Origin of the sequence: Marinomonas sp. SBI8L (genome assembly GCF_001624705.1) — a bacterium.
GTDB lineage: Bacteria > Pseudomonadota > Gammaproteobacteria > Pseudomonadales > Marinomonadaceae > Marinomonas.
In genome coordinates, this window is the sequence record NZ_JSEO01000009.1 from 57,672 (window position 1) to 115,342 (window position 57,671).

The window sequence follows — 57,671 nt, forward strand, 5'->3', positions numbered from 1 at the left end:
ACCCAGAATACCCACTAATAAGGAGATTTGACCCCCTTGCATAGTACGTACAAAAATATCTCGGCCTAAAACGTCAGTACCAAAATAGTGGCCTGTTTCAAAGCTAGGACGACCTAGCGTTTCAATATCAGACAGGGCTTCCCAGTCGATATCCTCATAACTCCACACACTTAGAAAAGGGCCTACTAGTGCGAGTAGCGCAATGACTCCAAGAATAATTAAACTGATTACCGCTGCGTGGTTTGACAGAAAGCGGCGTCTAGCATCTTGCCATAAACTACGGCCTTCAATTTCAGTCACTTGTTGAGCGAAATCTTCTACGGCCTCGATTTTATCTTTAGTTAACATCATGATTGAGTGCCTTAATAACGAATTTTTGGATCAATAACCGCGTACAAAATATCGACAACGGCATTAAATAAAATAGTAAGCGAGCCAACTAAAATAGTGACACCCATAACCATTGAGTAGTCACGGTTTAGTGCACCATTAATGAAATGCTGGCCAATACCGCCGGTACCAAAATACACATCCACAATCACGGAACCTGTAATAATGCCGACAAACGCAGGCCCTAAATAAGAGATAACAGGTAACATGGTAGGGCGTAGTGCATGCTGCAAAATAATGCGATAAGCAGGTAGGCCTTTCGCTCTAGCGGTACGAATAAAGTTTGAGTGCATGGTTTCTATCATGCTGCCACGGGTGATACGGGCAATTTGTGCAATATAGCTGGTCGACATAGCGATGACTGGCATAACTAGGTAAGGCCAAGCGCCATCATTCCAACCACCTGCAGGTAACCATTTGAGGTAGATGGAGAAAAATAAGATACAAAGAGGAGCTAATACAAAGTTAGGTAGTACGATACCAATATTGGCAAAAGCCATAACAAAGTAATCAACTAATGAGTTTTGTCTTAAAGCTGCATAAATACCACAGGAAACACCGATAACCACGGCAATAATAAAAGACCAGATACCGATTTCAGCGGATACAGGTAAGCTCTGTGCAACTAATTCATTGATAGTAAAATCTTTGTAGCGAAAAGATGGACCTAAGTCACCTTGAAGTATACCGCCAAGATAGTAGAAGAACTGGTTGATAACAGGCTCATCAAGATGGTATTTAGCGTTAATGTTAGCTAAAACCTCAGGCGGTAAAGAGCGTTCGCTTGAAAATGGGCTACCTGGTGCCGAATGCATCAGGAAAAAAGAAACTGTGATAAGTATTAATAAAGTTGGGATAGCTTCAAAAATACGTTTAAAAATAAATGTCAGCATAATAATACCTGATTAGCCTCATGGGCCAAGGTTCCATTGACTAATACTAGGAAAACTAGAAGTTAGAAGAAGTAAGAGAGGTAGCAGACTCACATCATGTGAGCCTGCTACTAACGCGTTAAGACATCAAACGCTTAGTGAGCAATGATGTACATGTCACGTGTATAGATGTTGTCTTCTGGGTTTGGCTGATAACCGCCAACGTAAGGTTTCTTCATACGCTTAGTAACATAGGTGTAGATAGGTGCGACAGCCATATCTTGGTTGATCGCAATTTCTTCAGCCTTGTTATAGTTACTCGCTGGGTTTTGCATTGTTTTAGCTTCGTTCAACAAACGGTCATACTCAGTATTTGAGTATTTACCATCGTTGTTACCATGAGTCGAAGTTAACAAATCAAGCATAGTAGATGCTTCATTGTAATCACCGATCCAACCGGCACGAGCAACTTGGAAGTCACCTGCTTTTTTCGTTTCTAGGTAAGTTTTCCATTCTTGGTTTTCAAGTGTTACTTCTACACCCAAAGTCTTTTTCCACATAGAGGCAATGGCAATCGCAATACGTTTGTGGCCATCGTTTGTGTTGTAAAGAAGGTTAAAAGTCAGAGGGTTATTTTTGTCATAACCTGCTGATTGAAGTAGCTTTTTCGCTTCAGCTTCACGTTCTTTTTGAGTCATGGTTGCATAAGCAGGTGTTTCTGGATCAAAACCGTTTACGATAGAAGGTGTGAAAGAGTAAGCAGGTTGCTCACCAACACCTGTTACGTATTTAGTGATTACGTCACGGTTGATCGCGAAAGAAAGCGCTTTACGTACTGCTGGGTTGTTATAAGGTTCAACCTGAGTGTTGAACTGGTAGTAGTAAGTACCCAATTGAGGTGTGATGATTACTTCATTTGGAGATTCTTTTTTCAAACGCTTGAAGTGGTCGCTTGGTAGGTTCCAAGTAATATCAACTTCACCCGCTTCATAACGCTTAAGGTCAGCACTGTCATTTTCTAAAGGTAGGAATGTAACCTTGTTGATAACGGTTTTGTCATTATTCCAGTATTGATCGTTACGAACCATTTCCATTTTTTCGTTCACGATCCAAGAATCTAGCTTGTAAGCACCGTTACTAACCATATTGCCTGGTTTTACCCACTCATCACCGTATTTCTCGATGGTTTTACGAGGTGCAGGGAAAAGAGTTTGGTGTGATGTCATTTTTACGAAGTATGGAACTGGACGCTCTAGTGTTACTTCAAATGTGTAATCGTTAACAGCTTTAACACCTAGGCTTTTCACATCAGCTTTACTATTAATAATTTTAGATGCATTAACAATAGATGGAATTTCAACATACCAAGCGTAAGCAGAGGCAGTCACTGGGTCAACAGCACGCTGGAAGCCAAATACGAAGTCATGAGCAGTAACTGGCTCACCATTAGACCATTTAGCATCTTTACGTAGGTTGAATGTATAAACAGTGTTGTCTGCATTTGTTGTATAGCTAGTAGCAACACCTGGCGTTAGGTTGCCGTCGCCATCAAGGTTGTATAAACCTTCAAAAAGCTCACGAGTACGGTGAGAGCCTGGTGTTCCTTCTACTTTTTGTGGATCAAGTGTTGCAGGTTCTGCGCCACCACCACGAACAAGTTCTTGAACATCGGCTAGCTTAACGCCAGCAGGAACATCGGCAGCTTGAGTTTGTACTGCGCCGAAGGCTACGCTAAGTAACGCACTAGCGAGTAGAGTTTTTTTCAGGTTCATAAAAGGCCCCTTTAGTTAACTTAAGTTATTTATTATTAATGGTGCAATGTCTCTTAGACACTTAGCTTTTTTTAGATCAGCAAATGTCTGAGTCTTGGATAGTTAACTAATTGGGTAAATGGCTCAATCGAAATTCCGCATTACGCTATACGCATAATAAAGGTTTAATCTAAAAAACGAATAAATAGGCTCAGCTAAATCGGTTTGCAAGCGTGATAATTACAGGGAAGTTAGATAAAAATATGATAATGTCTATTTTCTAGAAAATTGATGGAACAAATTTGTGATATTGCAACCTTTTCAAGTAATAGGGGCTTACCTTAAAGCTTTACCTATTCTACTTTCACCTGGATTAAGGCTATTTATTCTGGTGCCTTTACTAGCGAATATGGGCCTGATGGCTCTCTTATATATGGTCGCTTTTAGCTATTTTGGTGATTTAACCGCTTATTTAATGAGTTGGCTTCCTGATTGGCTTTCATTCTTAAGCTGGCTGTTTTACCTAGGTTTTAGCTTATTAAGTGCTATTAGTTTATTTTATGCGTTTTCTATTGGTGTCAACATTATCGCAGCGCCTTTCAACGGAATCTTGGCTGAAAAGGTAGAAGCTAGATTGTCGGGAGAGACAGTAGAGTCCGATTTAAATTTCCGTCAAGTTTGCCTTTTGATTAGCCAAAGCATAGTGCGAGAATTACAAAAAATACTCTACTTTTTGCCTCGCTTTGTACTTTTGTTTATTCTGTCTATGATACCTGTGGTGAACATTATTACGCCTTTCTTATGGCTCTTGTTTGGCGCTTGGGTACTGGCAATACAATATATGGATTACTCGTTTGATAATAACCGAGTATCTTTTGCTGAAATGCGAGTAGGTTTAAGGCAGAAGCCTGTTTTATGCTGGTCTTTTGGCTTCATAGTAATGCTCCTATTACCTATCCCGTTTGTTAATTTTGTGGTCATCCCGTTAGCTGTGGTGGCCTCTACCATTCTTTGGTTTGATTCATTTAAAGCAAGTTATTCAAAGAGTGATAGCCTTGCACAAGATTTTGGAAATAAATAAATGGCTATAAAAATTCTAGTTGTTGATGATGCTTCTTTTACTCGAGATTTGATTCGTCGCACCTTAAAAAAACATTTCCCATCAGCTCAGTTGGAAGAAGCCGTTAACGGACGAAAAGCTCAACAACTTATGAATAAGGTCAAATTTGACATGATCTTATGTGATTGGGAAATGCCTGAAATGACAGGGCTTGAGTTACTTGATTGGTGCCGCCAGCAAGATAATTATAAAAAGGAAAATGTACCTTTTGTCATGATCACCAGCCGTGGTGATAAAGATCATGTGGTTGAAGCTGTTAAAACGGGCGTGACAGATTACCTAGGTAAACCTTTTTCCAGTGAGCAACTGGTAAATAAGATAGTGTCAGCGGCGAAAAAGCATAATTTAGACTCCGCTTTGATGGCCAAAGGGGCACGGGGTTCTGGTGCTGAAAAAGAAGTATTGGATAGCTTAACAAAAGCGGCAACAGGCTCTGGTACTAAAGGTATGACAAGCCATACTTCTGGTTCTTTAGATGTGCTACTAGGTGGGAAAAGTCCTAAAGCAGCGACTGTCACTAAACCTAAAATTACGCATCCTAAAGTCACGACCAAAGACGTTAAAGTGCCTAGCATGGTACGTTTTGCTGGTAAGCAGTTTAGAACTATGGTTATTCAGTTTAGCTGTACTGAAGCCAGTCTTTTGATTAAGAGTGATGATGTTATTCCAAGCGTATTGGATCAAGCTGTATTAGATTTAGAATTCAAAGGTAAGGTAAACCGCCTGAATTATTATGTTCAAGGTGTGGCAACCACTGAGAAAAAACCAACCTCATCCTTTTTAACTGTGACATTAGGGTTAATTGATCAGGATGCAGAGAAAGAAAGCTTTATCAAAGCCTTGTTTGAAAGCTTGTAGAAGGTGTTGAGCTTTAAGAGTTAGGCTGAGAGACGACTAGATAAAGAAACAGTTAGCCCAAGCTATTTGGGCTAACTTACAAGATTTAAGAGGCGTCTTGATCTATGGTTTCCAATTCTGGTGGACTTGATTCTCTTACCCGAGTACGAGGGAAGTGGCAGGAAAAAGTGCTACCAAAACCAAGCTGGCTACTAATATCTAACTTACTATCGTGATGGTGCAAGACATGCTTCACAATAGAGAGGCCTAAACCTGTGCCAGCCGTATCTGATCCTCTTCCTTTATCCACCCTAAAGAAACGCTCTGTTAAACGAGGAATAAACCTAGGATCTATCCCTAAGCCATTATCCTGTACACAGAAAACACCACCTTCTTTATTTACTTGCCAGCTAATATCTATCTCGCCGCCATCAGGTGAGTATTTTAAAGCATTTACAACGAGATTAGAGAAGGCACTATAAAGCTCACTGTAACTGCCGAAAATAGCACTTTCCTCATCTGCATCCCAACTTAAGAAGTGCTCGCTTGTGGAAAAGACTTTTGCTGAATCACAAATTACTTGAATAAGGTCACTGACATTATGCCATTGGTCTGAATCTGCTCTTTGGTTACTCTCCAAGCGTGAAAGTAGAAGTAAGTCTTCAATCAGGAGCTCCATGCGATTAGATTGAGTACTCATATTCACCACGCCTTTTTGCATTCTCTCAGGCAAGGATTCCTTAAACATATCCAGTGTTTCTAGATAACCCTTGATCACAGTGAGAGGCGTTTTTAGCTCGTGTGAGGCATTGGCAACAAAGTCTTTACGCATTTGCTCAAGCAAGTGCAGACGCGTGACATCACGAACAAAAATGAGGTGGTCATTTTTTGAATAAAGCGTGGTTTGAAACTCTAAAAAAGTTCCTTCTTTAGCGGGTGATTGGATTACCAAAGGGTCACCAAATCGCTTTTGGCTAAAGTAGCGGAAAAACTCAGGGGTACGAACAATATTAGTAAGAGGCTGGCTTCTATCTGTTGGTTTAACTAAGCCAAGTAAATCTCCAGCAGAGGTGTTCCACCATTCTAGTCTGCCGGTGTTATCTGCCATGATAACGCCATCTTGTAATGCAGATGTTGAATCTTCAATTCTTGCTAGTGCTTGCTGCATGCGCTTTTTAGACTTTCTTTGCTTCTTTTGCAGTCGGTTAACTGCGTCAAAAACATCCCCCCAAATTCCAGAGGAATCCGGAGGTAGTGAGCGTCCAGAGCGGCGAATCCAGCTATGAAAGCGATAAAGTTCGTAATAATGCCAAGCTAACAGTCCTAAAGCATATATAAATAGTAAAGGGAAAGTTTGCTCGCTCATTGTGCCAATAAATAGGCAGGTGAAAAAACCAAGTAAAAGTTTAACTGTGGCGCTTTTCCAAACTGTCTTCATATAGTTTTAAGCCAAACGTTTGCTTGAAAATCGATAACCTGTACCTCTAACGGTTTGAATAAGGTAATCATGGCTATCTCCTATCGCCTTACGTAAGCGACGAATGTGTACATCGACAGTTCTTTCTTCAACGTAAACATTCCCGCCCCAAACCTGATCTAACAGCTGAGCTCTAGAGTAAGCTCTTTCTTGGTGAGTGATTAAAAACTTCAATAAACGATATTCAGTTGGGCCCATTTCTAAAGGTTTAGAGCCAATTGAAACTCTTTGGCTTAGAGGGTCAAGTTTTAGACCATCAACCTCAATCGGTTCATCAACACCCTGAGGGTGAGCACGACGTAGTACCGCCTTAAGGCGAGCAACTAACTCTCGTGGTGAAAAAGGCTTGGTGATGTAGTCGTCAGCCCCTGCTTCTAATCCTTGAATCTTATTGTCTTCTTCACTTTTTGCGGTAAGCATGATGACGGGAATTTCAGCTGTTAAAGCGTCTTTTTTAAGACGTCGTGTTAGCTCTATCCCACTGCCACCAGGCATCATCCAATCTACAAGGATCAAATCGGGTCTATGGTCCACGATTATCTCGTAGGCGGTACGGCTATTATCCGCTTCAAGGTATTCATAACCAGCCATCTCAAGAGCAATGGCAATCATTTCTCGAATTGATGATTCATCGTCAATTATTAATACTTTTTTACCGGTCACAGGATATATCCTCTTCTCTGGAACGGTTTAATTAAAACGATCAATTGTGACAGTTTAGTTAAAATGTCACAGATGACTTAATTTAGTGTACAAAAAAGCCTGCGATAAAACCCAAAAATACACATAATCCTATGCGGTTATTATCTAAAAATGATTTAAAACAAGCAGATCGCTCTCTTTTTCTTGCTTGCCAAAACTGTTGAAAAAAGAGACCCGCACAGACAAATAAACTCATAAAAAAGAAAGCGCCTAACTCTCTAATTACGCCTACCCAAACTAATAATGACAGGGTGAGTCCTTGTAACAAGAGAATAATAATAAGGTCATATTGAGCAAACAGTATCGCAGTGGACTTGATACCAACCTTAAGATCATCGTTGCGATCGACCATGGCGTAATAGGTGTCATAAGCGATTGTCCAAAACACATTCGCCATAAATAGCATCCAAAGTTCGATATCAGTTAAAGCACCGCCTTGTGCCACATAGGCCATAGGAATCGCCCAAGAAAAGGCTAAGCCGAGAAACAACTGAGGTAAGTGGGTGACCCGTTTCATGAAAGGATATAATGCCGCAAGCCCTAATCCGACAAAGGATAAAAGAATCGTTTTTAGGTCAGTAAAAAGGACAAGAACAAAGCTGATGAGACAGAGTAAAGCAAAGAAACCAAGGGCTTCTTTCTCACTGACTCTACCAGAAGGCAATGGGCGACCTTTGGTTCGCTCAACAAAACCGTCAACTTTACGGTCGGCATAATCATTAATCACACAACCAGCTGAGCGCATAGAAAATACCCCAGCAATAAAGATAATAAGTAAGTGCCAGTCAGGAAAGCCATCAGCCGCTAGCCACAAAGCCCACAAAGTTGGCCACAAGAGTAAGAGGGTGCCGATAGGCTTATCCAGTCTAGCTAACTCTGCTAAAGCAATGACTTTACTCATTATTCTTCCTTTAAATTTAAGAAGGGTTTGATTGCTGGAAAAAAGACTTCGTTGACCAGTATGCCTTGGCCATATTGATAAAAAACAGAACGTCTAGCCCAAGTTGGTTCGTTTATATGGGAAAACAAATTTGCTGGTAGTTGAGAGACTTCTATCTCTCCTCGTGTAAGGCCTTTATGCTTATAAAGAAAGCCTCCAAGAGGTTTGTTGCCTAACTTAGGCAAGTAGCGCCAATGGCCTCTTAATGACCTTGCAGGGATGATAGAGCGAGCATAGATAATCGCCTGACCATCTACATTAAGTATTACCTCACGAATGCGAGCCGCTTCACGGGCTTTTAAATTAAGCTTTTTTCTTTCTCTTTGGGTGGTTTGGCCCCAAGTGTCCGAAATAACATCAACCGTTAACTTCCCTAGAGTTTGAATCTTAGCGGTCAAAGATCCTTGCTCGGCTAGCCAAGGGAAGATAAAGGCAGGAATATTTTTGCTGTGAGCATGGCTTAATGATGACCAAACATAATCAAACTGTTTGGTCGCTGTGAAGTTTAATCTTGGGTTGCTGTTTGGCTGATCAATCATCGACATCAAAATAAGGATATTGTCCTAATAGTCTAAAAATTTAACCCGAGTTGAAGAAAAAAGAGTTTCCTATTGAGCTCTAAGTGGCCTAGTTGCCATTAATTAAAGACACCATTAACTTAATATTCTCTGAGTTATCTTGCAGATCTTGATAAAGGCTTTGTAGCTGCTTCTGATCTAGACCTATCATATCTTGACTAGCTTGAGAAATATCTTCTTTATTCAACAGGTTATGACAAACACTTAACATTCTCGCTATGATGGCATTTTCTCCATCATAGGCCAAATTTTTACTATAACGAATGCCATTACAGATGCCTGCTGGTAATTCCCAGTGGCGAAGTAACCAAGCACCAATTTGCTCTCTGCTGAGTTTAAGTAGCTGTACTTCAACCAAGTTAGTTGGAAGGTGAGCGTTAATCTCAAGTTGGCGTGACAGGATATTAAAATGAGGCGGTAACACAGCCCCTATAGCGAGCAAACCAAAGTTATGCAGCAAGCCTGCTAGGTATGCATGCCCTAGCCTCGGGCGCTTTTTAGCCGGCATAGCTTTGACCATAGCTTCCATCAGTGAAGCGAAGGAAACGGCTTCTAGCCAATAGTTGTCATAATGGCGAGGGCCGTTCTCTGGTACTGCGAGTGCTTTCCCCATAGAAAGACCAAGTGCCAAGTTCATAACCATATCAAAGCCTAATACTCGAATTATGGCATCTTCAACCGATTCAATCTCCCCAGGAGCCCCATAGTAAGGAGAGCTTGCCCAACTGACTACCTGAGCGGCCAAACTAGGGTCAAGGCTAATCACTTCGCATAGCTCGTCAGTGCCAGCATTTTCATCAGCACATAAACGTATGATGCGCTGTGATGATGCTGGTAAAGGAGGGAGTTCAAGGGTTTCTTCTAAACGTTGACGAAGGCGAATGGATTGAAAGCCACCCAAAGCATTTAACATGCTTTTTTCATCTTGTTCATGATTCTCGACTTCTCTTTTAAGCTGGCCTTGAGGGATAGAGAAGTCGCCAAAATGACATTTTGAGCCTGAAAAAATCTTATTAATTTCTATGGCTTCAATGGCGTTAAACTTTGTGAGGTCTGTTTTTTTCAGAGATAGCTTTTTGATGTCCTTTAGGCTTTCATCGATATAGGTAATGACTTTGTGTGTATTGAGTAGTAAATCACTCGATACATTATAAGAATTTGTGGTCGCTAAACGACGTTTGCTGACTCGTGTAATCGCACCAATGTCGAGCATAGAATCAAATGGGAAAATTGCTTGAACCTTACCTGTGGAGTCCTGTAAGTGAACAATTTTAACCTTAAGGCTAGGTGTGATATCTGATTCTTGCTTGGTCATAAATTTCAATTTGAGTCTAAGTATTATTAAGCAAGCAATTTACCAAATATCGAAAAACAAAAAAGCCCCTAAATGGGGCTTTTTTGTGCAATGGCTGCTTTTTTTCTCAATTAGTGGTTCAAAATCTGACTTAAGAACAATTGAGTACGGTCATGCTGAGGGTTTTCAAAGAATTCGTGTGGCTCATTCGCTTCAACGATTTCACCGGCATCCATGAAGACAACACGGTCAGCAACAGTTTTTGCAAAGCCCATCTCGTGAGTTACACAAACCATTGTCATACCTTCATCAGCTAGCTGAATCATTACATCTAGTACTTCCTTGATCATCTCAGGGTCAAGTGCAGATGTTGGCTCATCAAATAGCATGATGCGTGGCTTCATACAAAGACCGCGGGCAATCGCAACACGTTGCTGCTGACCACCAGAAAGCTGACCTGGGAATTTATTCGCCTGGTTAGCAATTTTTACACGTTCAAGATAATGCATGGCCATCTCTTCAGCTTCTTTCTTAGGCATCTTACGAACCCAGATAGGCGCTAAAGTCAGGTTTTCTAAAATCGTTAAATGTGGGAATAGATTAAAGTGCTGGAACACCATACCCACATCTTTACGGATAGCTTCGATGTTTTTCAAGTTATCGTTCATCTCAATGCCGTCAACAATGATAGAACCCCTTTGGTGTTCTTCAAGACGGTTGATGCAACGAGTCATAGTTGATTTACCTGAACCTGATGGTCCACAAACAACGATACGCTCGCCTTTTTTGATACTGAAATCGATATTTTTAAGTACGTGGAAATCACCGTACCACTTGTTTACATCTTTAAATTCGATAATTGCTTTTTCGCCCGGCTCAAGCTGAGCGAGTGCCATATTGTGTTCTGTCATTTGAAAGGCCTCAAAAAAATTCTAGTTCCGCTTGTGTCCGGTTTCTAATTTACGCTCAATTGTCATACTGTAACGAGACATGCCAAAGCACGCTGCCCAGTAAATAAAGCCAGCAAAAGCATAACCTTCAATCGTTGTTCCTAACCAGTTCGAGTCGTGGGTCGCTGCTTGAATCCTACCTAATAGGTCAAACATACCTACAATATAAACTAGAGTGGTGTCTTTAAATAAGCCAATGAAGGTGTTTACGATACCAGGAATAACTAGCTTCAATGCTTGTGGCAAGATTACCAAAATCATTGACTGCCAGTAAGTTAGGCCCATAGCATCAGCTGCTTCATATTGACCTTTTGGAATCGCTTGTAAACCACCACGTATTACTTCCGCCATATAAGCTGCAGAGAATAGGGTGATACCAATCAATACACGCATTAACTTATTAAAGTTCATACCATCAGGTAGGAACAATGGAATCATTACAGATGCCATAAATAAGATAGTGATCAGAGGTACTGCACGAATCGTTTCAATGAAAACGATACAAACAGACTTAGCAATTGGCATGCTAGATTGACGACCTAATGCTAGAAGTACTCCCAACGGGAAAGAAGCAACAATACCTACAACACCTAAAAGTGTTGTTAGGAATAAACCACCCCATAAAGAAGTTTCAACGATTTCTAGTCCAAAGACTCCGCCAGCAAATAGGAAATAAGCAACAACAGGATAAACAGCAATGATCCCGATTGATAAATACAGCTTATTTACAGCTTTTACTGCGAACATTGCAATCAAGACAACTAGCAGAATCAAGGCTAGATTAATTCGCCACGTTTCTTCTGCTGGGTACAGGCCATACATAAACTGTTCAAAGTAAACACCAATGAAAGCCCAACATGCACCGCCTGCTGTACAGGCCGCTTTTGATTCACCTCCAAATGTTGCATTTACAACACCCCACTCTACAACAGGTGGGATAAGCAAGTACAAAACGTAAAAGCTGAATAAAGTTAAAAATATATTGAGTGGGGACGACAATAAGTTTTGACGTACCCATGCCACTGCACCAACAGAATTTACTGGTGGTGGAAGGCTTGGAGATGGTTGAAATATCTTCGCCATGATTCGCCCCCTAGCGCTCAATTAATGACATTTTTTTGTTATACCAGTTCATGAATATCGAAATAGTCAAACTTAATGTTCCGTAAACCAGCATACAAAGCCCAATGTTTTCAATCGCTTGACCTGTTTGGTTCAGCGTTGTACCCATAACCACAGCAACTAATTCTGGGTATGCAATTGCAGCCCCAAGTGATGAGTTTTTCGCTAAGTTAAGGAATTGGCTAGTAAGTGGAGGAATGATAACGCGTAGCGCTTGAGGCAAAACAATTAAACGTTGTGTCAAACTGTCTTTAAGACCTAAAGAACGAGCTGCTTCAGTTTGTCCCCAGTTTACAGACAAAATACCTGCACGCACTATTTCAGCAATAAAGGCACCTGTATAGGTAGAAAGTGCAACAAGTACTGCAACAAATTCTGGGGGTAGAACCATACCACCTTTAACGTTAAAACGACTTTTTTGAGGAAGATCGAATTCAATAGGGAAGCCAGATACAACCAAAGCGAGTAGGGTAATGACTATGATTAGGCCTAGAGAGGACCAATAAGCTGGAAACCAAAGACCTGTAATAGTTTGACGCCTTTTCGCCCAAATAATTAGTGCAATAGATGCAATAATCGATATAACAAAGCCTGCGATAACAATACCAAAACCATCTTGAAAGATAGGGTTTGGAGAGTAGATACCACGTTTGTTTAGGAAGAAGTCACCGAAGATTATACTGTTTTTGGGTATAGGCAAGGTTGCTAGAACCGCAAAATACCAGAAAAACATTTGCAGCAATAATGGAATATTACGCAGCGTTTCAACATATACCGTTGCTAAGCGCGCTACTAACCAGTTATTAGAAAGACGAGCTAAGCCCATCACAACACCAATAATAGTGGCTAATATAATACCCATTAAGGAAATAACGACGGTATTAATCAGAGCAACAATAAAGGCGCGTCCATAGGAATCGGCTTCAGTGTACTCAATAAGGTGGATAAGAATGGGAAATCCAGCAGGTTGGTTTAAAAATTCAAAACCAGTGGAAATACCTTGATTTGCTAAGTTGGCTTGTAAGTTACTAAATAGGTAATAGCTTACGAAAACAACCACAGCTAGAAGCACAACTTGAAAGATAATGGCGCGGGTGCCAGCATCATTCAAAAGGCTTTTATTACTTGAAGTAGTATTATCGCTCATCTTGGTTCAGGCAATCGAAATGCTCGTCAGATGTGTAAAGAAAGGGGGGAAAGATTCAGCAGCTCAAAGCAGAGCCGCTGAATAGATACCCGAAGCAGGTAGCTTGTAGGTATTAACGTACTGGTGGCGCGTACATTACACCACCTTCGGTCCATAGTTTGTTAATTCCGCGTGGAAGACCTACTGGAGTAGATGGACCAACGTTACGCTCGAAAACTTCACCGTAGTTACCTACTTGAGCAATTACATTGTAAGCCCAGTCAGCAGAAAGGTTTAGTTGAGCACCCATGTTACCTTCAGCACCTAGAAGACGCTTGATACCTGGATCTTTCGTTTCTGCTTTGATCTTAGCTACGTTTTTAGAGCTAATACCCATTTCTTCAGCATTAACCTGTACAAACATTGCCCAAGTTACAATATCTTTCCATTGGTTGTCGCCATGACGAACAACAGGACCAAGTGGCTCTTTAGAAATTGTTTCATCTAAAATAACGTGTGCATTTGAATCAGCTAGCTTAGAACGGTGAGCAGCAAGACCTGATTTATCTGTTGTGAATACATCACAACGACCTGAAGCATATGCAGCTAGAGCTTCGTCTGCTTTCTGTACAACAACTGGAACGTATTCTAGTTGGTTCTTACGGAAGAAGTCAGCCATGTTTAATTCTGTTGTTGTACCTTGTTCTGTACAAACTGTTGCACCGTCAAGTTCAAGTGCAGAATTAACACCTAGATCTTTACGTACCATGAAACCTTGACCGTCGTAGAAGTTAACAGTTGTAAAATCTAGACCTAGAGAAGTATCACGTGTGTAAGTCCAAGTAGTGTTACGAGATAGAACGTCGATTTCACCTGATTGAAGCGCTGTGAAACGTTCTTTCGCAGAAAGAGGAGTAAATTTAACTTTTTGAGCATCACCGAATACGGCTGCAGCAGCTGCACGACAAGCATCTACGTCGATACCAGTCCAGTTACCATTAGAGTCAGCATTTGAGAAACCAGGAACACCTTGGCTTACGCCACATTGAATAAAGCCTTTTGCTTTTACATCGTCAAGCGTACCAGCAGTTGCACCAGCACTTACAGTTAGAGCAACAGCTGCAGTAGAAATTAACTTACCCACGTTAGATTTCATCTTATTTTGCCTCCCAGGCGTTTTGATTGGTCGTAATTTTTAGACATAGATTATTGATATTTACTTGTGTTCAAACTCAATTCTTTTAGAGAGTTAAATTTTTCAACAGCAATTCTTAGGCCAAAATTAACTTATTATTTTATTTTGTTTTATTACAGCCGAATATTCTGAATGCATTCGACTGGCCTCTATAGAATTACTGTTTAAGGTACTGAGTCAAGAGAAAACTAACAAAATACCTGTGCATTTTGAGTAGATCCTGCTTTTTTATAGTTTTTATTTATCAACTAACCTTTAATCGATAAAAAAACTGAATTTAAATTCAAAAATAAACCTTTCATCTAGTAAGGGTTAAGTTAAGACCAAAATTTCAAAAAAGCACCAAAATGGTTCGTCGAATCTTCTAAAAATGTCTTTTTGCACAGAATAATTGTCTGTTTTGAGCCATCACTCAGGACTTGAAAATGTTATTGTTTTACTTTGTCTGCTTAAAAGTGAAATATAGACGTTCTAAAACTGAAGCTAAGATCAATAAATACAAAGATTTGTAATTTTTGTTGTTCGCTGAGCGCATGCTAAACTAGCGTAAGACCTTGTTTGAATGGGGAGATTCAACAGAGATGGATAATTCGCCTAAACCGTTAGATAGGTTAGATCGAAAAATATTAAGAGAGCTACAAGTAAACGGCAGATTATCTAATGTGGAGTTAGCTAGTCGTGTGGGCTTGAGTGCGACACCTTGCTTAGAAAGGGTGCGCCGTTTAGAACGTAATGGCTATATCACAGGTTATTGCGCTTTAGTCGATCCTCGTAAAGTAGAAGCGGGTTTATTAGTATTTGTAGAAATTCGCCTAAAAGCCACATCACCAGAAGGTTTTAATGAATTCAAAGCATCCATTGCTAATATTCCTGAAATCTTAGAGTGCCACCTTATAGCAGGTGATTTTGAATACTTACTAAAGGCTCGCGTGCCAGATATGGATGCATATCGCCAATTATTAGGTGAAACCTTGCTAACGCTTCCTCATGTGCGAGAGTCGCGTACCTATGTTGCAATGGAAGAAGTGAAAAACACCACAGTAGTTAACATTCTCTAAGCTTTAAACATTTAGATAATGCTCAATATTCGGCAGCCACCTCTGTAACAGGGGCGAAATGGCTTCCGGGTGGTTGTGGTATAAGCGCTGTGCTGTGGCTTGTACTTGATCAAGTAAACCCTTATCCCTTTGTAAGTCTGCGACCTTAAACTCCATCAAGCCTGTTTGCCTAGAGCCTAATAATTCACCTGGCCCTCTCAACTCCAAGTCTTTCTCTGCAATTTTAAAGCCGTCTGAGGTTTCTCTCATCGTCGAAAGCCTAGCTTTGCCTTGTTGACCCAGTGGTGTTTTATAAAGCAAGACGCAATGACTCGCCGCAGAACCTCGTCCAACACGACCACGAAGCTGATGTAACTGAGCTAAACCAAGTCGTTCTGGGTTCTCGATCACCATTAAGCTAGCGTTTGGTACATCAACCCCAACTTCAATCACAGTGGTTGCCACTAAAAGCTGTAGCTCTCCCGCTTTAAAGCGATTCATTATGTCTGCTTTTTCTTGAGCCTTTAAACGGCCATGAACCAAGCCAATAGATAAACCTTGTAACTGCTCGCTGAGCATAGTGGCAGTATCTTCAGCGGCTTGGCATTGCAGGGCATCAGACTCTTCAATCAGAGTGCAGACCCAATAAGCTTGTTGGCCTCCCTGACACGCCGCTTGTACCCGAGAAATTACCTCATCACGCCTTTGATCTGAGACCACAATCGTTGTAACAGGTGTTCGGCCAGGAGGTAGTTCGTCGATAATCGAGCAATCAAGGTCAGCATAGGCAGACATAGCCAAAGTACGAGGAATTGGAGTGGCTGTCATTATGAGTTGATGGGGCTGTAATTGGCCATTCATGCCTTTTTCCCTTAACGCCATCCTTTGATGCACACCAAACCTGTGTTGTTCATCAATAATGGCCAGAGATAAGTTATGAAACTCAACACTGTCTTGAAAGAGAGCATGGGTGCCGACCACGATTTTGGCTTCGCCAGAGGCGATTTTAGCCAGCTCTTGCTCCCTTTGCTTACCTTTTAACTTGCCCACCATCCAAGCGACTTCTATCCCTAATGGTTTAAACCACTGGCTGAAATTTACCAGATGCTGTTCGGCTAAGATCTCTGTTGGTGCCATGACAGCCACTTGTAAATCTTGAGCCACAAAGACGGCGGCTGTCATCGCGGCAACCAAGGTTTTTCCTGATCCTACATCGCCTTGAATCAGACGTAACATAGGGTGACCTTTTTTAAGGTCGTCTAGAATCTCACTAACCACTCGGTTTTGTGCGTTTGTTGGCGAAAAAGGTAAGTTTTTTAATAGCTTATCCATAATTTCGCCCGGTTCATTTAAGCTGATAGAAAGGTCTTCTTTGGCTTTAAACTTCTTACCAATCAAGCTTAATTGATGGGCTAATAGCTCTTCAAACGATAAACGATACTGGGCTGGATGTGAGCCTGCTTTTAGCTCTTCAATATTGGCATCGGTCGGAGGTTGATGTAGGTAACGCACAGCATCGTAAAGAGCGGGTAACTGAAAATCTTGGCGAATTTGCTCTGGTAACCACTCTTGTAAATTGTAAGGTGATAAATGCTCTAAAGCTTGTTCGCATAAGAGCCGAATCTTGTTTTGCGTGATGCCTTCGGTCAAAGGGTAAATCGGTGTCAGTCTGTCATCTTCAGCTTGCCAGTCATCACTCACAAGCTGATATTCTGGGTGGAACATTTCCAGCCCAGTACTGCCTCGCCTTACTTCACCGAAGCAGCGTATGGCCTTACCGGCTTCAAACTGCTTTTTCTGACTTGCATTAAAATGGAAAAAGCGCAGACATAGTGAGCCAGAGTCATCGCGAATACGGCACACCAAGCTACGGCGTTTTCCCATTTGCACTTCACAACTAGCAACCTTACCTTCTACTACGATTTCGTCACCAAATTTAAGCTGGCCAATTGGGAGCACACGGGTTCTGTCTTGATAACGAATCGGCAGATGGAAAATTAAATCCTGCAGCGTTTCGATATGCAGCTTCTGTAACTTCTCAGCCAGTGCCGCACCGACACCTTTAAGTTCAGTAACAGCAACACATTCAAGCGAATCCATAGGGCTCCTTATAAAGCGAGTTTAAACTATCAAAGATAGGCTGAATTAGACTGGGAAATGCTGATAAGCATCACGAATAGACTGACTCAGCGCATCAATGGCTTGCGGACGAGGGAAGCTTGCACGCCATGCCAATGCCACAGTACGTTTAGGCGCTGGATGAGCAAAAGGACGAATTTCTAGCAGGTCCGAATTGATATTAGTGGCGGCAGATTTCGGCAATACAGTCACGCCTAAACCAGAAGATACCATATAGCGTATTGTCTCTAGGGAGCTGCCATTTACCACGGTTCTCGCCGTATCATAGTCGGCTTCATTTAGAATAGGGCAGGCCTCTGTTACCTGATCACTAAAGCAATGGCCTTTACCTAAAATCAAAAGGTTGTCAGTGCTTAGTTGTGAGGTTTCAATATGGCTCAATTTGGTCCAGCTGTGATTTTTTGGCATTAATACCACAAACTCTTCCTCATAGATGGGTTGAGTCACCACATCAGGCTCTCTAAAAGGAAGCGCGACTATAATGGCATCGAGTTCACCGTTTCTCAGTTTAGGTCTTAAATTCTCTGTTAAATTTTCCTCAATAATCAAAGGCATACCTTGAGTATGCTGATGTAAAAAAGGAATCATATGAGGGAATAAATAAGGGGCAATAGTATAAATAGCGCCGACCTTAATCGGGCCTTTTAGCTGATTTTGACCTGTTGAAGCCAGCTCTTTAATCACATTGGCTTGTTCCATGACACGTTCAGCTTGATCCACAATTTGTTGGCCAAGAGGTGTAATATAAACCGCGCTTTTAGAGCGCTCAAAAATAGCTGCTCCTAGCTCTTCTTCAAGCTTTTTCACCGCCACACTTAAGGTTGGCTGTGAAACATGACAAGCATCCGCGGCACGGCCAAAATGTTGTTCTTTGGCGAGCATTACAATGTATTTAAGTTCGGTAAGCGTCATATACTAGTTAGCCTATAAGATAGAATCGATTGTTAATAACTATGATAAAGTAATTTTTGATAAAGTATAATATTAAGATTCGTTATTTCGCGTAAGGACGCTTCATTTATGTCAAGCATACTCATAGCTGGTTGTGGTGATCTAGGCAGTGGCCTTGCCACAAAATTGGTGGAACAAGGGCATGATGTGCATGCAATTCGACGCTCTACCAATACATTTCCAACAGGCGTTAAAGGTATTGTGGGGGATATTTGTGAACTGCCTGAGGCAGCTTTTCCTAAAGTCGATCTTGTTTACCTTATTATGACGCCACAAGGGCGAACTCAAGACGCCTATGAAGCGGCTTATTTAGCAACAAGTCAAAGACTGACAGAGGTTTACCAAAAGCTTGCGACTCAAGATGGCCCGCATATCTTTTTTATCTCAAGTACCAGTGTTTATGGTAGCGAACAAGACGGCTGCTTAGGTTTAGATGAAACAACCCAAGCCCTGCCTAGCTCAGTAACAGGTAAGGTGTTACATCAAGCTGAAAATATTTGGTTAGAAGGGTCTCTAGATCACACAGTGGTGCGCTTCTCAGGTATCTATGGACCGGGTCGAAACAGAACACTCGATAAAATCGCTCAAGGGCAAGGTTTTAGTGCTGCAAATCAGTGGACTAACCGAATTCATAGGGATGATTGTGTCGCCAGCTTATTCTTTCTAGGGCAAGCAAAACTTGCGGGTACAACACTTGCTCCTATTTATATTGGTACAGACCAAGCGCCTGTTAGCCAATGGGAGCTAGTGAATTGGATTGCTGCTCATATGGGGGTAGAGCAAGCCATAAATTCAGAGTTAAACCTGAGTGAAATGATACCGGCTAAAGGCAAACAACTAAGCTCTAATGCATTACAAAGCTTAGGTTATTCGTTTATCTACCCAAGTTATGTGCAAGGCTATCAAGCCTTACTGAAAGACTATTTAAGTAAGTCAGTTTGAACAAGCAGCTTGTTCAAGTGGTTGGCCGATAAGAAACAAAAAAGCCGATGCTGTCTCAGCATCGGCTTTTTTCGGTCTGAGGAAAAGAAAATTAGTCTTCTAGTACCATCACACCTTCAATTTCAACTTTTACATTCTTCGGTAGCGCACGTACACCAACCGCAGCACGAGCAGGATAAGGAATGCTAAAGAACTGCATCATCACTTCGTTTACTGCATTGAAGTTACCTAGGTCTGGCATGAAGATGTTTAGTTTTACGATATCTTGTAGAGAGCCTCCGGCTGCTTCACAAACAGCTTGAAGGTTTTTAAATACCTGAGTGGTTTGCTCAGATACGTCGTCACTAATGATTTCCATTGTTTCTGGTACCAGTGGAATTTGGCCAGAAAGGTAAACCGTATTACCTGCACGTACCGCTTGAGAATAAGGGCCGATCGCTTGTGGCGCTTTGTCGGTATGAATCACTTGCTTGGACATCTCTATTTCCTCGTTATGTTATGGCCTTCGTGAGGCTTTTTTTATAATCAACTGCAGACTTAAATGTTAGCGATAGGCTCCTCGCTAACGTGAAACTATGGTCTCGCGGGTCACTTTCTCAACACAGCGCACTGCTTTAATGCGACGCATCACATCGGCTAATCCTACTCGACTTGAAATCGTAATGTTTAAGCGTAAGCGACTGATTCTGCCTCTTTCAATGATATCTAGGTTCGAAACCTGATAATCCGTATCACTGATGGAGCTGGCGATCTTAGCAACCGCACCGCGCTCATTCACATAACTCACAATCAAGCTAATATTGAGATCTTCTTCTATCTCTTTACCCCAAGCCATATGAATATAGCGTTCAGGTTGAGTCAGATGGTCCTGAATATTAGGACAGCTTTGGTGGTGAATAATAATGCCCTTTTCAACCTGAACAAACCCAACAATAGGGTCCCCAGGAATCGGCGAACAACACTTAGCATAAGATAACAACATGCCTTCAGAGCCATTCACTTTGAAAGACTTAGGCGAAATTAATTCTTCTTCGTTAAAGTGTGGGAATAACTGGCGAGATACCAAATAGCCCACATGACGGCCTTTACCAACAGACTCTAAAAGATCGTCCATAGAATCAAGCTGGTAATGCGCCAATACTTGGTCTATTTGTTCTTGAGCGAGTTGTTCTATGTTGGTTTTGAATGTATTCAGAGAGCGGTTAAGAAGGCGAGTACCAATGGAAATGGCGTTTTCACGTTGCTTGTCTTTAAGATAATGACGGATATTTGCACGTGCTTTACCGGTAATCGCAAAACTTAGCCAAGCCACATTAGGTTGGGCTTTCTTCGCGGTGATAATCTCAACCGTTTGGCCACTTTCTAATTGTGTGCTTAAGGGTGATAAGCGTCGGTTAATACGACAGGAAATACAGGTATTACCGATTTCAGTGTGGACACCATAAGCAAAGTCGACCGGAGTTGCTCCAGTTGGTAGCTCGATAATCTCGCCATCAGGCGTGAAAACATACACTTCATCTGGGAAAAGGTCATTCTTAACGTTATCGACAAACTCGATAGCGTTACCGGCTTTCTGTTGTATTTCCAACAGGCTTTTAACCCATTTTGTCGCTCTATCATGGCTATTGCTCGCACTAGCACCTGCGCTAGTCGACTTATATGCCCAATGGGCAGCAATACCATTATCAGCCACCGTATTCATTTCTTGGGTACGAATCTGCACTTCCATCGGTAAGCCATTTGTTCCCACAACCGTGGTATGCAAAGACTGATAACCGTTGGACTTAGGCACAGCGATATAGTCTTTAAAACGACCTTCAACTGGCTTAAACAAAGAATGGATCACACCGAGAATACGGTAACAAGAATCATGTTTGTCGGTGACGATACGCACACCAACCACATCCATAATTTCGCCTAAAGAACGGCGCTTCTTCTGCATTTTCTGATAAATGCTATAGATGTGTTTTTCGCGAATACTAATATCAGATTCAATATAATCAGCAGCTAACTCAGCCTTTAAATAATCCCCTAGTTTTTCAGTATCCTTAATGCGTTGACCGTACTTCTTATTAATCGCACGGTTAAGCATGCGAGCACGCATAGGATAATAAGCCTGAAAGGCGAGAGATTCTAAATCGATACGAACATTATACATACCTAAGCGATTGGCTATCGGTGCGTAAATGTCTAAGGTTTCGCGAGCAATACGGCGCTTTTTATGAGCTGGCATAGAATCCAGCGTGCGCATATTGTGTAATCGGTCGGCTAACTTCACCAAGATGACACGAATATCATCAGCCATGGCCATCGCCATTTTCTGGAAGTTATGGGCCTGTTTCTCAAGCTGATTATTAAACTCGAGATGGGTAAGTTTACTTACCCCATCAACCAGAGCCGCAACTCCTTCACCAAATTGCTCCGTTAAGGCTTCACGGCTAATGCCAGTGTCTTCAATAACGTCATGTAACAGCGCGGCCACTAGGCCGTCACAGTCCATGCGGAACTCAGCTAAAATTTGCGCCACAGCTAAAGGATGAATCACATAAGGTTCACCACTTTTACGACGTTGGCCATCGTGAGCTTGTTCGGCGTAATAATAAGCGCGTTTGATGTCAGCAACTTGCTCGTATGGCAAGTACTGGATCAGGGTGGAGGCTAAATCTTCTATGGTATACATCGCTCACCTCAACAGTGAGCTAAAAATGTTGAAACGAGCGATACCATAAATTAAAACTCGTGAATCGGTTGGTCTTGCTGATCAACATTACCTGCGTTGATAGCGTCTTCAGCGATTTCACGTAAAGCAACAACAGTAAACTTGTCATCTTCGATAGCAACTTTAGCGTCTTTACCACCTGTTGCTAGTTGGCGAGCACGTTTTGCTGCAACCATAACCAACTGAAAGCGGTTATCAACATTTTCTAAACAATCTTCTACAGTAACTCGAGCCATCTTGATCTCTACCTATTTAATTCATGAATGTTCTAATTCTACTTAACCGCTTCTCACAAAGACAAGAGATCATTGATAAGATCCGCATGTTTTTGTGCAATAAGCTGTCTTCTATTGCGCATCGCAGTGAAAATGGCCTGCATTTCCGTGAGAGCCTGATCTAAATCGTCATTTATGACGACATAATCGTACTCATCATAATGAGACATCTCGCTAACCGCTTTAGACATACGACGCTCAATGACCTCGTCAGAATCTGTACCACGACCACGTAAACGTTCATCTAACGCTTGTGTCGAAGGTGGTAAGATAAAAATACTCAAAGCATCTGGGTAAAGTTCGCGTACTTGACGCGCCCCTTGCCAATCAATTTCCAAAATAACATCTAGACCCTGATCAAGCATATCTGCGATGGCTTTTTTCGAAGTGCCATAATAGTTATCAAATACTTGTGCATGCTCAACAAAGGCATCTTCAGCAATCATATCTAAGAAGCTATCAGCATCTATAAAGAAGTATTCTCTGCCGTCTTCTTCACCTGTACGTGCTGCACGAGTGGTATGAGAAACAGAAATACGTACCTGCTCATCTTGAGCCAGTAACGCTTTATATAAGGTTGATTTTCCAGCGCCGGAAGGGGCTGAAAGAATGAAAAGATTTCCGCGAGATTGATTCATTCGGGTCTCTGATAAAGATCTATTGGTGGAAAAATAAGAGTATAACAACGCGAAGCGCGAAGCCCGATTAGAAATCGGACAGGGACTATAGCATAGAACCGCAAATTGATCATTTTTTGAGGCGTAAAACTGCTGACCTCGATGATACTTTGTTAAAACTTTTACTCAATATGCTCATTTATCACGATAAACTCCGCTATTTCGAAAAGTTTTGCCGCGTCTCATCATCGCTCAGCAAGTTTTTAGAGTTGTAAATAGGTCTTTTTATACTGTTTGCTGCTTCATTAATTCTGCTCTTTAATAGGTCTGCAACAGCACTAAAGACAGGTACAACAACAGAGTTGCCGAACTGACGATAAGCTTGTGTATCAGATACAGGGATTATGAACTCAGACTCTCCTGGTTTATCAAATCCCATTAATCGAGCACATTCTTTAGGCATCAATCTTCTAGGCCTATTAGATTGGTTAATAATGTCGAAAAAGTCTCTTTCACCTTGGTCCATATCCCAACCTTGATCGATTAAGATCTCAGAACCATCTTTGTGATATCTGGCAGACAAGGTTCTAGATGTTGCGTTTAGGTCGTTAGGGTTCACTAGGCCGAAGCCAAAACCGTTACCTTTTTCTTTATGCTTTTTTGCGTAACGATACAAGTAGTCCCATAGTTTTGGTGTAAGCGTATATTTATCTTTTTGCTCTTGTGTGAGGTTGTCGAGCAGGCTCCCAAAAGTTGGAATTGTATCTGGCAATTTTATATTTTTAAGACTGAAGTCATTGCTAAGATTTAGGTCTCTTCTAAACCCTACCAATACGATTCGTTCACGATGCTGAGGCAAATAATGAATACCATCAATAATTTTGGGGTCGTTTTTACCGTTGCCTTCATACTCCACATCTGCAACATCATAGCCTAGATCATCTAAAGCTTTAGTTATGACTTTAAATGTTTTCCCTTTATCGTGGCTTTTTAGGTTTTTAACGTTTTCAAGAACGAATATTCCTGGTTGCTTGGACTTAATTATTCTGCAAACGTCAAAAAACAATGTTCCTTGGGTTTCATCTTCAAAGCCATGAGCTCTTCCTAATGAATTTTTTTTAGATACTCCTGCAACTGAAAAGGGCTGACAAGGAAATCCTGCTAAAAGCACATCGTGATCAGGGACGGAACGATCAATATGTGCGTATGCTACATCTTCTGGGATTGATTCATCGGCTGATAACGTAACATCTCTGATATCTTCATTAAAAATATGTTCAGGATCGCTATAATGATTTGCTTTGTAAGTTCTAACTGCATATTTATTCCATTCACTGGTAAATACACACTTTCCCCCTATGCTTTCAAATCCCTTACGGATTCCTCCTATCCCAGCAAATAAATCTATAAAGCGAAATTGAGGAGAGTCATAGTGCTGAGGGCGTTTGGGAAGAAGGTTTAATAGTATATATGCCTCTTCTTTTGACAAACATTTATCTGATTTTCCCTTCAGAACTCGATTAATTGTTTCACGACACCAGTCATTACCTGTAAGAGGGTTAAGTAACTCAGCAATTTGTTTTTGATCGTATATTTCTAACAAAGAGTTTAAAGTGCTAACTGTTTTTGAATGGCTAAGCATGATGTTTTTCGCTGGGTCAAATGAGTGATGAAATTTATCACTCATTTGACCCGGAGTAAAGTTTTATGTGTTTTTATACAGTGTTTTAAAATTAACTTTTTCATTAATTTATTAATTTTAAGATATTGATATTATTAAATTTATTATTTTTAAATAAAAGGAATGGGCTAGATGGATTTTAAATCTTGGATTTTAGATATTTCATCAAACGAATGGTTAATATTTATAAAAAGACTGTCAGCAAATGACACTGGTGCAACAAATAGTCATCAAGTAGGTGTATATTTTCCCAATACAGTTTTGGCTAGAGTATTTCCTTCTATTGATAGAAAGGATGTCAAAAATCCTGATACTTACTTTAAAGCTTTAGTCGAATCAGATGATGTAGCAGAGCAGACTCTAAGGGTTATTTATTATAACAATCGCTTCTCTGAAAATAAGAAGGGTGGGCGGAACGAAAAAAGAGTTACAAGATGGAAGGATGGCGTTGATTATATGCCTCTTCAAGACCCAGAAAAAACAGGCTCTATTGCTATTTTTGCTTTTAACAATAAGCCTAATTCTGACTCTGAATATATGAGAGCTTGGGTTTGCCGTGACTTCGAAGAAGAGTCGTTTCTGGAGAGCCAATTGGGAGAGATCTCATCTCAAGAGTCATTTTTTGACCAAGGTGATGTTGTATTTGGTGCCTTTCCTCTGCAAAAAGAAACTAAGTCTGAAAAGTACCCAGAAGAATGGAATGAAAAATTTCCTAGCGGTTTAGATATCATTCAATTTTTACACTCTAATAACTTTCACACAGGTTTAGATCCCGATAAACGGATACTTAAACGAAGAGAGCATGAATTTAATTTATTTAAGTTAGTTGAAAATCATCATGTTTTACCGTTGATTCAAGCTGGGTTTAATGATGTGGAAGAATTTATTAAATTATCTAACTCGATAACTAATAGAAGAAAGTCTCGATCAGGAAGATCTTTAGAATTACATTTAGAAAATATTTTTAGAGAGCAAGGGCTATTTAGTTTTGGAACACAATGCAAAACGGAAGGAAATAAAAAGCCTGACTTTCTATTTCCTAACTGTGCAAGTTACCATGATAATTCCTTTTCCACAGATAACCTAAGAATGCTAGCCGTTAAAACCACTGTAAAGGATAGGTGGAGACAAATACTTAATGAGGCGAGAAGGTTAGAAAAATCATACCTATTTACTTTGCAGCAAGGTGTTTCGGAAAATCAATTCTCTGAAATGGTAGTAGAAGGTGTTCAACTTGTCGTTCCACTTGAACTTCATAAAAGCTACCCAGAAAAAATAAGAGGTAATTTGCTTTCACTTAATGATTTTATTGAAGATACAAAAAGTATCTACGATTAAAACCTTCCTACTCTTCGTTCGAGAACAAGCTAAAGATGAAAACGGTAGAACCATGGGCTTTGTGAACTTTGGTCCTGTTTCCTTTGTTAAATACGAAGGCAGTCAACCTATGAATATCACTTGGAAACTTGCTCATCCAATGCCGTCTTTTATGTGGCACGACACAGCAAAACTTGCCATGTCTTAACTGACTTAATACCAAATGAGTTAATTAGTCTCTCTAATCGCCTCATTTGGTGAGGCGAATGATCTTGCTAATCGCCTCATATGGTGAGTAGAATAGGTTTGTGATTCGACTCATTTGAGGTGTGGTATGTGGATTTGGCAAGAAGCGGGTTGGCCTAATTTTACTTGGCAATCTGATGTGCTCGCGCCTTTGTTGCGTGAGGTGCATTTTAATCAGGGCTTGTTATTGGGCCGTATGAGCCATCAATCAAAAGATGAAGCGCTGAATACCACTTTAGATACCTTGCTTGCCAATATTATTCATTCCAGTGCGATAGAAGGGGAGAAGTTGAATGCCTTTTCTGTACGATCTTCACTCGCTAATAAACTCGGTGTTTCTGAGAGTGAGCCTTATGCTCGATCTGAACAATCGGATAGTTTGGCTGACTTGATGTTAGATGCTCTGCCGTCTTCCACTGAATCCCTTAAAGCGCCACTAAGTTTAAACCGTCTCTTACATTGGCATAGGCTGTTGTTTTCTGGTGATGCTGGCCAAAGCTATTTGAGTAATGACATCCTTGTTGGTCAATTGCGCGGCGAATCGCCCATGCAGGTCATTTCCTATAAACAAAGGGGTCGAATCGATCGTCCAACGCTGCACTTTGAAGCGCCAGGAAGAGAAAGGTTAGAGGCCGATCTTACATTCTTTATAGATTGGTTTAATCAGTCCCTATTAGATGAGTCTCTAGACCCTGAATTACGGGCGGGCATTACTCACCTTTGGTTTGTTACCTTGCATCCTATGGATGATGGCAATGGGCGCTTAACACGTCTGTTAACGGATCTTGCGCTGGCCCAAGGGGAAAGCCAATCTATTCGTCTTTATGCTATGTCAGTGAGTATTCTGGAAAATCGGCAGTCTTATTATGATGTACTTGAAAGCGTTCAGAAGGGACAGCTTGATATCACGGATTGGCTAGTTTGGTTTTTAAAAACTTTGAATCAAAGCTTGCTTAACACCCTAGCAGATATAGAGCAGACGCTGTCTAAAACTCGATACTGGCAAAGCTTTGATCAAACTCAGCTAAGTAAGGAGCAAAGTAAGGTGCTTAATAGGCTTTTAGATGGTGACTTTGAGCTGGGAATAAATAGCGGCCAATATCAGAAGGTTGCTAAGGTAAGCCGCGCCACGGCGACTCGACATTTGGCTCATTTAATTGAGTTAGGTTGCTTGGTGAAAACGGGCGCGGGCGGGCGTAGTACGCGCTACAAGTTAAACTTATAATTTAATCGCCTCATTTAGTGAGGCAATTAATCTCTCTAATCGCCTCACTCTTTTATTATTTCTTCTCTTTACACCCTTTTTGAACCCCAGTCTTTCATAGCATCAAAGATGGGGACGAGTGCTTGTCCATCTTCGGTTAGCTCATATTCAACTCTCACTGGCACTTCGGCAAAGGCGGTGCGCTTGATGAGTTGGTCGTCTTTTAGTTCTTGCAGGGAACGGGTCAGCATTCTGTCTGAGGCGTCTGGGAGTAAGCGCTGTAGCTCAGAGTAGCGTTTTGGACCTGATAGTAATTGATACAAGACGGTCAGCTTCCACTTGCCGCTTAATAGGCTGACTGTCAGCGCTACGGGGCAGATTTCTTCGGTATTTATTGGGTCAGCTTTCGTCATATTTTTACCTTAAAAAGCACTTACATGGGTGTAAGTTACGCACATTTTTGCGTCTAGAATGGCTGTTTTTCGCCTGTTACTTTAACACTTTAGCAGGCTAATCGCTGTACTTGAGCCTGAGTTCTAACTAATAAAAGGTGAGATGAATATGAAGAAGACAGTTGCTATTTTTGGTGCGACAGGCGCACAAGGGGCACCCGTAGTGAAAGCTGCTGTGGCAAGAGGTTTAAAAGTAAGAGCCGTGGCCCGTGATCTGAACAAAATTACTGACATGCATTCAGACGCAGAGGCATTTAGTGCCACATTGGATGACGTAGATGCTATCGCACAAGCCTTGGCGGGTGTTGATGCTGCTTTTTTACATCTGCCTATGCCAGTGGGTCCTGATGATGCGCAAACTTGGCTAACGAACTTTATGATAGCCGCAAAACGTGCAGCTTTACCGCTATTGGTTTACACCACAAGTGGCCCTTCAGGTAATCGTTACCCTGAATCTATGATGGTACAAGCGGGCACTGCTGGCATGCAGGCACTTTTAGATTCTGAGATTGCGACGATTGTTTTGCAGCCGGGTATCTATCTTGAAAACCTTCGCGCTGACATGATAGTGCCTAAGCTAGATAGAGAAGGGATACTGGATTACCCGCCACTGGATACGAGTACACAGATTCAGTGGACCTCTCATCATGATCAAGCTTTAGTGGCAACGGCTGCTTTAACTCGCCCTGATTTGGCGGGGAATGCCTATGAAATTGGGACAAAAGGCAGTTTGACTGGGGAGCAATTAGCCAAGGTATTAACAAATAAGTTATGTAAACCAGTCACTTTTGCTCCTTTAACGCCAGCTGAGTTTGGCCAAAGGGTAGGAGATGCAATCGCAAGCCCAGGTGCCGCATTTGCTTTAACTGATTTGTACACCTCTCTTGCTAAGATGCGTGATGCTGAAATGCAGGTTAACTTGTCACTCATTGAAAAGACATTTGATGTGCGTTTAACGAGTGTTGAAGAGCATATTGCACGCTGGTAGCAGTCTATATGTTTTGCTAGAAAGTTTATGTCTCATGGGGCGATTAATTCTCTATTCGCCTCATGATATGCATCAAGCCGAGTAAAAATCTTTATTTAAAAGCTGAGATGATTAACTTTTAAACACTTTTATTTTATGTAAAATAAATGAAGTAAACTCAATAAAGTCAGCTACTTGACTGAGTGTAAAATTAAAGATAAAAATATCTTATCTTGACCAAAAAAGTGGTAGTTTTTTGTCAGGAAATTACTTTGAGTAATCATAAATATACATGATGTAACACTTAGCCCCGGATGTTCTCCCTTCCTTAACAATTCACCATATAAAAAATCAGCCCTGATCAAATAATATACATGTAAAATCTGCCCCTTAATTCGTAGCTCATTGATCTCTTCTTTTTTACAGAGTCAAACATGAGTGATTGGCGACAATAAGGGAGTTTAGAATTAAAAATCAAAAGAAAGCCCTGTTTATTGGATTTACGCTCATTATTTTGATGATTGGCGTACTGGGCATAGTGTCGAAAGTGCTGCTGACTCGTATGGCAAATACAATGAATCAGTTCTATGAGCACCCTTATATCGTGTCGAATACTACTCAAAGAATTAAGCTTAACCTTGTGTCTATGCAAAGTGATATGAAGGATGTAGTTGTTGCAAATACGGCTCAGGACTTGAACCTTGCGATTGAGCATATTCAACAGCATGAAGATAAAGTGCTGAAGGACTTTGACCTTTTATCAGATCGCTTTTTAGGCGAGAAACATGCGATTAATGCGTGTTACCGCCTTGTTATCCAGTGGCAGGCAATACGTGCTGAAATCATTGCTTTAATAAGGCAAGACCAGCACGAGCAAGCTATGGTACTCACCAAGGGTAAAGAAACTGATTTACTCAAGCAGTTAATGGTGAATGTTGAAGAGATAAACTCGTTTGCAAATCATAAGGCGAAAAGCTTCCAGCAGGAGTTTGAAGTCGCTAAGTTAGAAGCCCTTTGGATTAACTATGGCTTCACTATTTTCTCTATTATTTTTATCCTTTTATTGGCAACTCGTACCATTAAAAGAGCCATCCTGTCGGAAAAAGAACAAAACGAAAAAGAGCACCTTATTGATCAAAATATCCTATTGGCTGAGTTAGACCATGAAGGCGTGGTGTTGGATGCAAGTAATGCATTGTGTCGCTTTTTAGGAAAAGATAAGCCAGAGGTGATAGGGCAGAAAAGTCACTTTTTTGATAACTCCAAACGCTCAAGCAAGGTTAATGCGGCCATTTTATCTGTGTTGAAAACGGGCGCAGAATGGCGCGGTGAAGTGCAATATATTAATCGCGAAGGTAAATCCTGTTGGGCGCAATCCACCATAGCACCAAGCTTTGATAAGCAGTATCAGATAAAGAGTTTTACCAATACTCTGGTCAGCATCACGAATAAGAAACTGGCGATTATTGATGAGTTAACAGGCTTGTATAACCGTCGTGGTTTTGACGCCATTTTAAGCCGTGAATTTCATAATACCCAGCGCGATGCTTCTTATTTAAACCTCGCCATTCTCGATATAGATTATTTTAAGAAATTTAATGACTTATACGGTCACCCAGCAGGGGATGAGGCCTTAAGAAAAGTATCGAGTGTGTTTAGTAGCACGGTTGACGATACTTGCTTCGCGTTTAGAATCGGAGGCGAGGAGTTTGCGATAGTGTTTGTTGATCAAAGTATTGAAACCAGCAAGCAAAAGCTCTTATGGATAAAAGAACAGGTGCAGTCGCTAGAAATTCCGCATAAGGAAAATTTGGTGAGTGACTTCTTAACGATTTCGATTGGCATGTTTAGCTTATCGCCTTCAAGCAAGGTTGAAGAAGGGCGCTTGTATAGCATAGCGGATAAAGCCCTTTATCAAGCCAAGTTAAAACGTAATGCCTTGGTGGTTACCTCTAAAGCGCCAGAAAGCATGACGACGAGCTAAGGCGCCATGTTTTCTTATGGCAGAGATCGAGAGATAAGAGTATTTTCTGTCTGTTTTCCCTCTTAAGTTATTCGTGGTTTTTGATTCATTTTTCCCCCATTTCCTTTTTTTAGTTAGTGCGTAATAACCAGTAATTGCTGCAAGCTGTTTTTGTGGCATAAATGACTATGCTTTATCTGTTCATACTCATCACTAAAATGACTAATGATATTAAGAGCATAAGGAAAAATTGCTTTATTAGTCTTGGTTAATCAATAAGGATATTTAGCATGGGACACGCGCAAGTAACCGATATAGCAGCCAATAAAGATAAGCAATATTGGGAAAGTCATGAGATGTACTTTGAGGACTTCGCCCCAGGTCAGGTGTTTCAACATAACCATGGCCGTAAAGTCACTGAACTCGATACCATTTGGCATTCTGCCTTTAACATGCAGCAAACTCTTCAACCCCAAACAAAGGAAGCGCTTAACACAGATATTGAAAGTGGTCGAACTTTGGTTTCTAGCCTAGTGATCTTTTCTATTGTGAATGAACTAAGTCTCGCCAGTACCGCTAATCCTGCTGTTGAGAATTTGGGCTGGAAAAATGTCTCTTTGCCTCATCCTGTTTATGTGGGAGACACCTTGTATGCTGAATCTAAGATTTTGGCAAAATCCTCTTCAGAGATTGATGCAAATCAAGGGTTGGTGAAAGTTGAGACGAAAGGCGTTAACCAGAAAGGGGCTGTGTGTTTATTGGTAGAAAGAAGCTTTTTGATTCCTTGTCGTAGTCAATGTGAGGGTTAGGTGTGAAGTACTTGAATCAAGCCAATATTCAACGTGCGCAAGTAATACCGCTTATGGTTAAGCAAATTCAAGATCTGGTTGAGAGTAAGGGCTTTAATCATATTCAAGCTCCCTTGCGGAACATTATAAGGCCAGAAGGTAAGTCTGCCTCTTATGGTGCCATGATGGCCGTGAGTGAACCGATGGATTTGTTTATTTGTAAAGCGGCTAACTTTATCGAAGACAACCCTCAAAAAGGGCGAACCAGTGTGCATGCCATAGTGAATGCTTTCTCTTATGAGACGGGGTTGCCTTTAGCTGTGTTAGACGGCAGTGCGATTACTAATTTAAAAAGCGCCGCGATTACGGGCTATTTTACAGATTTAGGTGCGCCTGATGATGCAGACACCTTGGCGATTATTGGTTCAGGCGAACAAGCGATGCAGCAGTTTTTGGGTGTGGCTGCGGTTCGTTCTATTAAACGAGTGCAGATCTATTCACGCTCTCCTTTAAAAGCTAGCCAGTTTACATCTCATTTGGCTGAGGCTTTCCCTCGGGTGCAGTTTGTTGTTTGCGATACGATTCATGACGCTCAAAAAGGCGCTCAGATTCTTAGCACAGCAACCAGTTGTAAAACCTGCCTGATTGAAAGCTTAGACCCAGCTTGCTGCCATATTAATTGTATGGGGGCTTTTACTTATACGGGTAGGGAAGTGTCGTTAGACATTATTAACGACTCTATTTTGCTGGTGGAAGACAGAGCCACAGCCGTGCAAGAAGCAGGGTTCGAGCATACTCAAGCTTTAGATTTACGTTCTGAGCCAGAGACCTTTAATGTCACGTTAAAATCTAAGCTCACACTTTTTAGCTCAACCGGTCATAGCAGCTTGGACCTAGTCGCCTGCTACCACATATTAAAACAATTAGGGGACTTGTAGCCCTGTTTGACACTTAAGGAATGGATGCCAAATGTTTTGTGAATTTAACCGTGAGCTGCAAGGACTGATGATAGAAAAATCAGACCAACTTAAAAAAGCTCAGATAAAGGAGAGATTAACGACCTTTAAAAATGGTTTAGCTGCGGATAGGTATGAGTTTTTCTCGACCCCATTTATCTTTTCTCAAACGGATTTTGAGAAATTATCGAATGATCTAAAACTCCTTTTAGATGCGCAAACCAACATAATGAATCAAATCTATCAGCAGAGAAGCAAGCAAGAAATTCTCGACTATTTTATGATTCCTAATGTGCTACGTGCCTATATTAATTGGCAAAGGCTGTTATCTGGCGAACAAACCATTGCTCGGCTAGATCTTGTTCCCCATAAAAAAGGCTACTCAGTGTGCGGAATGAACTTGCACACAGGCGTTGGTGGTATGGCCTGTGGTGATGCCTATGATTTGATGATGGAAAGCTTGTCTCTTGAACCTTATTACGACCACGGTAAAGTCAGCGCTTATCTCACCTTAGCCGAAGAAATTAAAACCCTGTGTCGCCAACAAAAGTATGAAAGATTGGTGATTCTTGATTGGCAAAGCCATGCTGATAAAGGCTATCCGTCCTTTGAACTCATGCAGCTAAGTTTTATTCAAGCGGGAGTAAGACTCCCTGTGATTACGCACACAGAGCAAAGTTACCCTAAAGCTTGGTTAGCGCCAGAAGAGGCGAAAAAGACTTTGGTTTATCGCGGTTTTGGGCTCAATGAAATTGACCCATATGATGAATTTTTACATGCCTTACTAAAGAGTGAAGCACGCATTTTACATGGCTTTGAAGACGAGCTAAGAAGCAACAAACGTTGGTTAGCATTAATGTGGGATGAAGCTTATCAAGCCCGTTTAACCCAAGAGCAAAGGCAAGCAATTAAGCAATATCTTCCTTATACCTGCCTCTTATCTCAAGATACCTTGCCTCATTTTATTGCCCATAAAAATGATTATCTTTTTAGAGGAAATGGCAGTGCAAGAGGCCAGGGAGTATTAGTTGGTAAGGCGTATAGTGACGCTGAACTAGAGCAAAAATTGCTTAAAATAGGGGTGGAAAATGTACTCGTGCAGAAGTTTATGGAAGCAGATAATATGCCCATACTCCATGATACGGACGAGCAACCTGCTGGCCATAAATTTGTTTTAGGCCTTTATATTATGGGAGAGCGTAGCCAAGGTTTGGCTATTCGCGGCAGCAAAGTGTGCGACCGAATTAACCTAACCTCTGGTTTAGCGAAAACCGGTTGGGCCGCCATCATTAATGATCAAGAAAAAGCGCAATTAATTGAAGCAGTTAGAAGGCTTTAACGCCTTCTAACTTGAACACTTTATTTAAGCCAGATAGGTCTCTCTGTAGTGGCCAGGAGAGACACCTTTCCAAGCGGAATACGCTCTAATAAACGAATTGACTTCGTTAAACCCCAGCAAGAAAGATATCTCACTCAAAGACATTTTAGACTTCTTCAAATAATGATCAGCCAGTTCGCTGCGCACTGATTGCAAAACCGATTGGTAGGTTTCAGTCTCGGCGGTGAGCTTACGTTGTAAGGTACGTTTACTCATGGCAAGCTTATTGGCGATATGTTCAATAGAGCTTTTGCCTGATGGCAGAGATTCTAATAACACGGCACGAATTCGATCGACTGTCTTGGCATTCGAATCAAGGTCTGCCAATTTTTGATTAAGTTTGTCCTCAAAAAACTCCCACATGATGAGGTTTTGAGTCAAAAAAGGCTTATCCGCATCTTCGGCTCTAAAGTGAATGCTTAAGGCTTTTGCCTTGGTAAGGCGACAGCCAAAATAGGCTTCGTAATCGTTTAAATTATGAGGCAATTCAGGCAGCTCTATTGCTAGCGGAATAATCTTTTCTCGTGTGGCCAAACGCGCCAATTGCGTGAAAAAGACTAACTCAGACAAGCTTAATGAGAGTGGTAAATCCTCATGGTAGTCATAGCAACTTATGCTGAGCTTAGTTGCCTGATTATCTTGCTGTATGTCCATTATCATAGGCCCAATTAAGGGCTTGTATTGGCTTAATCTTGTCAGCGCAATATTGAGGTTTGGGCTACAAATAGAAGCAAAGATAGGCGCGTCGAAGCTTTCTGCTTTCATATTTTTAGCAAACACCAGAGGCAGATCCATATCCCCAGATGCCTTATCTATCGCTAACCAAAGCTGAAAATACTCACTGGGTGTCACACTTGCTTGTTTTTGGTTGTAGAGATCTGCTGGCAACTTGGCGTAGGCCAAGACGAGTTGCGGATCGATTCCCATATCTAACAACATCAATTTCCACTGGGGGGAAATTGCAAACTTGCTTGCTCTTTTCATCGGGTGTTTGCTCTTTTTATAACAGATCTGCTTATTTAAAGATTCAGTTGTCTTTTACTCACTAAGCGGATTTTTCCATGGCTTGGCGAGAAGTTTTTAATACTAGGTTTCTAGGAAGTAGAGGCACAATCCAATTTACCTTCGTTAATGGCCACAAATTTGCCTTTTCCCATGGCTTTATAACCAAATTGAGCCACAGATTCAGCGCTTTTGGCTTTCTTCCAAATATCAACACCTTCAAGGTTGCCCGCTTTAACAAAGTCTGTGGCAACAGCGCCAGGGCAAAGGGCAGTAACGCTAATGTTATGCTCTGCTACTTCTTCTGCGATGGCTTGAGAGAAGGAGGTAACATAAGATTTAGTCGCGTAATAAACAGCTTGTAAAGGGCCCGGCATAAATGACGCGGTAGAAGACACATTAAGAATACGGCCAGATTGGCGTGCCACCATATCTCGTAAGAAATAATGGGTAAGACGCGTTAAACTGATCATGTTTACCTGCATCATGGCTTGTTCGTCTTCTAGCTTGCGCTCATTAAAGAAGCCATGGCCACCAAAGCCTGCATTGTTAATCAAGGTACTGATTTGAATACCATGTTCTTGGGTATAAAGATAAATGCGCTCAGCACTTTCTGGTTGAGATAAGTCTTCGCTTAGTACATTGACTCGAACTTTATATTTTTCTTCTAATTCGGCTTTTACTTTTTCAAGCTTGCCTAGAGAGCGTGCGACTAATACTAGATTGCCGCCTTTTTGCGCATGGATACGAGCCAGTTCTAAACCGATACCGCCGGAAGCGCCTGTGATAAGTGCTGTGTTTCTGTTCAACTTCATCTTGTATATCTCTTAAGTCATGAGTGGATGAAATAAGTTTAAGTATTCTAATGGCGACACACACTGGCAGAAGGTGACATCTTACTTGCAAATAATGACAGGTGCTGAAAATAATTTCAGTTAGATGCTTGTGTTTAAGGCTTTTATGAATGGCACAAATTTAAATAATGATTTCAAATTCGAACAATTTTCTTGAAATTGAACGTCTCAAATCATGATATGGTACGTCAAATGATGATTCTTTTAATACAATCGACTCTTCTTCTTTCATAAAAGAAAGAATTATATAACGTCCTGAAGCCTTCAGAAGATGGTGTTCACGACTTTATGCTTTTTCACTAACTTGGACAGCTAACTTTTATCTATACCATGTTTCATTATCAACATTTTGTTTCTGTGTTTTATGCGTAATGAGAATTAGTATTATTTTCTTATTGTATAAAATATTCATGTTTTCGCTGATTGTTTTTTCACCTTCAGCCGAAGCTGACTTTCTATCAAACAAAAGTGATGACAAAAAAATTATTACTAGTATTTCATACCTAGAAAGCGGGCTTGATATAAACGAAATAAAAAATACAAAAGAAAAATGGATTTACCAAGAAATTGATAAAATAAATTTTGGCTTTAGTGAAAAAACTTATTGGATCAAATTAGATTTAAAAAATTCTCATTTTAATAAAGATTGGTTTCTTACTATTAATAATACAAGGATCGATTATATTAGCTTTTATTTTTTCTCAGGATTTAATGATAAAGAATTTCATTCTGGAGATTATACTGATATTGAAGGTCAACTTTCAGCTTATCCTACATTTAATTTTGAGTTGAAAAAAGATCATAAAGCAAATATATACATAAAAGTTAAATCCGACTCTCAAATTGATTTCCAACCTATTGTTAGGAACGGAATTGAATATGGAAAATATTCTGAAAAAAGATATTATTTTCACTTAATTTATTTTTTTATTTTTATTGTTTTTATTGCTTCTCAAACAATAAATTTGATAAGTGGTTATGATAAAATGGTTTTTTATTATACTGCTTTTCTGGTTTTTTCTTTCTCTTATCTATTTCTATATTACGGTGATGGTAATTTAATACTTTGGCCAAAGAATATATATTTGAAAAATTCTTTATTTTTTGTTTCTGCAAGTCTTGCTCTATTGTTTTTCATTTGTTTTATGAAAGAATACCTTCGGAGTGAAGAGTTCTTCCCTAAATTTAATAGAATACTTAACTTTTATATAATATTTAGTCTTGTATCCACTTTTGTTATTCTATTACCTTCTTCTAATTTTGTTAGAAGTGCCTTGTTAATTACTGAGGGAACTTTAGCTTGTTTTATTTCAATTGCTGGCGTAAAGGTTAGTTTAAAAGGAAGAAAGAGGTGGTCTTTATTATTCGCAACTCCTTTGATATTTTCAAACGTTTCAGTTTTAATTTATCAGGCCACATTTTTGGGCATCTTTCCTCATACTGACCTCACTTCTAAAATTTTATTATGGTCATTGCCAATTGATATTTTTTTAATTTCAATTGGGTTTGTATATAGGCACTTACTATTAAAAGAAGAAAATGAAAAATTAATGGTAAGGTTACATGAAATATCTAATGCTCAAGTAAGTTTAAGTATAAATGGAGTGGAAGAAATAATGCTACTTGAAAAGCCTAAACAGAATACTCGCTTAGGAAATATAGATAAAGAATCTATTGTTTCCAAGCTTACATTATATCTAGATTCAGAAAGAGCTTTTTTAGAGCCCAGACTTACTTTGGAACAAGTAGCATCTAACTTACAAATTAGATCGGATCAATTGTCTGCTATTATTAACTCGCAGTTAAATACATCCTTTTCAACACTTATCAATTTAAAGCGTTTAGAAGAAGCGACCATTCTTCTTATGACATCACCGAATAAGTCTATCTTAGATATTTCTTTAGAATGTGGGTTTGGTTCAAAAAGTAGTTTTAATCGACTTTTTAAGCAACAGTTTGGCACAACTCCTACTGAGTATCGAAAAATGAGAAAAATGGAAGATAGATCTGCTTTTCATAAAACAGCAAGTTAACCATTTAGTCAAAATTAAGTGTTTTTTAGTCTTAAATCATGAAATGGGACGATGTACCAATTTTTGGTAAATACTATTGTTCTCTCTTTTTATTGTCGGATTAAGGTGATGCAATTGATGATGTGGGTATCAATCATACCGCTTTTAGAAAACATAGTAGAGGTTCTGCTTACGGACTTTAAAAGAGCAATTTCAATGAAGAGCATAGTTATAGGTAGTTTAGTGTAAATTGTTTTTAACCTAGGACGTTTGGGCTAAATAAGTCTAGAAATAAGGGTATTCAGATGAAAACATGTTTAATGATCTCTCTTTTGTTTTTTTCTTCTTTTGCTTATTCGCATATAGTCAAATATAATATTTTGTTTATCCATTCATATGACTCTCAGCACGGGTGGACAAAAAGTATTGAAAGAAATTTCAATGAGATATTTAAAAACAGACCATCTGTTAAAATTTTTAATGAATATCTTGATGCAAAAAGATTCCCTAATCATGAAAACAAAATTGAATTTTACCAATACTTATCGAATAAATATTCCGAAATAACTTTTAAAGCTGTTGTTATTTCAGATGACCCTGCAATGAATCTTTTTTTAAAAAAAACAAATGTCTTTTTTAAAGAAATTCCTGTTTTTTTTATGGGGATTAACAAAGTAAGCAATAGGTTAATAGAAGAAAAAAATATAACAGGGTCTTTTGAAAATCAAAGATTAGATAATGTTGTAAAAGATATAAAATCTTCTTTAAATGTTAATGAAATTATTTTGTTATCAGATACTTCATCAACAGGAATTTCAAACAAAGAAAAAATATTAGATTTTAAAGATGATGATTTTATGCCTGAAATAATCACTATTATTGAAGATGCAAATATATCAAATTTAAAATCAAAAATTACAAAGTATTCAAAAAATATTCCTATTTTTATTATTGGAAAATTACGCGATCCTGATAATGGTGAGTTGTTAATTGTTAAAGATTATTACCCAGGTATTTTTGATCAAGTAGATAATCCATTTTTTGTATTAGGAAATCTTAAATATAATAAAAAAGTATTAGGTGGGTACTCTTTAAATATAAAAAAACATGTACAGGATACAGCATATTTACTTATTCAATATCTAGATGGAACCCCAATGGAAGATATTGAAGCTATCACTGAAGTTGATAATACTTGGTATTGGAATTCTAATGAATTAGATAAGTATTCTATAAGTAAGAATAACTTGCCAAAAGGTTCAGTCGTTTTATTTGAAAATAAAGAAACATATGAATTTGATAAAAAAGAGGTATTAACGTATTTCTTTTTTATGTTGCTATCTCTTCTTTCGACTTTACTACTTTTAATTATTGTTCGTAACGCTAGGTTGAATGAAAAAGTATTAAGAGAAAAGGTTTCTCTTACTGAAAAGTTAGAGTACGAAGCAAGTCATGACTACTTAACAGGCCTTTTTAATAGGCGAACTTTTAATACTGTATTAAAAGAATTAGAAATTAATAAATTCACTAGTAAATCAGGAAAAAATATATATGTTGCGATATTAGATCTCGCAAACTTTAAAACAGTAAATGATACTGCGGGCCATATGATAGGAGATTGTCTCTTAGCCGAAGTGGCAGAATTAATGTCGCAGCATGTTCATGCAACGGATACTTTTACTCGTCTAAGTGGTGATAAATTTGGTTTAGTTTTGGCTAACCACACTCAAAACGAAGTCTGCATGATTTGTAGTGATATTATTGACTCTGTTAGTCAATATAGACTTACTTGGAATGATATGACTTTTAGTATTGGAGTTAGTGTTGGTGTTGTTAAAGCTCACGAAGATGATCTAAAGGAAGTGCTGATTAGCCATGCTGACATGGCATGTTACAAGGCAAAGGAGCAAGGAAAGAACCTTGCTTATTTTACTGATTCGAACGATAGCGATATCCAAGATGAGTTAGCCATGCTCGGGCATATTTCTGATATAGCAGGAGCTTTAGATAATGATCAATTTTTCTTAGCTAAACAACTTATCCATCCTCTTAATCCAGGTGAAAGCTCTCTCCACTATGAAATTCTTCTTCGTTACAAAGATAAAAATGGTAATGCGGTCTCGCCAGCTGTTTTTATTCCTGCTGCAGAAAAACATGGGTTAATTACGCTAATAGATAAATGGGTCGTTTTTAATGTGTTAAGCAAATATAAGGTGCTTTTCCCAAATGAGACCCCTACTGTTTCTATAAATTTATCCGGAGTGAGCGTTAGCAGTAGTAGTTTTCTTGAAGAAGTATTAGATATTGTTAACAGTGTTGATATGGACATGAGTAAAGTCTGTTTTGAAATTACTGAAACGGCAGTTGTTTCTCATATTAATAGAGCAGTGAATTTTATAAAGGAGCTAAAAAAGACGGGCTGCCAATTCGCTCTAGATGACTTTGGTAGTGGATCCTCTTCCTATAGCTACCTTAAAACCTTACCAGTAGATTATTTAAAAATTGATGGAAGCCTAATTAAATCAATTATTTCTGAACCCATTGATCAAACTATTGTGAGGTCGATAAATGAAATTGCTCATGAAATGGACATGAAAACCATCGCAGAGTTTGTGGAGAATGATCAGATTATGAATCTACTTGACTCTATGGGTGTGGACTATGGACAAGGTTTTGGGATTCACAAACCTGAAACCTGTATTGAGTAGTTTTTATAACTCGTAAAGTACTAACAAACTAAGAACATATTTAGAAAAGCACCTTGAATGGAGTAGCAATGCCTAATTATTCAATCCGAACCCGTATTATGCTGTCTGTATTAATCGCGGTAATTATTTCATCTTGCCTTATCAGTTACGCCGCTTATCTTAATAGTCGCGATGTCGTCGTTAAAAGACTTAATCACACAGAAATGCCGACCCTAGTAAAAAGCATTCGAAACTCAATTAATAATGAAATTAATGAGATGAAGATTGTTGCACGCTCATTAGCAGAGAATACCGTTTTTATTGATTGGGCTGAAAAAGGCGCTGGCCCTAAGACAGAAAAATTAGTAGTTGAGTACCTTGGTAAAATTGCTACAGCGAATGAGTTTAGTAACGCTTCTTTTGTGGATAGAGAGTCTGCTAAGTACTGGAATCAGGATGGTTTTTTAAGGGTGCTAAACCCTAATAGAGATCAATGGTTTTTTAATTTTAAATCCAGCGGTGAAAATGAGCTAGCCAGTGTTTATAGGAGTGATAGTACTAATCAAGTGGACATTTTTGTCAATTATCAAGAAGTTGATGGCCGTGGTATGTCTGGTGTTTCTAAACCTTTTGATGACATGGTGGACTATTTGAACAGCTTTAAATTAGAACAATCAGGATATGTATTTTTGGTTGATGCGAAAGGTAAAGTTAAGGTTCATAACGATAACAGCTTAAATGAAAAAGCATTTTTACAGGACTTGTTTCCAGGTGTGAACAAGAATGAGCTGTTGTTTAAGCAAGACTTTACTTCCATAGAATTGGATAACCAAGTAATTTCGGCGAGTTATGTTAGTAGCTTAGGCTGGTATGTTATTGCAATCATTCCTAAAGACGAATTATTAAGCGGACTTAATAGAGGAGCATTTCAATTGATGATTATTCTGCTCTTTACATCTGCTTTTTTTGCCGCTGCTAGCTACTTTATAGCCCAAGGTTTGACAAAGCCTATTAGAGATATGGCTACACAATTTTCTGAATTAGGACAAAGCGGAGGTGATTTAACAAATCGTATTGATGAAGACCAAGCACCTGAAATAAGCGAGCTTGCTAAAGGGTTTAATTCATTCGTTTCAAATATTCAGCACCTTTTTCAAGATGTCGTAAAAACATCCGAGGGTGTTAAGAGTGCATCTGAAGCTGTAAATAGAGATGCAGAAAATTCTAAATTGGCATCTGATAAGCAAAGAGATGAAGCTCACCTTGTATCTGTTGCTATCACAGAGATGGGGAGCACGATTGCAGAAATTGCTGATAATGCGAATGTAGCTGCACAAACTACAAATGATGCTGCAGGTAGAGCGACTGATGCCCAAAATGTAGTAAATGAGTCTACCTTAGTAATTAATGGCATGGCTGAAAATATGGAGCAAGTGTCTGCCAATATCGAATCTTTAGCAGAAAGAACAAACAATATTAGCGGTGTATTAGAGGTGATCAGGTCTGTTTCTGAACAAACAAACTTACTTGCATTAAATGCCGCAATTGAAGCCGCAAGAGCGGGAGAACATGGACGAGGCTTTGCTGTTGTTGCTGATGAGGTGAGAGGTTTAGCGCAAAGAACAAATGAATCCACGGATGAGATTCATACTATGATTACCGAGCTGCAAGAAGGTGCTAAGCAGGCGGTTGAATCAGTTCAAAGCAGTAAAAATCAAGCTAACATAGGTGTTGAGGCAGCTTATAATACTAAGGACTCATTGAAGGTCATCGTTGAAAATATCCTTCACATATCTGACCTTAATACCCAGATCGCAGCGGCAACAGAAGAACAATCCTTGGTGGTAAAAGAAATTAATCATCATGTTGTTACCATTAGTGATAGCTCTGATCAAAGTGCGCATGCTATCGGCAATATAAAAACATCTAGTGATAGTATGAAAGACTCTTCCCTTCATTTAAATAGCCTTGTTTGCCAGTTTAAAGTATAGATAGTCAAAACTATTTAGAACGACAGATGTGTACTCTGTCGTTCCTTTGAATGTTTTATTAAATTTAGGGCCATCAATAAAGGCCCTATTAACAAAGGCGTCTATTTTAATCTCTTGATCGAGTCCCCTGTAAATAACCATGTCAAAAATGGTATACCCTCGATGGCAACTAGGCTTAATCAGATGACGCCATTCAATTGGCAAATGATGCTAACTTGTTAGCGACTCTTCTTACTTGCTTCATAACCTTTTGTTAACCCCTAGAAGGATATTCTGCCTCCCAAGTTGTATTTAAAGACTGGAGATAGGATGAAATTATTCGCATCAATACTAACGGCAAGTGCTATTACAGGCTCTATTTGGGGATTAGTTCTCTTTCAACCTGCTATGGCAGAAAGCGCAAAACAAGATGAATTAAAGCCAGATGTGAGTATTGCTCAAGCTCATACTCAGGGAGAGAAAAAACTGCCTGAAATAGAGCGACAGTATTTGAATGGGGTAACGAAAAACATCGCGCTAGAGTCTATGTCTGCACTTTGGGGAGAGTTTGAAGGTGAATGGGTTAAGCAAAACAAATTGCCTGAAAAACTCGATCGTATAGTTGTTTTATATCAGGATTTGAATAGCGACTTTACTCAGGCAAAAGTGACAATTGGTTATATCGCACCGGAATACGCGCCATCTAAAGATTTTATTGTACTTCCCTTAATGGGCAAGGGGAATGAAGATCTTCTTGCCAGTAGAGGCCAATACAGTGTGTCGGAGTTTATCGATGCTTGGGGGCGAATTGATTTTAAAAAGTCGGTTGATGCGTTAGTTGAGGTGCACTATCTGAGCCCTCAGGGGCAACCTGAATCCAGTCAACTATCTGTCTATTATAAATAATGAATTCGCAGGAAATCTGTTATGGAATTTATGTCTCAAGCTTTCTCTGAAGCGAGCATTATTTTCACCGAATCTTGGGTGAATAATAACTTCTTAGTGATTGCGACGGCTTTGTTTGCTGTCGAACTTATACGTTATGCTTTCAAGAAGAAGCTCAGTTGGAACATGGTTGGCGATAGTGCAACCAATTTAATTACCTTGTCATTTTTGTTAGTCACAATCTTCTTTATTGGGTTGGCTTATGTGGCTGCTTTTACCTATGTGTTCGACAATTTCAGTCTGACGCAATTACCTATCACTGGCTGGAGTATTCTTGGCTGTTTGATATTGGCAGATCTTGCCTACTATTGGGAACATCGCTTTTTTCATAGTAATGGTCTAGCGTGGGGAACCCACTCAGTTCACCATAGTTCACCTTATTTCAATATTTCTGTGGCGTATCGATTTGGCCCGTTAGATTGGTTTTTTCCCTTCTTCTTTCATTTGCCACTGATTTTGATGGGTTTTAATCCCTTCGTTGTTTTATTGTGCGAAACCTTAGTACAGGTCTTCCAAACGCTGCTGCATACAGAAACGGTTCGAAAGTTACCAAAGCCCATAGAAGCCATATTCAATACGCCTTCACATCACAGGGTGCATCACGCAAGAAACACACAATACTTGGATAAGAACTATGCTGGCATACTGATTATTTGGGATCGAATGTTTGGTACTTTTGCCAGAGAAGAAGAGCCTGTGAAATATGGTGTCTATCCTCGAATTAATTCCATCAATCCGTTTAAAGTTTATTTTCATGGGTATACTAAGTTGATTAAGCAGCTCTGGCAGGCACCAAATTGGCATTACCGTTTCAAACTCTTGGTTAAGCCGCCAGTTTGGGCTTGGAAACAGGAACAAAGAAGGAAGTAACCACACCATGGCAATTAATGTCTTGCTTATCGAAGATGATAAAGATCTGTCTGAAGCTATCAGTGATTATATGGAACTGGATGGCATTGAGTTTGATTTTGCCTATAACGGAGCAGCCGGGCTGAATCTGGCACTAAATCAAACTTACGACATTATTCTCACAGACCTTAATATGCCAAAAATGGACGGTATCCATGTGTGCCAAACACTCAGACAAAAGGGAATCACCACCCCCATTTTGATGTTAACGGCACGCGATACGCTAGATGATAAATTGACAGGTTTTGCTGCTGGATCGGATGATTACCTAGTGAAGCCGTTTGCGATGGAAGAACTGAAAGTGAGGCTGTTTGCTTTGGTTCGCCGAGCACAGGGTGTCGTGACTAACTTAACAGTTGGTGACCTGAGCATCGACCTAGATAAGCATCTTGTAACCCGTGCTGGGCAAGTATTAAAAATGCCGCCATTGTGTTGGAAAATCTTAGTTTGTTTGATGCAAAATAGCCCAAATGTGGTCAGCAAAAGTAAACTAGAAGACCAAGTTTGGGGGGATGATTTACCAAATGCAGACAGCTTAAAAGTACACTTATTTAAGCTTCGTCAGGCTATTGATGCCCCGTTTGAAAATAAAATGATTCAGACTATTCATGGGGTCGGAGTGGCTATTCGAGAGGTCTCAAAATGAAGCGGGTGAGTATTAAGCGAGACATCTACCTTTACTTGTTTGGCCTAGTACTGAGTTTGACCACAGTCTATGTCTTGATGATAAGCCAGAGCTATCAAGTCGGCCTGAATGAATCTGTAAAATATGGCTTTTTATATGAGTTAAAGTTAGCTGAGCAAGAGTATCTGACCAATGGTTCTCCTCCTCAAGCACAGAGTAAAACGCTGCAGGTTTACAGCGAATTTGAGCAGTTGCCTGTAGCCTTTAAGACACATTTTGATTGGCAAAATTTCAATCCAGATGTCATTTATGAAGAGTATGTAGCAGGTGAGCAAGAAGGCTCAGGTAACTATTATTACGCCGCGCTTCACTATGTCACGAGTTTAGATACTTACCTTTATGTGGCGTCGCAATATGACGAAGCCATTTATTTAGAGCTGTTCAGCCAAAACCCTCCCGAGTCTATCAACCAATTGAACTCTGCATTTTTAATGGTGGGAGCACTTTTATTATTTGTGTTTGTACTGGTGCGTTTGTTAATTCACCGCCTTACTCAGCCTATTATTCTAATGTCTCAATGGGCGCAAACCTTAAACTTAGAGGACACAGAAAAGCTGGCTCATTTTCGCTATAACGAGGTACATCATCTTGCTGAGCAGCTGGTTGATAGCGTGAAATCTCAACAAGAAGTGATAGAAAGAGAAGAGTTTTTCCTCCGTGCAGCCAGCCATGAACTGAGGACGCCAGTCTCCATCATTTCAGCAAGTGGTGACATGCTAACTAGGCTCTCTGATGTGATGCCAAGAGGAGGGCAACGTGCCGTCGCTCGGATTAATCGCTCTGTTATGACTATGCATAATCTCATTACCAGCTTGTTATGGATGAGTCGTAACAAGTTGCTAGATGTAGCGCTGAACCATATAAATATGGAAAGTTTGGTGCAAGAAACCTTGGCTAACCATTATTACCTTGCTGACGAAACCAAGGTGACGGCAGAGATTGAGGTGCAAGGCGAGCTGGATGTGGGCCCTTTACCACAGGTATTAGTTGAAATTGTGATTACTAACCTTATTCGGAATGCGCTTCAACATACAGTGCAAGGCAAGATAGATATTGTCCTATCTTGTGATGGTTTGACCATCTCCAATTCGTTAAATGATCAAGCGCAAGGAGACTCTGATGCGTCTTTTGGCATAGGCCTGATATTAATTGAACGCTTATGTCAGAGCCAAGGCTGGCATTTTATCCAACAGACGCAAAAGCATTGCTATTTTGCATCTGTGTCTTTCTTAACAAATACTCATCAAGATAACTGATAACCAAATCTTAACCCCTTACTCATTAAACTTAGGTCTAGTTAATCCATTGGAGTATTGATATGGGAACCTGGATCTTAGAGACCTTGTTGTGGGTGGTCGTGACGCTGGCAGTGTGTATCGCCATATGGGGATTCTCATTGTCCAACATTTTGCTAGCCTTGGGGATTTCCGTAGGCATGTCTCTTTTAATCGGGAATAGCTGGCGTAGCTAAAGCCCTTTGTTTGTACATTAGTTTTTCCAAGTTATTTATCAAATATGCCTTCAGGTTTGATTCTTGAAAGCATATTTGATTTTTTTTGAGCTTTTATCAGGTTCTAATTAACTCTTTTAGTGATCCCTTACCTTGTTTAGCTGGAAAGTTTTTTAGATTAGGAAACAATAAATCGAGTTGGTTTTTCTCTACACCAAACCAAAGTGCTAATTCAGCATAGAGCTCATCGGTTGCTAAGGTTGGAATTAACACACCGTCACCAATATCAAGAGGGTTATCTTTACCCAGACTGAGTTTTGGATATTGGCCAAATACTTGGCCACCTTTCACTTGATTACCCATTACTAAGGTATTGCCGCCCCAACCATGGTCCGTACCGTTTCCGTTGGATGTGAGCGTTCTGCCAAAGTCTGAACCAGTAAAAGTAACGACCTGATCCGCAAGACCGAGCTCGTCTAGACTGTGTTGAAACTCCCCAAGGGCCTTACTTAACACTCTTAGCATTTTACCTTGGTTATTAAGCAGCTCGTCATGATGATCCCAACCAATGTATCTGAGGAAAAATGTTTGCTGTTTGTGGCCTAAGGCTTTTGCACTTTTAATCGATTGCGCAACCTTGCGAAGTTGCTGTGACAGCTCAGTGTTTGAGAACTGAGTCTTCAACTTGGTACCTTCTAATGCCTCTTTAAACAATTGATGCTGAGCTTGAGATTGTCGCGTCATAGAAAGATAGGACTGTCTAAAGGGATCATTAGGGTAGTTTTGATTCAGACTAGCTTCGAAGTTTTTTAATAGCAGTTTGTTAAGTTGATTTGGCATTTCATTAATGACTAACCCCACGCTGCCTTCGTCTGTTATCGAGTAAACACCAGAGTGAAAACCATTTTGCATAATATTATTTCCCGCCAAGGAAATGTTCATAGGAATACGGGGAGAAGCTTGGTTTGCCTGTAAGGAGTCACTGAGTAAGCCAAACCAGCCACGATTAATTCTGAGTTCAGGTCTTGCTGTTTGCCAATGTTTAAATTGGTCTGAATGAGACATGAGACCGAGAGGTAAATTAGCGCTTTGGCTATAAAAAAGGGACTTATCTACTGGGGTGATCATGGGGCCGATATTGGCAACAAAGGCTAACTTATTTTGCTCAAATAAGTGCTTAACTTCAGGCATGCTGGGGTGTAATCCAAAGCGTCTTCCGTCTTGATCTTTGAATCCATTTAATGACAAAAGCTCACTTTGGTCTAAGGCTAAGTTGCTTCTTGTTTTCTTATATTCTTGATAATGGCTATTAGAGCTAGGTACCAGCATATTAAAGGCATCATTACCGCCGTCTAACATGATAAACACCAATGCTTTTGACTCTGGCTTAATACTCACTAAGGGGGTTTTATTAGCCGAAGATGAAGGCGCTGAATATACAGGTGCAGCGCCCGCAATGGCTAGGTTTGCAGCAACTGTGACCTGAGCACTTGAACGGATGAATTGCCTTCTTGATAAACTCATAACTATACCTCTAGAACAGTAAACTCGGGGGAAATGGCAATAAAGAAAACAATGGTTTGGACAACCCATTCAGGGTGTTCTTTATAAGCAGAGAAAGATGACAATATGTGCTGTTTAGAGGTTAACGGTGCTTTCGCGGTTAACAATAAACTGAGTTCATCCACCAAGGCACTGTGTTGCGATGGGTCTTTCGCTGTTTGAATGTATTTATCAAAGTTCAGCTTTAATCGATTTTCATGGCGCTGCTGTAGGGTGTCTATATCTAGCTCTGCCACGTTATTAATGCCGCGCTGGCGGCTAATGTCTGTGCTGACTGCGGGTAAATAGTTAGCAAAAAGCATGTAATACAAATAATTCACATAAGCGATCGAGCTTGCCGAGTTGTGAAGCTCAAACTCTGGGGCTAATAAATTTTGCTCTTCCAGCGGCCCAAGAGGAGTAAAGTCAGGCTTATAAAAGTTGAATACGGTAGGTGAAGAAAGAGGGTGCTGTTGTAATTGCTCTTCAATGTCATCACCTATCAGCCATAGCTTTTTAGATGTATTGGAGGCTGAAAATGCCCTTAGAATTTGGGTTGTCCGTAAAATTGGTGACTTGAGTTTTTGCGATTGAACTAATTTCTGTTTGGTTTTAGTTGCTGATAAAAAACGCTTTTTAGAAACAGTATGTGTAAGTGGATAAGTTAGAATTACTGTTATTGCTTTTTTTAAATTACCATCTGTACCAAAAGCCGTTGCGACAGCCTTAACGTAGTCAGGACTTGGGTTGGACGTGACCAGTTGGTTGATGAGTTTAGTCGCAATAAAAGGGGCGGTATTAGGGTGTGCGACTAACCGCGCGCAGACAAGGCTAATTTCTCTCTCGCCTGACTGGTTTGCATCTAGCTTAATATGTTTCTTCAACAGAGACTTACTCTGTCTGTCATGATACTTTTCGTCGACCTGCATGGCTTTCGTCATATTGACGAAAGGTACTGTTTTATAACGTTTATCTATGTCATCTTCGAAGCTAACTTGATAACCATTAAAACTTTTATTCCAGAAACTGTTCTCCCATTCAAATTGATAGCTTGAGGCTTTAAGGCCAGTAAAAACACGGGCAAGCTCTTTGATATCTCTGTTGTCGTAAGTGGGAATATCCAGGCCTTTATCGTTTTGTTTACGACTACCGTCTTGATTAAGTTCGTACAAACCAAGAGTAAATAGCTGCATGATTTCTCTAGCATAATTTTCATCAGGATGAGTGTTTTGAGACTCGTCAGCTTTTCGGTTATTCATATGGCTTAGGTAAACACCCATACAAGGGTGACGAGAGACATGTGTCAAAAGGTCGGCATAACTGCCAAAGGCGTGTTTATAAAGCAGGTCGTAATAGCTTGCTAATCCGATAGCATCGAGTTCAAGCACAGAGTTATCTGAGATGACTAGTATCTCGCTCAGAGCTTGAGCGACTCTATGGCGTAAAAGGTCAGTGTTAGTGGTGAGGTTAAGGTGCCACCATGCCATATGAAAGTACCACTTGTAGGGCAAAGCTGGGTTATTTCCATCCCCATCTATGGCTGTTTGCCCATGTTTTTTAAGTAAACGGGAGCGGAAATGTTGCCATATCTCTGTGGTTTTCGACTGGTATGGGCCTAATTGGCTAGGTGAGGTATTTAACTCTTCATGAAGCCAGCTATCTATTCCCTGTGTCGTAACTTGCTTAATCAGATGCTCATCTGCTCCAAGGCTTGCCTGCATCAAAAACCTACTCACATCGAAAGGAGTATCTTGCATCGAACTGTCCTATTTTGGGTTATTTGATGCTTAAGTATAGGGATGACTTGGTTATTTTTTGGTAATCAAATTTGCCCATATCAAGTGTTAGGGTAGGGTATTAGCGAGCTGAATAATCCACTCAACCCCTAATAGTAGAGTTAGGAGCTGAGAGGAACATTTTGGGGATAAAATGAATTAAATAGATTTTTCATATTTGCTTCTATAGGTGATTAACCTCCTTACATAGTTATGATGGGCTAGGGAGCCTGACACCAGGCACTTTCTCATCGGTGAAGACAATAATTCGCATTTTGCTATTGGAGCAAAAAGGGATTAAAACCCGAAATTCATTGTTCTCAATTGCCTCTGCTTTAATCACGCCAAATACTTGATCATCCGAACTGACAAAAACATGATTTGGGGTGCTGGTCTGATCATTTAAAGCGAGTTTAAAACGCGTCTCTTCAAGGGCTAAAAATTGCCCTGAAATAAGGGTTATTTTATGGATTAATGAGTCACAGTCTGACCCGTTAAACGTGCAATCTTGTGTCTGTTTAGGCAATTGAATATCAGCAAACTCCATCTTACTGGGTAAGGAGGGTAGGCTGTAGCCCAGTGCAAATGTGGCACTTAGAACAATCGCTAGAATCAGATTTCTCACGTCATCACCAACTCGCCGCTTACCTTTTGCAAAGAGAGCACCTCTAGGTGTAATTGATTGTCAGACCGATACTTAGAGGTTGTTTTTTTGCTCGCATTATTACGCATTTTTTAGCCCTAACATCTTCTTTCTGATTTGCATAAATGCTGTGTTTTTTTGCGCTATAGTTGATAACACTTGGCATATCTCATCTTTCACTTTAGTGATCTTGGATGAAAACCTTTGATAATCGGTAATGACTTCGCATCGTCAGCTTGTAAAATTTGCTGCGAAATCTTGCATGGCCAAAGCATGAAACCTTGAAATATTGACGCTTTTTGAAAGCTGGTTTTGAGCACAATGGCGTTACTACTCGAAATTTATTGTGTTCAATTGCTTTTACTTTAATCACTCCAAATATTTGGCCATTTGAACTGATAAAGACGCGACTTGCAGCCTTTGATTGATCATTTACAGCTGGTTTAAAGCTTGCTTCTTCGCTGGGTAAGGAAGGCAAGCTATAGCCCAGTGCAAATGTGGCACTGAGAACTATAGCTAGATTTAGTTTCCTCACTCCATCACCAGTTTGTCGCTGACTTTTTGTAGAGACAGCATTTCTACTTGTAATTGATTGACCGATTGATGCTGTGAGGCCACTCTTTGGGTCACACTTTGTGAGCTGTTATTTAGTCCAGACATATTCTTACTGATTTGAGTAAGTGCTGTATTCTGTTGTGTCACAGCGGATGATACTTGGTACATCTCATCATTTACTTTGGTGATGTTGGATGAGATTTTTTGATAGTCCAAGATGATTTCATCCAGTGAGCTTGTCACATTTTCCGCTGAATCTAGCATGGTCAAAACATGAGAGTTTGAAATATCAACACTCTTTGATAGTTGATTTAACGAGCTTTGAATATGCTCAAGGCTATTATCTGTTCGATTAGCTAATAACCTTACTTCATCTGCAACCACGGCAAACCCTCGACCTTGCTCACCCGCTCTTGCTGCTTCAATAGAGGCATTTAAAGCAAGTAAGTTTGTTTGCTCAGATAAGAGAGAGATGGTTTCTAACACACTAGAAATCTGCTCCGTATCTGTAGTGACGGTTTTAATGATTGTCTGAGTATCGTTGGCGACTCCGACTAAAGTTTCTAACCCAGAGCGGCATACCTCAACTTCAGCAAGGCTCTTGAGGCTAATTTCTTGGGCTTGGCCTGTGCTAAGGCTGCATTCAGTCGTGGATGATGTAATTGAATTGAAAGACGCTCCCAGCTCTTCAACCGCAGCAGCCACCATTTCAGTATTAAGCACATGTGATGACAGTTCTTTATTAATACTGTCTACGTCCTCTTTTATTGCGCCGGAAACAATATCTAAAGAGGAAATGGTCGTAGCCTGTATTTGGGATAATTCTCTTAAGTTAATCACTATCTGATTAAATCTTTGTTCGAACTCTCCTTGGTTATTTAGCTCAATATCGAGAATGAGATTTTCACCTTGAACCATGTAATCAATGGATGATTCGACATATTTTAATTTCTTTAGACTTTCACTAAGAGATAGGCTGCCATAAATTGAAATTGATGCCTGTAGTGCGGCATATAAACAGTGCTCTATCGTCATTAAAAAAGGGCTACCAGGAGGAAAGATAAACACATCCATAGGTGTTTCGAACTGTAGGTAGTAAAACAATAAATGATGAACTGCCGCTGCAATGAGGCAATGAAAAACCATTTTCCAATCATGGTAAATGGTTGTGCAGGCAAGCAGGATAAAGACTTCGAAGTGGAGCATAATATCGCCGTAAGCTTGGTGAATATGCAAGACGACGAAAGCGTATAAAAGATACGGGATAACAATCTTTATTGACTCACGATTGAGCAAGACAACTAAAACGATGAGTACGGTATTAATGATGAGGTCTGTGTAAGAAAAACCATAGCGCATCATATATAAAAAAGATAACGCGCTTAGGAAGCTTAAAATAATATAGGTTTTTTTGTTAAACGTGAGTTGTTTCATCAGTTTGGCTTCTCATTCCTGCTGATTTTTCTTTAAACGAATCATCTAAAAATCCCTGCATAATGATGGTTTGCAGTGTTAAACCTAATTTTGAAATGATTCTGATAATGCCATGTAGCTCTGATTGGTCTCGGCACTGCACTGTGATACAGGTGCCTGAGGCAACTTCCCTGATTACAACTTCTGGAAAAATTTGCCTCCAATTAAGAGAGAGGTATTCCGCAATATAAATATCGTAGGTACGTATGACTTCCTGATTTATGTTACTCATAGTCTCTCTCTACAATTTGTTAGAAGCGATAGCCTAGAGTGGCACCGAAACCACTGCCGCCAGCGTCAAGCTCTTGACCGTTTAGCTTCACATCAGCACTGGTGTATCTGGCGTCAATACCAAGAGTCCAGCGTTGGGCGAAGATATAGTCAATGCCACCGCCAACCCAGTAACCGACACCCGTGTCGTCGTAGGTCGTTTTCTTTCCGGCATTGTTTACTTCACGTTCAGCAGCAACAAAGCTAACTCCGGCACCTATGTAAGGCGAGAAAGACTTGTTCAGTACTGGAGATTGAAGCCTTAAACCTAGGTTAAATTCACCTGCGGCGGTTTCTGTTTTGACTGAATTGCCCGTTTCATTTCCGTTGCCGTAAATATCGGTCGCGATACCAATTGGTAAAGAAGAAGGGAAGTAAGTGAATAGGAGTCCAAGGGTATCCATGGAGTCATCTTTACCCCACTTATCTTCTAATGATTTTGAGCCGATGACGACTTTGAAGGTTGAGGCGGTGTCTGCAGCGTGAACTGTCCCTGCTGAAAGAGCAAAGAAGGAGCATGCAGCTACAAGTGTTCTGATTTTCATGAAAGTTTCCTAGTAAGATGTTGAATGAGTCAAACATCTCACTAGGTTACTTATGTGTTTTTCTGCTCACATCACCACATGATGTGATTTCATCAAAATTACTCGATAGAGTTCAGCGTATTCTCATTAAGATAACCAAGTGATTTTGCTTTATTAATCGCCGCACGACGATTATTTACGTCTAGCTTTGAATATATGTTTTTTGTATGGGTTCTTAATGTATTGAGACTAACAAATAAGCGTGAGGCGATTTGTGGTCCTGTTAACTCTGAATCAAGCCAATTTAAAACTTCTTTTTCCTTAGTGCTCAGCGGTTCCACTAAATCTTGTTTAACAATTGAAGGGATTCGAGTTTTAGGTATCAAGTGATGCCTTTCAAAGAAGTGCTTTAATACATTAACTTCATTGATCCAGACCTTGTCTTGATGCTCACTTAGCTCGGTAAGAATTGTTTTTAAAGACGCTTTGGCCTGTTCTGTATTACCTTTTAAATCGTGACTAATCGCCTCTATTAGCAATTTAATGTAGAAGCTTCTAGGCGTGCTATCTAGCGTTTCTTCGCTCGAAAAAATGGCTTCTACTTGTTCAACTGACTCTAGAGATGCAAGCAAGTAAGGTAAGTAAGCGTGGCTGTTCATGTGTAGCGCTAAGCTTGCAGATGGCTCTTTTTTTACCTTAATGTTATTGCCTTGATTTAAATAAAGAACATCTTTCCAAAATACTGGCGGTCTATGGCAAGGGGCTGGGCTTTGATGAAATAAGTTCTCTGCCTCATTAAAGAGCTGGAGCGCGCTATCAAACTTTCCATTCAAATTTGCGATTCGTCCAGAAAGCAAAGGATATCTGTATCTTGTTTCTGGCATTGAGCCTCTTTCACCAAACTGATTTGCAATATCTAAATTAATATTCGCCTTATCAATGCTCCCTTGTTCGAACTCAATTTCAGCTAATAATAGATAGGCATCTGCACTACCTTCGATCGTGTAACCATGGCAAGTATCCGCAATAGCGATTGCTGATTCGATTGTATGCTTAGCCTGATTGAGCCAACCGAATTGGTAATAGAAATCGGCAAGTAAAAAGCGACTTGTAATTTGGGCGCTAGTATCTTTTGAACGATCCATATTGGTAACGGCGGAGTTTAAGCTTTTTCGAGCATCTTGAATTTGGCCCGCTTGCCATAAGGCTATCCCTTCAAGCGCTTTAGCCGATCCTCGCCAAACAGCTTCGTCTGGATTTAGGTTCTCAAAAGCGGTGCGGGCTCTTTCTAGCACTTCATCAATATTGTTTTGTGCTGCATGTATATAAGCTTCTCCAATATTTACTATGCCATAAGTGGTGCTCTCTGCTTCGTTTAGGTTCATTTTAGATTCAGCTAATGCTCGTCTAGTGCTATCAAGCAGGTACATACCTTTTTCGGGGTCATGAGAAAGTAAGGCTAAACCGTAATAACCGGATAACACTGGATGATCTTGTAAAAGGGAAATGCTGACATCTTTAAGCCAAGCAATGAGCTGAGAGTCATGATGGTAGACCCTTTGCGAAGGCCAATGTTTTTCAACTAGAGATACTACTTGGCGTGTGTTATCTGCTAAAAAGCCATGTTTTACCGCTTCAATGAGTCTGCCTTGCTCTGCAAACCATAGTGCTGCTCGCCAATGTAAGGCTTGATTGTGCTGCTCAGATTGTTTCGCATGTACTTTGAGTACATCAGCAAATAAGTGATGGTATCGAAACCAAACTCTCTCATCATCGAGAGAGATGATAAAAATATTGTGCTGTTCAAGGTAGGCAATATGTTGAGCACTATCTTGTATGTCTAATACATAATCGCAGAGTTCAGCATTAAATTCAGATAATAAATAGGTATCAAAGAGAAATCTGCGAATCTCTTCAGGGAGCTTAGTAAGGACTTCTTCCGTTAGATAATCCAGTATGTAAGTGTGAGTTCCACGAAAGCGTGAAATAGTGGCATCAGGGTTTGACTGACCACGCAGGGCAAGTGCAGATAACTGTAAGCCTACAATCCAACCTTCAGTGTTTTTATTTGCCAGTCGTGTACATCTATCACTTAGGCTTATATTTGTCGGAAGGTTAAAAAATGCGTTTGCTTCATCATCACAGAATCGTAAATCGGCAGCACGTAGTTCTTGTAATTCACCTTGGGCGCGATATTTTGCTAGGGGTAAATTAGGGTCTATACGAGTGATGAGAAGTAAATGAAAATTATTAGGTGAGAGTTCAAGTAATTGAGAGATGATCTTATCAATTTGTTCTGATTGGATTAAGTGATAATCATCTAGAATGAGATGTAAATCTTCTGGGTAATAGGCCAGTTCATTGACAAGAGAGGTGAGTATGATACCTGCATCTTTCTCTTCTTTCCCTTGTGTCATATGCCAAGCATCTTCCGCTAAATTAGCATCTACTGATCGAATTGCTGCCACTAAATAAGCTAAAAAAATGTCAGGATTATTGTCATTGAGATCGAGAGAAAGCCAAGCATATTTTGGCTTAACTTCTTTACACCAAGAGGCAACTAAGTGTGACTTCCCAAACCCCGCTGGAGCTGAAACTATGGTTAATTTATTGTTCTTCGCTTGGTTAAGCTGCTCAATTAATGCAATGCGTTTAACAAAGTCTGCTTTAGGCGATGGACTATACAATTTGGTTTTAATAATCATGCTTAATCCCTTATTTGTTTTATGCTCTTTGCTTACTTATGAGATGTTACTGATTGGTTGTTTTTTAGTTTAGAGTGATAGCAAGTTAAATAAAAATATAGTGATGTTTCTCTCTTAACTAAATCGACTTAACAATAAGGTTAAGAATTTGATTTCCAATATTTATATGCATATGGAAATGAAAAATACATACATAAGAACCAAAGAATCAATAGTAAATCAAATAAACTCGAAAAGAGTTCACTTCGTTCAAAATAAGCACAAGCTGAGATAACAACAATGAGGCTAGTGATAAGTTTAGTTACTTTTAAACTAACATTGTTTGAAGGCAATAGGAGAGCAACCAGTAGAACCCATATAGCACCGATAATCTCATTTCCTTTCGCCGCAATATTTAGCATGACTTCAAAGGTGTGCCAGACTTGATTGTTATTGAGGGTGTTGAATGAAGGTATCTCAGTGGCTTGTTGTGTTAACCCAATCGCTATGCCGCCATTAAGTAGCAAGAAACTTGTCCAAATACTGCCTGTAGCCAGTGTGGCGATTGCAAGCGTGATCGATTTACTTTTTGAAAGAAAAAATAATGTGCCGCTCAAGATAAAAATGCTGCCGCTATAAACCAAGTAGATTAAAAAATTAAAATCAATATTTAATGCTGAACTTAATATTAAGGTGTTGATTATATTAAAGTTAAATAGGTTCTCACTTTGAAAACTGTGCAGGCTGCTTAGCATGATGATTAGACCATATGCGAAGCAAGTCGCATGAACTAGCAGAGTTAAACGAGTCAGAGTTAATGTCTTCATTGAAGTCTTTGGTTAGGGAATTATTTGAGGCGCAAAGTTATCAAGGAGGAGGCTAAGTTGAATCACCATATATGGTGAATAGGTATTGAATTTTTAAGCTGTTGTAAAAGATAAATACTAGGTATGCAGGAAAAGCGCCTAGTGAATAGGCGCTTAGACGTTTATTTGTAAGAGGCTGTACCACGAATGGGGTAATTGTTTTCTGGATTACGGATAAAGCCTAAGCCACCGACTAATACGCTTAATTCAGGTCGCAAAAATGGGGCGTTAGAGATATCTAGCGTTTGTATCTTACCTTCTTCATTAATCACAAAAAGGCCAGGCTCTGCGAATTTGTAATCACACTCCAAACCTTCTCTTGGGTTGGAAATGTAAAGTCCTAAGGTCTGCATTTGTTCTTCTGTCAGACCATAAGCAACTGGAAAACTCACATCAAATTCCTGCATATGTTCTTTTAAGCGTGCTTCTGTATCTGTGGAAACGGCCACAACACTGACGCCAAGATTTCCCAAAGCCGTTTTATGCTCTTCTAGCTGGTTAAGGTAGCTAGTGCACATAGGGCAATATCTACCGCGATAAACGACTAACATCTGCCAATCAGCCCCACTATGAGGTTTGCCTAATTCAATACTTGAGCCATCTAATAATTTTGCCGTGACAGTCGGAAACGTATCTCCTGCTGCTAATTTTGGTGTGTAAGCCATATAAAACCTCAACTTTTAATCATGTTTAATCTTTTATTAAATACGCCTTTAGGGGCGGAAGATTTTAATCTTGGTAGGATAATAAGGCGGATAAAAGCTGAGGATAACCTAGCTAAAGTGCATATTATCTATTCTAAAATGGAATAGGTTTTGTTTTTATTGGTGAAATCTATG

52 protein-coding genes (1 of these 52 only partly in view) are annotated in these 57,671 nt (G+C 40.0%); 20 read left to right on the forward strand and 32 right to left on the reverse strand.

Annotation, left to right across the window (positions count from 1 at the left end):
- The 3 genes from oppC to OA91_RS14425 form a co-directional block, all read right to left on the reverse strand.
- Nucleotides 1-351, reverse strand: partial view of an oligopeptide ABC transporter permease OppC gene (gene oppC / locus OA91_RS14415; RefSeq protein WP_063338997.1) — the beginning only. It extends 576 nt beyond the left edge of the window; the window shows 351 of its 927 coding nt (coding positions 1-351); the start codon lies at nt 349-351; its stop codon lies off the left edge, out of view.
- An 11-nt stretch (nt 352-362) separates the two neighbouring features.
- Nucleotides 363-1,283: an oligopeptide ABC transporter permease OppB gene (oppB, locus tag OA91_RS14420; RefSeq protein WP_063338998.1), complete on the reverse strand. Its 921-nt coding sequence runs from the start codon at nt 1,281-1,283 to the stop codon at nt 363-365.
- Nucleotides 1,284-1,417: 134 nt separating this feature from the next.
- Entirely contained in the window at nt 1,418-3,034 is a 1,617-nt protein-coding gene (locus OA91_RS14425) for a peptide ABC transporter substrate-binding protein (RefSeq protein WP_063338999.1), read from the reverse strand.
- A 283-nt stretch (nt 3,035-3,317) separates the two neighbouring features.
- On the opposite strand from OA91_RS14425, the gene cysZ reads away from it, so the two are divergent.
- Both cysZ and OA91_RS14435 read left to right on the forward strand, forming a co-directional pair.
- Nucleotides 3,318-4,094, forward strand: a complete 777-nt coding sequence (gene cysZ / locus OA91_RS14430; protein WP_063339000.1) for a sulfate transporter CysZ — start codon at nt 3,318-3,320, stop codon at nt 4,092-4,094.
- On the forward strand, nt 4,095-4,991 hold the full coding sequence (locus tag OA91_RS14435) for a response regulator (RefSeq protein ID WP_063339001.1): 897 nt from the start codon (nt 4,095-4,097) through the stop codon (nt 4,989-4,991).
- A gap of 85 nt (nt 4,992-5,076) precedes the next feature.
- Here OA91_RS14435 and phoR read toward each other — a convergent pair whose 3' ends face one another.
- From phoR to OA91_RS14480, 9 genes are all read right to left on the reverse strand, one after another.
- Nucleotides 5,077-6,408, reverse strand: coding sequence for a phosphate regulon sensor histidine kinase PhoR (gene phoR, locus OA91_RS14440; RefSeq protein ID WP_063339002.1), 1,332 nt, complete (start codon nt 6,406-6,408; stop codon nt 5,077-5,079).
- A gap of 6 nt (nt 6,409-6,414) precedes the next feature.
- Complete coding sequence (gene phoB / locus OA91_RS14445) at nt 6,415-7,110, reverse strand: phosphate regulon transcriptional regulator PhoB (RefSeq protein WP_046015378.1); 696 nt, start codon at nt 7,108-7,110, stop codon at nt 6,415-6,417.
- Between the two features lie 82 nt (nt 7,111-7,192).
- Entirely contained in the window at nt 7,193-8,050 is an 858-nt protein-coding gene (ubiA, locus tag OA91_RS14450; protein ID WP_063339003.1) for a 4-hydroxybenzoate octaprenyltransferase, read from the reverse strand.
- On the reverse strand, nt 8,050-8,634 hold the full coding sequence (locus OA91_RS14455; RefSeq protein ID WP_231870378.1) for a chorismate--pyruvate lyase family protein: 585 nt from the start codon (nt 8,632-8,634) through the stop codon (nt 8,050-8,052). The genes ubiA and OA91_RS14455 overlap by 1 nt, the downstream gene beginning before the upstream one ends.
- A gap of 82 nt (nt 8,635-8,716) precedes the next feature.
- Nucleotides 8,717-9,982 carry an HDOD domain-containing protein gene (locus OA91_RS14460; protein ID WP_063339004.1) on the reverse strand — a complete coding sequence of 422 codons (1,266 nt, stop codon included), beginning with the start codon at nt 9,980-9,982 and terminating at the stop codon, nt 8,717-8,719.
- A gap of 110 nt (nt 9,983-10,092) precedes the next feature.
- On the reverse strand, nt 10,093-10,872 hold the full coding sequence (locus OA91_RS14465; protein ID WP_046015375.1) for an amino acid ABC transporter ATP-binding protein: 780 nt from the start codon (nt 10,870-10,872) through the stop codon (nt 10,093-10,095).
- Nucleotides 10,873-10,893: 21 nt separating this feature from the next.
- Complete coding sequence (locus OA91_RS14470; RefSeq protein WP_046015374.1) at nt 10,894-11,994, reverse strand: amino acid ABC transporter permease; 1,101 nt, start codon at nt 11,992-11,994, stop codon at nt 10,894-10,896.
- Between the two features lie 10 nt (nt 11,995-12,004).
- Complete coding sequence (locus OA91_RS14475; RefSeq protein WP_063339005.1) at nt 12,005-13,180, reverse strand: amino acid ABC transporter permease; 1,176 nt, start codon at nt 13,178-13,180, stop codon at nt 12,005-12,007.
- A gap of 112 nt (nt 13,181-13,292) precedes the next feature.
- Nucleotides 13,293-14,315, reverse strand: coding sequence for an amino acid ABC transporter substrate-binding protein (locus OA91_RS14480; RefSeq protein WP_046015372.1), 1,023 nt, complete (start codon nt 14,313-14,315; stop codon nt 13,293-13,295).
- Nucleotides 14,316-14,935: 620 nt separating this feature from the next.
- Here OA91_RS14480 and lrp point away from each other — a divergent pair.
- The gene (gene lrp / locus OA91_RS14485; RefSeq protein WP_046015371.1) at nt 14,936-15,412 is read left to right on the forward strand and encodes a leucine-responsive transcriptional regulator Lrp; all 477 of its coding nucleotides are present in this window, start codon (nt 14,936-14,938) and stop codon (nt 15,410-15,412) included.
- A 3-nt stretch (nt 15,413-15,415) separates the two neighbouring features.
- Here the strand turns inward: lrp and recG are convergent, their stop codons facing one another.
- Both recG and OA91_RS14495 read right to left on the reverse strand, forming a co-directional pair.
- The gene (gene recG, locus OA91_RS14490; RefSeq protein ID WP_063339006.1) at nt 15,416-17,491 is read right to left on the reverse strand and encodes an ATP-dependent DNA helicase RecG; all 2,076 of its coding nucleotides are present in this window, start codon (nt 17,489-17,491) and stop codon (nt 15,416-15,418) included.
- 45 nt (nt 17,492-17,536) lie between these two features.
- On the reverse strand, nt 17,537-18,442 hold the full coding sequence (locus OA91_RS14495; protein WP_046015369.1) for a hydrogen peroxide-inducible genes activator: 906 nt from the start codon (nt 18,440-18,442) through the stop codon (nt 17,537-17,539).
- Nucleotides 18,443-18,550: 108 nt separating this feature from the next.
- Here OA91_RS14495 and OA91_RS14500 point away from each other — a divergent pair, with 108 nt between their 5' ends.
- Nucleotides 18,551-19,423 (forward strand): NAD-dependent epimerase/dehydratase family protein, encoded by an 873-nt coding sequence (locus tag OA91_RS14500; protein WP_063339007.1) that lies wholly within the window; start codon nt 18,551-18,553, stop codon nt 19,421-19,423.
- Between the two features lie 91 nt (nt 19,424-19,514).
- On the opposite strand, the gene OA91_RS14505 is transcribed toward OA91_RS14500, so the two are convergent.
- The 5 genes from OA91_RS14505 to dcm all read right to left on the reverse strand — a co-directional run bounded on the left by OA91_RS14505 (nt 19,515) and on the right by dcm (nt 24,721).
- Nucleotides 19,515-19,901, reverse strand: coding sequence for a RidA family protein (locus OA91_RS14505; protein WP_063339008.1), 387 nt, complete (start codon nt 19,899-19,901; stop codon nt 19,515-19,517).
- Between the two features lie 84 nt (nt 19,902-19,985).
- Nucleotides 19,986-22,103 carry a RelA/SpoT family protein gene (locus OA91_RS14510; protein ID WP_063339009.1) on the reverse strand — a complete coding sequence of 706 codons (2,118 nt, stop codon included), beginning with the start codon at nt 22,101-22,103 and terminating at the stop codon, nt 19,986-19,988.
- 50 nt (nt 22,104-22,153) lie between these two features.
- Nucleotides 22,154-22,378, reverse strand: a complete 225-nt coding sequence (gene rpoZ / locus OA91_RS14515; protein WP_046015365.1) for a DNA-directed RNA polymerase subunit omega — start codon at nt 22,376-22,378, stop codon at nt 22,154-22,156.
- Between the two features lie 53 nt (nt 22,379-22,431).
- Nucleotides 22,432-23,055, reverse strand: coding sequence for a guanylate kinase (gene gmk, locus OA91_RS14520; RefSeq protein ID WP_046015364.1), 624 nt, complete (start codon nt 23,053-23,055; stop codon nt 22,432-22,434).
- 196 nt (nt 23,056-23,251) lie between these two features.
- The gene (gene dcm, locus OA91_RS14525) at nt 23,252-24,721 is read right to left on the reverse strand and encodes a DNA (cytosine-5-)-methyltransferase (RefSeq protein ID WP_442919127.1); all 1,470 of its coding nucleotides are present in this window, start codon (nt 24,719-24,721) and stop codon (nt 23,252-23,254) included.
- 126 nt (nt 24,722-24,847) lie between these two features.
- Here dcm and OA91_RS14530 point away from each other — a divergent pair, with 126 nt between their 5' ends.
- From OA91_RS14530 to OA91_RS14540, 3 genes are all read left to right on the forward strand, one after another.
- The gene (locus OA91_RS14530) at nt 24,848-26,053 is read left to right on the forward strand and encodes a type II restriction endonuclease (protein WP_063339010.1); all 1,206 of its coding nucleotides are present in this window, start codon (nt 24,848-24,850) and stop codon (nt 26,051-26,053) included.
- A complete protein-coding gene (locus OA91_RS14535; RefSeq protein ID WP_063339011.1) occupies nt 26,016-26,240 on the forward strand; it encodes a DUF3427 domain-containing protein in 225 nt (74 codons plus the stop codon). Before OA91_RS14530 ends, OA91_RS14535 begins: the two co-directional genes overlap by 38 nt.
- A 126-nt stretch (nt 26,241-26,366) precedes the next feature.
- Complete coding sequence (locus OA91_RS14540) at nt 26,367-27,503, forward strand: Fic family protein (protein WP_063339012.1); 1,137 nt, start codon at nt 26,367-26,369, stop codon at nt 27,501-27,503.
- 68 nt (nt 27,504-27,571) lie between these two features.
- Here OA91_RS14540 and OA91_RS14545 read toward each other — a convergent pair whose 3' ends face one another.
- The gene (locus OA91_RS14545; RefSeq protein WP_063339013.1) at nt 27,572-27,895 is read right to left on the reverse strand and encodes a winged helix-turn-helix transcriptional regulator; all 324 of its coding nucleotides are present in this window, start codon (nt 27,893-27,895) and stop codon (nt 27,572-27,574) included.
- Nucleotides 27,896-28,043: 148 nt separating this feature from the next.
- On the opposite strand from OA91_RS14545, the gene OA91_RS14550 reads away from it, so the two are divergent.
- The 5 genes from OA91_RS14550 to OA91_RS14570 all read left to right on the forward strand — a co-directional run bounded on the left by OA91_RS14550 (nt 28,044) and on the right by OA91_RS14570 (nt 33,947).
- Nucleotides 28,044-28,922 carry an SDR family oxidoreductase gene (locus tag OA91_RS14550; protein ID WP_063339014.1) on the forward strand — a complete coding sequence of 293 codons (879 nt, stop codon included), beginning with the start codon at nt 28,044-28,046 and terminating at the stop codon, nt 28,920-28,922.
- Between the two features lie 421 nt (nt 28,923-29,343).
- Nucleotides 29,344-30,885, forward strand: a complete 1,542-nt coding sequence (locus OA91_RS14555; protein WP_157203847.1) for a diguanylate cyclase — start codon at nt 29,344-29,346, stop codon at nt 30,883-30,885.
- A 269-nt stretch (nt 30,886-31,154) separates the two neighbouring features.
- Nucleotides 31,155-31,673, forward strand: coding sequence for a MaoC family dehydratase (locus tag OA91_RS14560; protein ID WP_063339016.1), 519 nt, complete (start codon nt 31,155-31,157; stop codon nt 31,671-31,673).
- 2 nt (nt 31,674-31,675) lie between these two features.
- Complete coding sequence (locus tag OA91_RS24075; RefSeq protein ID WP_082827956.1) at nt 31,676-32,590, forward strand: ornithine cyclodeaminase family protein; 915 nt, start codon at nt 31,676-31,678, stop codon at nt 32,588-32,590.
- 31 nt (nt 32,591-32,621) lie between these two features.
- Complete coding sequence (locus OA91_RS14570; RefSeq protein ID WP_063339017.1) at nt 32,622-33,947, forward strand: hypothetical protein; 1,326 nt, start codon at nt 32,622-32,624, stop codon at nt 33,945-33,947.
- 24 nt (nt 33,948-33,971) lie between these two features.
- Here OA91_RS14570 and OA91_RS14575 read toward each other — a convergent pair whose 3' ends face one another.
- Nucleotides 33,972-34,970 carry an AraC family transcriptional regulator gene (locus OA91_RS14575; protein WP_063339018.1) on the reverse strand — a complete coding sequence of 333 codons (999 nt, stop codon included), beginning with the start codon at nt 34,968-34,970 and terminating at the stop codon, nt 33,972-33,974.
- Between the two features lie 110 nt (nt 34,971-35,080).
- On the reverse strand, nt 35,081-35,803 hold the full coding sequence (locus OA91_RS14580; protein WP_197477818.1) for an SDR family NAD(P)-dependent oxidoreductase: 723 nt from the start codon (nt 35,801-35,803) through the stop codon (nt 35,081-35,083).
- 449 nt (nt 35,804-36,252) lie between these two features.
- Between OA91_RS14580 and OA91_RS14585 the strand changes: the two genes are divergently transcribed.
- The 8 genes from OA91_RS14585 to OA91_RS24435 all read left to right on the forward strand — a co-directional run bounded on the left by OA91_RS14585 (nt 36,253) and on the right by OA91_RS24435 (nt 46,521).
- Nucleotides 36,253-37,875 (forward strand): 7TM-DISM domain-containing protein, encoded by a 1,623-nt coding sequence (locus OA91_RS14585; protein ID WP_063339019.1) that lies wholly within the window; start codon nt 36,253-36,255, stop codon nt 37,873-37,875.
- A 284-nt stretch (nt 37,876-38,159) separates the two neighbouring features.
- The gene (locus OA91_RS14590) at nt 38,160-40,562 is read left to right on the forward strand and encodes an EAL domain-containing protein (RefSeq protein WP_063339020.1); all 2,403 of its coding nucleotides are present in this window, start codon (nt 38,160-38,162) and stop codon (nt 40,560-40,562) included.
- 68 nt (nt 40,563-40,630) lie between these two features.
- A complete protein-coding gene (locus tag OA91_RS14595; protein ID WP_063339021.1) occupies nt 40,631-42,532 on the forward strand; it encodes a methyl-accepting chemotaxis protein in 1,902 nt (633 codons plus the stop codon).
- Nucleotides 42,533-42,841: 309 nt separating this feature from the next.
- Nucleotides 42,842-43,417, forward strand: coding sequence for a hypothetical protein (locus OA91_RS14600; RefSeq protein ID WP_063339022.1), 576 nt, complete (start codon nt 42,842-42,844; stop codon nt 43,415-43,417).
- 21 nt (nt 43,418-43,438) lie between these two features.
- Nucleotides 43,439-44,326 (forward strand): sterol desaturase family protein, encoded by an 888-nt coding sequence (locus OA91_RS14605; protein WP_063339023.1) that lies wholly within the window; start codon nt 43,439-43,441, stop codon nt 44,324-44,326.
- A 7-nt stretch (nt 44,327-44,333) separates the two neighbouring features.
- Nucleotides 44,334-45,011 carry a response regulator transcription factor gene (locus OA91_RS14610; RefSeq protein ID WP_046015349.1) on the forward strand — a complete coding sequence of 226 codons (678 nt, stop codon included), beginning with the start codon at nt 44,334-44,336 and terminating at the stop codon, nt 45,009-45,011.
- Nucleotides 45,008-46,306, forward strand: coding sequence for a sensor histidine kinase (locus OA91_RS14615; protein ID WP_063339024.1), 1,299 nt, complete (start codon nt 45,008-45,010; stop codon nt 46,304-46,306). Before OA91_RS14610 ends, OA91_RS14615 begins: the two co-directional genes overlap by 4 nt.
- Before the next feature lie 62 nt (nt 46,307-46,368).
- Nucleotides 46,369-46,521 (forward strand): hypothetical protein, encoded by a 153-nt coding sequence (locus OA91_RS24435; RefSeq protein WP_197477819.1) that lies wholly within the window; start codon nt 46,369-46,371, stop codon nt 46,519-46,521.
- Nucleotides 46,522-46,617: 96 nt separating this feature from the next.
- Here the strand turns inward: OA91_RS24435 and OA91_RS14620 are convergent, their stop codons facing one another.
- The 10 genes from OA91_RS14620 to OA91_RS14665 all read right to left on the reverse strand — a co-directional run bounded on the left by OA91_RS14620 (nt 46,618) and on the right by OA91_RS14665 (nt 57,497).
- Nucleotides 46,618-48,024: a DUF1501 domain-containing protein gene (locus OA91_RS14620; RefSeq protein WP_063339025.1), complete on the reverse strand. Its 1,407-nt coding sequence runs from the start codon at nt 48,022-48,024 to the stop codon at nt 46,618-46,620.
- Between the two features lie 2 nt (nt 48,025-48,026).
- Nucleotides 48,027-49,799, reverse strand: coding sequence for a DUF1800 family protein (locus OA91_RS14625; RefSeq protein WP_063339026.1), 1,773 nt, complete (start codon nt 49,797-49,799; stop codon nt 48,027-48,029).
- 229 nt (nt 49,800-50,028) lie between these two features.
- Nucleotides 50,029-50,442: a hypothetical protein gene (locus tag OA91_RS14630; protein WP_063339027.1), complete on the reverse strand. Its 414-nt coding sequence runs from the start codon at nt 50,440-50,442 to the stop codon at nt 50,029-50,031.
- A 199-nt stretch (nt 50,443-50,641) separates the two neighbouring features.
- Complete coding sequence (locus OA91_RS14635; protein ID WP_063339028.1) at nt 50,642-50,995, reverse strand: hypothetical protein; 354 nt, start codon at nt 50,993-50,995, stop codon at nt 50,642-50,644.
- Nucleotides 50,992-52,449 carry a methyl-accepting chemotaxis protein gene (locus tag OA91_RS14640; protein ID WP_046015343.1) on the reverse strand — a complete coding sequence of 486 codons (1,458 nt, stop codon included), beginning with the start codon at nt 52,447-52,449 and terminating at the stop codon, nt 50,992-50,994. Before OA91_RS14640 ends, OA91_RS14635 begins: the two co-directional genes overlap by 4 nt.
- Nucleotides 52,430-52,720, reverse strand: a complete 291-nt coding sequence (locus OA91_RS14645) for a hypothetical protein (protein WP_046015342.1) — start codon at nt 52,718-52,720, stop codon at nt 52,430-52,432. Before OA91_RS14645 ends, OA91_RS14640 begins: the two co-directional genes overlap by 20 nt.
- 19 nt (nt 52,721-52,739) lie before the next feature.
- A complete protein-coding gene (locus OA91_RS14650; RefSeq protein ID WP_046015341.1) occupies nt 52,740-53,303 on the reverse strand; it encodes an outer membrane beta-barrel protein in 564 nt (187 codons plus the stop codon).
- 98 nt (nt 53,304-53,401) lie between these two features.
- Entirely contained in the window at nt 53,402-55,987 is a 2,586-nt protein-coding gene (locus OA91_RS14655) for a LuxR C-terminal-related transcriptional regulator (RefSeq protein WP_063339029.1), read from the reverse strand.
- A 140-nt stretch (nt 55,988-56,127) separates the two neighbouring features.
- Nucleotides 56,128-56,793 (reverse strand): hypothetical protein, encoded by a 666-nt coding sequence (locus tag OA91_RS14660; RefSeq protein ID WP_063339030.1) that lies wholly within the window; start codon nt 56,791-56,793, stop codon nt 56,128-56,130.
- Nucleotides 56,794-56,954: 161 nt separating this feature from the next.
- Nucleotides 56,955-57,497 carry a peroxiredoxin-like family protein gene (locus OA91_RS14665; protein WP_063339031.1) on the reverse strand — a complete coding sequence of 181 codons (543 nt, stop codon included), beginning with the start codon at nt 57,495-57,497 and terminating at the stop codon, nt 56,955-56,957.
- Nucleotides 57,498-57,671: the final 174 nt, after the last annotated feature.

Excerpts from the sequence above, each read along its gene's own strand:
- oppB (WP_063338998.1), bottom strand. The coding sequence starts at position 1,283 with ATGCTGACATTTATTTTTAAACGTATTTTTGAAGCTATCCCAACTTTA.
- OA91_RS14425 (WP_063338999.1), bottom strand. The coding sequence starts at position 3,034 with ATGAACCTGAAAAAAACTCTACTCGCTAGTGCGTTACTTAGCGTAGCC.
- OA91_RS14435 (WP_063339001.1), top strand. The coding sequence starts at position 4,095 with ATGGCTATAAAAATTCTAGTTGTTGATGATGCTTCTTTTACTCGAGAT.
- phoR (WP_063339002.1), bottom strand. The coding sequence starts at position 6,408 with ATGAAGACAGTTTGGAAAAGCGCCACAGTTAAACTTTTACTTGGTTTT.
- ubiA (WP_063339003.1), bottom strand. The coding sequence starts at position 8,050 with ATGAGTAAAGTCATTGCTTTAGCAGAGTTAGCTAGACTGGATAAGCCT.
- OA91_RS14455 (WP_231870378.1), bottom strand. The coding sequence starts at position 8,634 with ATGTCGATGATTGATCAGCCAAACAGCAACCCAAGATTAAACTTCACA.
- OA91_RS14460 (WP_063339004.1), bottom strand. The coding sequence starts at position 9,982 with ATGACCAAGCAAGAATCAGATATCACACCTAGCCTTAAGGTTAAAATT.
- OA91_RS14465 (WP_046015375.1), bottom strand. The coding sequence starts at position 10,872 with ATGACAGAACACAATATGGCACTCGCTCAGCTTGAGCCGGGCGAAAAA.
- OA91_RS14470 (WP_046015374.1), bottom strand. The coding sequence starts at position 11,994 with ATGGCGAAGATATTTCAACCATCTCCAAGCCTTCCACCACCAGTAAAT.
- OA91_RS14475 (WP_063339005.1), bottom strand. The coding sequence starts at position 13,180 with ATGAGCGATAATACTACTTCAAGTAATAAAAGCCTTTTGAATGATGCT.
- OA91_RS14480 (WP_046015372.1), bottom strand. The coding sequence starts at position 14,315 with ATGAAATCTAACGTGGGTAAGTTAATTTCTACTGCAGCTGTTGCTCTA.
- lrp (WP_046015371.1), top strand. The coding sequence starts at position 14,936 with ATGGATAATTCGCCTAAACCGTTAGATAGGTTAGATCGAAAAATATTA.
- recG (WP_063339006.1), bottom strand. The coding sequence starts at position 17,491 with ATGGATTCGCTTGAATGTGTTGCTGTTACTGAACTTAAAGGTGTCGGT.
- OA91_RS14495 (WP_046015369.1), bottom strand. The coding sequence starts at position 18,442 with ATGACGCTTACCGAACTTAAATACATTGTAATGCTCGCCAAAGAACAA.
- OA91_RS14500 (WP_063339007.1), top strand. The coding sequence starts at position 18,551 with ATGTCAAGCATACTCATAGCTGGTTGTGGTGATCTAGGCAGTGGCCTT.
- OA91_RS14505 (WP_063339008.1), bottom strand. The coding sequence starts at position 19,901 with ATGTCCAAGCAAGTGATTCATACCGACAAAGCGCCACAAGCGATCGGC.
- OA91_RS14510 (WP_063339009.1), bottom strand. The coding sequence starts at position 22,103 with ATGTATACCATAGAAGATTTAGCCTCCACCCTGATCCAGTACTTGCCA.
- rpoZ (WP_046015365.1), bottom strand. The coding sequence starts at position 22,378 with ATGGCTCGAGTTACTGTAGAAGATTGTTTAGAAAATGTTGATAACCGC.
- gmk (WP_046015364.1), bottom strand. The coding sequence starts at position 23,055 with ATGAATCAATCTCGCGGAAATCTTTTCATTCTTTCAGCCCCTTCCGGC.
- dcm (WP_442919127.1), bottom strand. The coding sequence starts at position 24,721 with ATGAGTGATAAATTTCATCACTCATTTGACCCAGCGAAAAACATCATG.
- OA91_RS14530 (WP_063339010.1), top strand. The coding sequence starts at position 24,848 with ATGGATTTTAAATCTTGGATTTTAGATATTTCATCAAACGAATGGTTA.
- OA91_RS14535 (WP_063339011.1), top strand. The coding sequence starts at position 26,016 with ATGATTTTATTGAAGATACAAAAAGTATCTACGATTAAAACCTTCCTA.
- OA91_RS14540 (WP_063339012.1), top strand. The coding sequence starts at position 26,367 with ATGTGGATTTGGCAAGAAGCGGGTTGGCCTAATTTTACTTGGCAATCT.
- OA91_RS14545 (WP_063339013.1), bottom strand. The coding sequence starts at position 27,895 with ATGACGAAAGCTGACCCAATAAATACCGAAGAAATCTGCCCCGTAGCG.
- OA91_RS14550 (WP_063339014.1), top strand. The coding sequence starts at position 28,044 with ATGAAGAAGACAGTTGCTATTTTTGGTGCGACAGGCGCACAAGGGGCA.
- OA91_RS14560 (WP_063339016.1), top strand. The coding sequence starts at position 31,155 with ATGGGACACGCGCAAGTAACCGATATAGCAGCCAATAAAGATAAGCAA.
- OA91_RS14570 (WP_063339017.1), top strand. The coding sequence starts at position 32,622 with ATGTTTTGTGAATTTAACCGTGAGCTGCAAGGACTGATGATAGAAAAA.
- OA91_RS14575 (WP_063339018.1), bottom strand. The coding sequence starts at position 34,970 with ATGAAAAGAGCAAGCAAGTTTGCAATTTCCCCCCAGTGGAAATTGATG.
- OA91_RS14580 (WP_197477818.1), bottom strand. The coding sequence starts at position 35,803 with ATGAAGTTGAACAGAAACACAGCACTTATCACAGGCGCTTCCGGCGGT.
- OA91_RS14585 (WP_063339019.1), top strand. The coding sequence starts at position 36,253 with ATGTTTTCGCTGATTGTTTTTTCACCTTCAGCCGAAGCTGACTTTCTA.
- OA91_RS14590 (WP_063339020.1), top strand. The coding sequence starts at position 38,160 with ATGAAAACATGTTTAATGATCTCTCTTTTGTTTTTTTCTTCTTTTGCT.
- OA91_RS14595 (WP_063339021.1), top strand. The coding sequence starts at position 40,631 with ATGCCTAATTATTCAATCCGAACCCGTATTATGCTGTCTGTATTAATC.
- OA91_RS14600 (WP_063339022.1), top strand. The coding sequence starts at position 42,842 with ATGAAATTATTCGCATCAATACTAACGGCAAGTGCTATTACAGGCTCT.
- OA91_RS14605 (WP_063339023.1), top strand. The coding sequence starts at position 43,439 with ATGGAATTTATGTCTCAAGCTTTCTCTGAAGCGAGCATTATTTTCACC.
- OA91_RS14610 (WP_046015349.1), top strand. The coding sequence starts at position 44,334 with ATGGCAATTAATGTCTTGCTTATCGAAGATGATAAAGATCTGTCTGAA.
- OA91_RS14615 (WP_063339024.1), top strand. The coding sequence starts at position 45,008 with ATGAAGCGGGTGAGTATTAAGCGAGACATCTACCTTTACTTGTTTGGC.
- OA91_RS24435 (WP_197477819.1), top strand. The coding sequence starts at position 46,369 with ATGGGAACCTGGATCTTAGAGACCTTGTTGTGGGTGGTCGTGACGCTG.
- OA91_RS14620 (WP_063339025.1), bottom strand. The coding sequence starts at position 48,024 with ATGAGTTTATCAAGAAGGCAATTCATCCGTTCAAGTGCTCAGGTCACA.
- OA91_RS14625 (WP_063339026.1), bottom strand. The coding sequence starts at position 49,799 with ATGCAAGATACTCCTTTCGATGTGAGTAGGTTTTTGATGCAGGCAAGC.
- OA91_RS14640 (WP_046015343.1), bottom strand. The coding sequence starts at position 52,449 with ATGAAACAACTCACGTTTAACAAAAAAACCTATATTATTTTAAGCTTC.
- OA91_RS14645 (WP_046015342.1), bottom strand. The coding sequence starts at position 52,720 with ATGAGTAACATAAATCAGGAAGTCATACGTACCTACGATATTTATATT.
- OA91_RS14650 (WP_046015341.1), bottom strand. The coding sequence starts at position 53,303 with ATGAAAATCAGAACACTTGTAGCTGCATGCTCCTTCTTTGCTCTTTCA.
- OA91_RS14655 (WP_063339029.1), bottom strand. The coding sequence starts at position 55,987 with ATGATTATTAAAACCAAATTGTATAGTCCATCGCCTAAAGCAGACTTT.
- OA91_RS14660 (WP_063339030.1), bottom strand. The coding sequence starts at position 56,793 with ATGAAGACATTAACTCTGACTCGTTTAACTCTGCTAGTTCATGCGACT.
- OA91_RS14665 (WP_063339031.1), bottom strand. The coding sequence starts at position 57,497 with ATGGCTTACACACCAAAATTAGCAGCAGGAGATACGTTTCCGACTGTC.